53 protein-coding genes and 1 other RNA gene (2 of these 54 only partly in view) are annotated in these 57,274 nt (G+C 71.7%); 37 read left to right on the top strand and 17 right to left on the bottom strand.

The window, feature by feature from the left end; translation table 11 throughout:
• The 7 genes from ispG to KR546_RS10160 all read left to right on the top strand — a co-directional run.
• Positions 1–340 carry the 3' portion of a flavodoxin-dependent (E)-4-hydroxy-3-methylbut-2-enyl-diphosphate synthase gene (gene ispG, locus KR546_RS10190; protein ID WP_238444599.1) on the top strand. Its footprint begins 833 nt before the window's first position, so the window shows 340 of its 1,173 coding nt (coding positions 834–1,173); the start codon falls outside the window, past its left edge; its stop codon occupies positions 338–340.
• A 48-nt stretch (positions 341–388) separates the two neighbouring features.
• Positions 389–1,483: an ABC transporter ATP-binding protein gene (locus KR546_RS10185; RefSeq protein ID WP_238444598.1), complete on the top strand. Its 1,095-nt coding sequence runs from the start codon at positions 389–391 to the stop codon at positions 1,481–1,483.
• 329 nt (positions 1,484–1,812) lie between these two features.
• Complete coding sequence (locus KR546_RS10180) at positions 1,813–2,271, top strand: ribosome maturation factor RimP (protein ID WP_238444597.1); 459 nt, start codon at positions 1,813–1,815, stop codon at positions 2,269–2,271.
• Between the two features lie 57 nt (positions 2,272–2,328).
• Positions 2,329–3,477 carry a transcription termination factor NusA gene (nusA, locus tag KR546_RS10175; RefSeq protein WP_238444596.1) on the top strand — a complete coding sequence of 383 codons (1,149 nt, stop codon included), beginning with the start codon at positions 2,329–2,331 and terminating at the stop codon, positions 3,475–3,477.
• Between the two features lie 175 nt (positions 3,478–3,652).
• Positions 3,653–3,922: a YlxR family protein gene (locus tag KR546_RS10170; protein WP_238444595.1), complete on the top strand. Its 270-nt coding sequence runs from the start codon at positions 3,653–3,655 to the stop codon at positions 3,920–3,922.
• Positions 3,919–6,714, top strand: a complete 2,796-nt coding sequence (gene infB, locus KR546_RS10165) for a translation initiation factor IF-2 (protein WP_238444594.1) — start codon at positions 3,919–3,921, stop codon at positions 6,712–6,714. Before KR546_RS10170 ends, infB begins: the two co-directional genes overlap by 4 nt.
• Before the next feature lie 178 nt (positions 6,715–6,892).
• The gene (locus KR546_RS10160) at positions 6,893–7,966 is read left to right on the top strand and encodes a 3-keto-disaccharide hydrolase (protein ID WP_238444593.1); all 1,074 of its coding nucleotides are present in this window, start codon (positions 6,893–6,895) and stop codon (positions 7,964–7,966) included.
• Positions 7,967–7,976: 10 nt separating this feature from the next.
• On the opposite strand, the gene KR546_RS10155 is transcribed toward KR546_RS10160, so the two are convergent.
• The gene (locus KR546_RS10155) at positions 7,977–9,029 is read right to left on the bottom strand and encodes an aminotransferase class V-fold PLP-dependent enzyme (RefSeq protein ID WP_238444592.1); all 1,053 of its coding nucleotides are present in this window, start codon (positions 9,027–9,029) and stop codon (positions 7,977–7,979) included.
• 91 nt (positions 9,030–9,120) lie between these two features.
• On the opposite strand from KR546_RS10155, the gene KR546_RS10150 reads away from it, so the two are divergent.
• From KR546_RS10150 to KR546_RS10135, 4 genes are all read left to right on the top strand, one after another.
• Positions 9,121–9,477, top strand: a complete 357-nt coding sequence (locus KR546_RS10150) for a DUF503 domain-containing protein (RefSeq protein ID WP_238444591.1) — start codon at positions 9,121–9,123, stop codon at positions 9,475–9,477.
• A 134-nt stretch (positions 9,478–9,611) separates the two neighbouring features.
• Entirely contained in the window at positions 9,612–10,112 is a 501-nt protein-coding gene (gene rbfA, locus KR546_RS10145) for a 30S ribosome-binding factor RbfA (RefSeq protein WP_238444590.1), read from the top strand.
• Entirely contained in the window at positions 10,109–11,089 is a 981-nt protein-coding gene (truB, locus tag KR546_RS10140; protein ID WP_238444589.1) for a tRNA pseudouridine(55) synthase TruB, read from the top strand. Before rbfA ends, truB begins: the two co-directional genes overlap by 4 nt.
• Positions 11,086–12,267, top strand: a complete 1,182-nt coding sequence (locus KR546_RS10135; RefSeq protein WP_238444588.1) for a bifunctional riboflavin kinase/FAD synthetase — start codon at positions 11,086–11,088, stop codon at positions 12,265–12,267. The genes truB and KR546_RS10135 overlap by 4 nt, the downstream gene beginning before the upstream one ends.
• Before the next feature lie 10 nt (positions 12,268–12,277).
• Here the strand turns inward: KR546_RS10135 and KR546_RS10130 are convergent, their stop codons facing one another.
• The gene (locus KR546_RS10130; RefSeq protein WP_238444587.1) at positions 12,278–12,541 is read right to left on the bottom strand and encodes a hypothetical protein; all 264 of its coding nucleotides are present in this window, start codon (positions 12,539–12,541) and stop codon (positions 12,278–12,280) included.
• A gap of 322 nt (positions 12,542–12,863) precedes the next feature.
• On the opposite strand from KR546_RS10130, the gene rpsO reads away from it, so the two are divergent.
• The 3 genes from rpsO to dapB all read left to right on the top strand — a co-directional run bounded on the left by rpsO (position 12,864) and on the right by dapB (position 16,845).
• Positions 12,864–13,136, top strand: a complete 273-nt coding sequence (gene rpsO / locus KR546_RS10125) for a 30S ribosomal protein S15 (protein WP_238444586.1) — start codon at positions 12,864–12,866, stop codon at positions 13,134–13,136.
• Between the two features lie 306 nt (positions 13,137–13,442).
• Positions 13,443–15,911, top strand: a complete 2,469-nt coding sequence (locus KR546_RS10120; RefSeq protein ID WP_238444585.1) for a polyribonucleotide nucleotidyltransferase — start codon at positions 13,443–13,445, stop codon at positions 15,909–15,911.
• Positions 15,912–16,035: 124 nt separating this feature from the next.
• Complete coding sequence (gene dapB / locus KR546_RS10115; RefSeq protein ID WP_238444584.1) at positions 16,036–16,845, top strand: 4-hydroxy-tetrahydrodipicolinate reductase; 810 nt, start codon at positions 16,036–16,038, stop codon at positions 16,843–16,845.
• Between the two features lie 38 nt (positions 16,846–16,883).
• Here dapB and KR546_RS10110 read toward each other — a convergent pair whose 3' ends face one another.
• Positions 16,884–17,750 carry a VOC family protein gene (locus KR546_RS10110; protein WP_238444583.1) on the bottom strand — a complete coding sequence of 289 codons (867 nt, stop codon included), beginning with the start codon at positions 17,748–17,750 and terminating at the stop codon, positions 16,884–16,886.
• A 226-nt stretch (positions 17,751–17,976) separates the two neighbouring features.
• Here KR546_RS10110 and KR546_RS10105 point away from each other — a divergent pair, with 226 nt between their 5' ends.
• A complete protein-coding gene (locus KR546_RS10105) occupies positions 17,977–20,178 on the top strand; it encodes a pentatricopeptide repeat-containing protein (protein ID WP_238444582.1) in 2,202 nt (733 codons plus the stop codon).
• 67 nt (positions 20,179–20,245) lie between these two features.
• Here KR546_RS10105 and KR546_RS10100 read toward each other — a convergent pair whose 3' ends face one another.
• The 4 genes from KR546_RS10100 to KR546_RS10085 all read right to left on the bottom strand — a co-directional run bounded on the left by KR546_RS10100 (position 20,246) and on the right by KR546_RS10085 (position 23,877).
• On the bottom strand, positions 20,246–21,211 hold the full coding sequence (locus tag KR546_RS10100; RefSeq protein ID WP_238444581.1) for an ABC transporter substrate-binding protein: 966 nt from the start codon (positions 21,209–21,211) through the stop codon (positions 20,246–20,248).
• Between the two features lie 142 nt (positions 21,212–21,353).
• Entirely contained in the window at positions 21,354–22,091 is a 738-nt protein-coding gene (locus tag KR546_RS10095; protein ID WP_238444580.1) for an ABC transporter permease, read from the bottom strand.
• Positions 22,091–22,777, bottom strand: a complete 687-nt coding sequence (locus KR546_RS10090) for an ABC transporter permease (protein WP_238444579.1) — start codon at positions 22,775–22,777, stop codon at positions 22,091–22,093. Before KR546_RS10090 ends, KR546_RS10095 begins: the two co-directional genes overlap by 1 nt.
• Entirely contained in the window at positions 22,774–23,877 is a 1,104-nt protein-coding gene (locus KR546_RS10085) for an ABC transporter ATP-binding protein (protein WP_338019135.1), read from the bottom strand. The genes KR546_RS10090 and KR546_RS10085 overlap by 4 nt, the downstream gene beginning before the upstream one ends.
• Positions 23,878–24,140: 263 nt before the next feature.
• Here KR546_RS10085 and KR546_RS10080 point away from each other — a divergent pair, with 263 nt between their 5' ends.
• Positions 24,141–25,307, top strand: a complete 1,167-nt coding sequence (locus KR546_RS10080; protein WP_238444578.1) for a phospholipase D-like domain-containing protein — start codon at positions 24,141–24,143, stop codon at positions 25,305–25,307.
• A gap of 61 nt (positions 25,308–25,368) precedes the next feature.
• Here KR546_RS10080 and KR546_RS10075 read toward each other — a convergent pair whose 3' ends face one another.
• The 4 genes from KR546_RS10075 to KR546_RS10060 all read right to left on the bottom strand — a co-directional run bounded on the left by KR546_RS10075 (position 25,369) and on the right by KR546_RS10060 (position 31,868).
• Positions 25,369–25,782, bottom strand: a complete 414-nt coding sequence (locus KR546_RS10075) for a hypothetical protein (protein ID WP_238444577.1) — start codon at positions 25,780–25,782, stop codon at positions 25,369–25,371.
• Positions 25,783–26,145: 363 nt separating this feature from the next.
• Positions 26,146–28,605 carry an ATP-dependent helicase HrpB gene (gene hrpB / locus KR546_RS10070; protein ID WP_238444576.1) on the bottom strand — a complete coding sequence of 820 codons (2,460 nt, stop codon included), beginning with the start codon at positions 28,603–28,605 and terminating at the stop codon, positions 26,146–26,148.
• Between the two features lie 103 nt (positions 28,606–28,708).
• Complete coding sequence (locus KR546_RS10065) at positions 28,709–29,860, bottom strand: S8 family peptidase (RefSeq protein ID WP_238444575.1); 1,152 nt, start codon at positions 29,858–29,860, stop codon at positions 28,709–28,711.
• 136 nt (positions 29,861–29,996) lie between these two features.
• A complete protein-coding gene (locus tag KR546_RS10060; RefSeq protein WP_238444574.1) occupies positions 29,997–31,868 on the bottom strand; it encodes an ABC transporter ATP-binding protein in 1,872 nt (623 codons plus the stop codon).
• 165 nt (positions 31,869–32,033) lie between these two features.
• Here KR546_RS10060 and KR546_RS10055 point away from each other — a divergent pair, with 165 nt between their 5' ends.
• Entirely contained in the window at positions 32,034–32,804 is a 771-nt protein-coding gene (locus KR546_RS10055; protein WP_238444573.1) for an SDR family oxidoreductase, read from the top strand.
• A gap of 33 nt (positions 32,805–32,837) precedes the next feature.
• Here KR546_RS10055 and KR546_RS10050 read toward each other — a convergent pair whose 3' ends face one another.
• Positions 32,838–33,479 (bottom strand): PH domain-containing protein, encoded by a 642-nt coding sequence (locus KR546_RS10050; protein ID WP_238444572.1) that lies wholly within the window; start codon positions 33,477–33,479, stop codon positions 32,838–32,840.
• 145 nt (positions 33,480–33,624) lie between these two features.
• Between KR546_RS10050 and KR546_RS10045 the strand changes: the two genes are divergently transcribed.
• From KR546_RS10045 to mscL, 3 genes are all read left to right on the top strand, one after another.
• Entirely contained in the window at positions 33,625–34,905 is a 1,281-nt protein-coding gene (locus KR546_RS10045) for a cation:proton antiporter (protein ID WP_238444571.1), read from the top strand.
• Positions 34,902–35,642, top strand: a complete 741-nt coding sequence (locus tag KR546_RS10040) for an alpha/beta hydrolase family protein (RefSeq protein ID WP_238444570.1) — start codon at positions 34,902–34,904, stop codon at positions 35,640–35,642. The genes KR546_RS10045 and KR546_RS10040 overlap by 4 nt, the downstream gene beginning before the upstream one ends.
• Positions 35,643–35,780: 138 nt before the next feature.
• Complete coding sequence (mscL, locus tag KR546_RS10035; RefSeq protein ID WP_238444569.1) at positions 35,781–36,206, top strand: large conductance mechanosensitive channel protein MscL; 426 nt, start codon at positions 35,781–35,783, stop codon at positions 36,204–36,206.
• Positions 36,207–36,243: 37 nt separating this feature from the next.
• Here mscL and KR546_RS10030 read toward each other — a convergent pair whose 3' ends face one another.
• On the bottom strand, positions 36,244–37,707 hold the full coding sequence (locus KR546_RS10030) for an NAD-dependent malic enzyme (RefSeq protein ID WP_238444568.1): 1,464 nt from the start codon (positions 37,705–37,707) through the stop codon (positions 36,244–36,246).
• Positions 37,708–37,834: 127 nt separating this feature from the next.
• Between KR546_RS10030 and KR546_RS10025 the strand changes: the two genes are divergently transcribed.
• Positions 37,835–38,518 (top strand): HAD family hydrolase, encoded by a 684-nt coding sequence (locus tag KR546_RS10025; RefSeq protein ID WP_238444567.1) that lies wholly within the window; start codon positions 37,835–37,837, stop codon positions 38,516–38,518.
• 37 nt (positions 38,519–38,555) lie between these two features.
• Here the strand turns inward: KR546_RS10025 and KR546_RS10020 are convergent, their stop codons facing one another.
• Complete coding sequence (locus KR546_RS10020; protein WP_238444566.1) at positions 38,556–39,155, bottom strand: cysteine hydrolase family protein; 600 nt, start codon at positions 39,153–39,155, stop codon at positions 38,556–38,558.
• A 206-nt stretch (positions 39,156–39,361) separates the two neighbouring features.
• Between KR546_RS10020 and KR546_RS10015 the strand changes: the two genes are divergently transcribed.
• The 3 genes from KR546_RS10015 (at position 39,362) to KR546_RS10005 (ending at position 42,379) form a co-directional block, all read left to right on the top strand.
• Positions 39,362–40,354, top strand: a complete 993-nt coding sequence (locus KR546_RS10015) for an ATP-binding cassette domain-containing protein (protein ID WP_238444565.1) — start codon at positions 39,362–39,364, stop codon at positions 40,352–40,354.
• Positions 40,351–41,202: an ABC transporter permease gene (locus KR546_RS10010; protein ID WP_238444564.1), complete on the top strand. Its 852-nt coding sequence runs from the start codon at positions 40,351–40,353 to the stop codon at positions 41,200–41,202. Before KR546_RS10015 ends, KR546_RS10010 begins: the two co-directional genes overlap by 4 nt.
• Before the next feature lie 100 nt (positions 41,203–41,302).
• A complete protein-coding gene (locus KR546_RS10005; RefSeq protein WP_238444563.1) occupies positions 41,303–42,379 on the top strand; it encodes a hypothetical protein in 1,077 nt (358 codons plus the stop codon).
• Positions 42,380–42,394: 15 nt separating this feature from the next.
• Here KR546_RS10005 and KR546_RS10000 read toward each other — a convergent pair whose 3' ends face one another.
• Entirely contained in the window at positions 42,395–42,757 is a 363-nt protein-coding gene (locus KR546_RS10000; RefSeq protein WP_238444562.1) for a hypothetical protein, read from the bottom strand.
• Between the two features lie 82 nt (positions 42,758–42,839).
• Here KR546_RS10000 and KR546_RS19700 point away from each other — a divergent pair, with 82 nt between their 5' ends.
• The 8 genes from KR546_RS19700 to ssrA all read left to right on the top strand — a co-directional run bounded on the left by KR546_RS19700 (position 42,840) and on the right by ssrA (position 50,090).
• A complete protein-coding gene (locus KR546_RS19700; RefSeq protein ID WP_238444561.1) occupies positions 42,840–43,586 on the top strand; it encodes an alpha-ketoglutarate-dependent dioxygenase AlkB in 747 nt (248 codons plus the stop codon).
• 102 nt (positions 43,587–43,688) lie between these two features.
• Positions 43,689–44,033, top strand: a complete 345-nt coding sequence (locus KR546_RS09990; RefSeq protein WP_238444560.1) for an antibiotic biosynthesis monooxygenase family protein — start codon at positions 43,689–43,691, stop codon at positions 44,031–44,033.
• Positions 44,034–44,217: 184 nt separating this feature from the next.
• The gene (gene prfB / locus KR546_RS09985; protein ID WP_238444559.1) at positions 44,218–45,339 is read left to right on the top strand and encodes a peptide chain release factor 2; all 1,122 of its coding nucleotides are present in this window, start codon (positions 44,218–44,220) and stop codon (positions 45,337–45,339) included.
• 368 nt (positions 45,340–45,707) lie between these two features.
• A complete protein-coding gene (ftsE, locus tag KR546_RS09980; RefSeq protein WP_238444558.1) occupies positions 45,708–46,406 on the top strand; it encodes a cell division ATP-binding protein FtsE in 699 nt (232 codons plus the stop codon).
• A 134-nt stretch (positions 46,407–46,540) separates the two neighbouring features.
• On the top strand, positions 46,541–47,431 hold the full coding sequence (ftsX, locus tag KR546_RS09975; RefSeq protein ID WP_238444557.1) for a permease-like cell division protein FtsX: 891 nt from the start codon (positions 46,541–46,543) through the stop codon (positions 47,429–47,431).
• Positions 47,421–49,001 (top strand): M23 family metallopeptidase, encoded by a 1,581-nt coding sequence (locus KR546_RS09970; protein WP_238444556.1) that lies wholly within the window; start codon positions 47,421–47,423, stop codon positions 48,999–49,001. The genes ftsX and KR546_RS09970 overlap by 11 nt, the downstream gene beginning before the upstream one ends.
• 118 nt (positions 49,002–49,119) lie before the next feature.
• Positions 49,120–49,596, top strand: a complete 477-nt coding sequence (smpB, locus tag KR546_RS09965) for an SsrA-binding protein SmpB (protein WP_274387902.1) — start codon at positions 49,120–49,122, stop codon at positions 49,594–49,596.
• Between the two features lie 133 nt (positions 49,597–49,729).
• Positions 49,730–50,090, top strand: a transfer-messenger RNA (tmRNA) gene (gene ssrA, locus KR546_RS09960).
• Between the two features lie 66 nt (positions 50,091–50,156).
• Here the strand turns inward: ssrA and KR546_RS09955 are convergent.
• Entirely contained in the window at positions 50,157–50,957 is an 801-nt protein-coding gene (locus KR546_RS09955; RefSeq protein WP_238444554.1) for an MBL fold metallo-hydrolase, read from the bottom strand.
• Between the two features lie 84 nt (positions 50,958–51,041).
• Positions 51,042–51,902, bottom strand: a complete 861-nt coding sequence (locus KR546_RS09950; protein ID WP_238444553.1) for an inositol monophosphatase family protein — start codon at positions 51,900–51,902, stop codon at positions 51,042–51,044.
• Between the two features lie 233 nt (positions 51,903–52,135).
• Between KR546_RS09950 and KR546_RS09945 the strand changes: the two genes are divergently transcribed.
• The 5 genes from KR546_RS09945 to KR546_RS09925 form a co-directional block, all read left to right on the top strand.
• Positions 52,136–53,113, top strand: a complete 978-nt coding sequence (locus tag KR546_RS09945) for an acyl-CoA desaturase (RefSeq protein WP_238444552.1) — start codon at positions 52,136–52,138, stop codon at positions 53,111–53,113.
• A gap of 119 nt (positions 53,114–53,232) precedes the next feature.
• Entirely contained in the window at positions 53,233–53,868 is a 636-nt protein-coding gene (locus KR546_RS09940) for a TetR/AcrR family transcriptional regulator (RefSeq protein ID WP_238444551.1), read from the top strand.
• A complete protein-coding gene (locus KR546_RS09935; protein ID WP_338019134.1) occupies positions 53,865–54,668 on the top strand; it encodes a nitrilase-related carbon-nitrogen hydrolase in 804 nt (267 codons plus the stop codon). Before KR546_RS09940 ends, KR546_RS09935 begins: the two co-directional genes overlap by 4 nt.
• Before the next feature lie 178 nt (positions 54,669–54,846).
• Complete coding sequence (locus KR546_RS09930) at positions 54,847–56,745, top strand: choice-of-anchor B family protein (RefSeq protein WP_238444550.1); 1,899 nt, start codon at positions 54,847–54,849, stop codon at positions 56,743–56,745.
• Positions 56,746–56,908: 163 nt separating this feature from the next.
• Positions 56,909–57,274, top strand: partial view of an MFS transporter gene (locus tag KR546_RS09925; RefSeq protein ID WP_238444549.1) — the start only. It continues 1,239 nt past the right edge of the window; 366 of the gene's 1,605 nt are visible here — the first part of the coding sequence; the start codon lies at positions 56,909–56,911; the stop codon falls past the right edge of the window.

The raw sequence follows: 57,274 nt of genomic DNA, 5'->3' as shown, positions 1-57,274 counted from the left end.
GCGCGAGCGCGGCCTCGACGTCGTGTCGTGCCCGTCCTGCGGGCGCGCCCAGGTCGACGTGTGGAAGTTGGCCGAGGACGTCCAGAAGGGCCTCGACGGCAAGATCGACGTCCCCCTGCGCGTGGCCGTCATGGGCTGCGTCGTCAACGGTCCGGGCGAGGCCCGCGAGGCCGACCTGGGCGTGGCCGCCGGCAACGGCAAGGGCCAGATCATCAAGAAGGGCGAGACCATCGCGACGGTGACCGAGGAGGACATCGTCGAGACCATCGTCTGGTTCGCCGAGGAGATGGCCGACGAGATCCGTGCCGAGCGCGGTGAGGGCAAACCCGTGGTCGCCTGACATCGGCGGGATCCTGCGGGAGCGGGGTGGAGGCGCAACACTGGGGACATGGCTTCCATCCGGCTCGACGACGTCACGGTGCGGCGGGACGACGAGCTGGTGCTGGACGGTGTCGACCTGGTCGTGGCCGACGGTGAGGCGGTCGCCCTGCTCGGTGCGTCCGGCTCGGGCAAGACCACCCTGCTGCGGGTCGTCGCGGGACTGGTGGACCTGACCAGCGGTCGCATCCTCCTGGACGGTGAGGACGTCGCCACGGTCCCGACCCGCGATCGCGACCTGGCCATGGTCTTCCAGGGTGCGTGGCTCCAGCCGCACCTGACCGTCACCGGGAACATGGAGTTCCCACTCAAGCTGCGCAAGACCCCTCGCAAGGAGCGCTGGCGTCGGATCGGTGCCGAGCTGCGGGCGTTCGCGATCGGCCCCCTGGCGGACCGGCGTCCGCGGACCCTGTCGTCGGGGGAGCGCCACGTCGCGGCCACGGCCCAGTCCATGGTCCGGGCCCCGTCGGTGCTGTTGATGGACGAGCCCCTCGCGCAGGTGGACGCCGCTTCACGCAACGAGGTGCTCCAGCAGGTCGACCAGGTCCGCTCGGGCTACGGCTGCACCTTGCTCGTGGCCACCAACGACCGCCGCGTCGCCGCGGCCCTGGCCACCCGCACGGCCGTCATCGAGGCCGGCCGCATCGTGCAGTGCGCGCCGTTCCAGGTGCTGTGGGCCGAGCCCGCCACCATGGGCGTCGCCGACCTGGTCGGTGCGTGGACGCTGACCCGTCTCGATGCCACCGTCCGGTCGATCGCCGGCGAACGCCTGCGGCTGGTGACGCCGGCCGGGAGCCTGCGGACCTGGCGTCGCGACGTCCCGGACCGGGGCCGGGTCGTCGTCGGGATCCGTCCCGAGGACGTCGAGCTGGTCCCGGCCCCCGACGGTGACCTGGTCGCCGTCGTCGAGTCGGTCCGTCCAATCGGCGGCGAGGTGGTGGTGTGGCTCGGTGCCGGACCCCCGGGTGACCGGGTCTCCCTCCAGGCACTCGTCCGGGGGCCGGGCCCCCGGGTCGGCGACGAGGTCGGCCTCGCGGTGCGCAGCTTCCACGTCTTCGACGACGCGCATCGAGCGCTCGCGCACGTGCACCGGCCGAGCGGGTAGGCGGAGGGGCTCCGTCCCGGCGACAGCCGGATCCTGGTCGGTCGGACAGCCCGGTGGAGCACTGCGAGCCCCACCCTCCTCTGATACGGTCGCGTGTCGACGGTTGGGCTTGCCCGCCGTCGACGGTGTGTCCGGGTCGCCCCGCCATGCGGGTGCGCTCCGGCTCCCGGACAACAGACAGCATTCGCGTGCGGTCGGCCCTCGGGCCGACCGTTGGTCGTCGGAACGACCCCGACACCGCCCCCGCGAACGACGAACGACCCGACCTGACCAGCGTCGACCGCCACGTGGCACGACGAGACGACGACCCGGACCGAGAGGAGCGCGCCATGGCCGACGACACCACTGCGACGGCCGACGCGCTGCGGGCCGCGATCGCCGAGGTCGTGGCCGACCACGACGTCGAACTGCTCGAGGTCGAGGTCAAGGGCCCCCGCAACCGACGCATCGTCCGGCTGGTGGCCGACGCACCCGACGGTCTCGACATCGAGACCATCGCCGCGATCTCGCGTGAGGCTGGTCCCGTCGCCGACGACCTCGTCGACGGGTCCTACACCCTGGAGGTCTCCTCGCCGGGCGTCGACCGTCCCCTCACGACGGTCGGACAGTTCGCCCGCAACGTGGGTCGCGACGTCGAGGTGCGCCACGCCCGCGGCGACACCGACACCCAGACCACCGGCACCATCGCCGACGTCGACGAGACCACGCTGGTCCTCGACGTCGGCAAGGAGCAGGTCGAGATCCCCTTCGACGAGGTGTTCGAGGGCCGGATCGTGCTGCCCTGGTGACCCGCACCGCAACCGGTCCCGGCCGCCGCCGGACCCGCACCACCACAGGAGTTGGACATGGACCCCGACAAGCCGATCGACATCGAGACGCTGCGGCTGATCGCGCGTGAGAAGGACATCGAGTTCCACACGGTCGTCGAGGCCTTCGAGACCGCGTTCGCGTCCGCCTACAAGCGCAGTGGCCAGTTCGACGCCGACGAGGTCCGGGTCCACGTCGACCGTGGCTCCGGGGACATCAGCGTGTACGCCCAGGAGCTCGACGACGACGGCAACGTGGTCAGCGAGTGGCAGGAGCAGCCCCGCAACCTCGGTCGCATCGTGGCCCAGACCGCCCGCCAGGTGCTCCTGCAGCGTCTGCGGGAGGCCGAGCGCGAGGCGACCTACGGTGAGTACGTCGGGCGCGAGGGCGACATCGTCTCGGGCCAGGTCTCGCTGCAGGGCAACGTGACCCTCATCGAGCTCGGTCGCACCGAGGCCCTGCTGCCCTATGCCGAGCAGGTGCCCAACGAGCGACTCAACCACGGCCAGCACACCCGCGCGATCGTGACCGAGGTCCGGCGGGACTCCCGTCGTGCCCAGATCATCTGCTCGCGCAGCCACCCCGGTTTCGTCGCGGCGATGTTCGCCCTCGAGGTGCCCGAGATCGAGGACGGGACGGTCGAGATCAAGGCGATCGCCCGCGAGGCCGGGCACCGCTCCAAGGTCGCGGTGGTGTCCAACAACACCGACGTCGACCCGGTCGGCGCGTGCGTCGGGCCGGGCGGCGAGCGCGCCAAGGGTGTCCAGCGCGAGCTCCACAACGAGGAGTCCGAGCGCATCGACATCATCCGTTGGTCCGACGAGCCCGAGGGCTTCGTCGCCAACGCCCTGTCACCGGCCAAGGTCACCGCGGTCTACCTCTACCCCGAGGACTCCACGGCCATGGTCGTCGTGCCCGACTACCAGCTGTCGCTGGCGATCGGTCGCGAGGGCCAGAACGCCCGGCTGGCGGCCCGGCTGACCGGCTGGCGCATCGACATCAAGTCCGAGAGCCAGTTCGAGGCCGAGCAGGCCGCGTTCCAGGAGGCGTTCGACAAGGGCCTGATCGACGAGTTCGGCAACCCGCTGAGCCAGGAGGGCGAGGAGGCCATCGCGGCCGCCTACGAGACCGCCGAGGAGACCCGGGCCGCTGCGCTCGAGGAATCCGACGACGACAGCGAGTCCTGAGCGCCCACCCACTGACGGCGACCCGACGTCGCCGTCACCTCCACGTGCCGTCGGCCAAACGACGCCGCCGCCACGCCCCACCCACCGGGAGTACCATTGCATGAGTCCGGCATCCGCCACGCTGCCGGCGGGGGAACCTCCCCGCCGTCGGTCCGCACATCCACAACGAACGTGCGTGGCCTGCCGCCGGACTCGCGACAAGCAGGACCTGGTCCGACTGGCCCGGCACGGTGACGACGTCGTCGTGGACTGGGACCAGACCGCACCGGGGCGAGGCAGTTCGATCTGCCCCGACCTCGACTGCGTGGAACAGGCCACCGCCCGCGACGCCGCACGGCTGCGAGCCAGCCTCCGCGGCGGCACCGTCGACCAGGTGCTGTGCGCGCTGACGGAAATCCACCACCATCTCGAGAGCGCCCAGCACTCCAAGGAGCACAACGCGTGAGCAACAAGGTCCGCGTCTACGAACTTGCCAAGGACATCGGCCTCGAGAACCGCGAGGTCGTCCGAAGGCTCAAGGACATCGGCATCGACGTGACGAGCCACTCGTCGTCGGTGACGATCGGCGATGCCCAACGGCTCAAGGAGTCGCTGGGGGTGAGCCAGGCCGAGCGCAAGGCGGCCGAGGAGGCCAAGGCCCGCAAGGAGGCCGAGGAGCTGGAGCGGTATCGCCAGATGGCCGCCAAGGCCGACGCCCCGGCGAACAAGAAGGCCAAGAAGGTCCTGCCGCCCCACCTGCGCAAGCAGCAGGAGGAGGCCGAGGCCGCCGCTGCGGCAGCCGCCGCAGCCGAGCCCGACGACGTCTCGGAGCCGGACCCGTCGCCGACGTCGTCCGACGACGAGTCGGACGAGTCGGCCACCGCCGCCCCGGCCGCGTCCACGGACGACGGTGACGCCACCGCCGAGGCCACGACCTCCACCGAGGACGGCCCCGACGACACGGCGACCTCCGCCACGGCCGAGGACCAGGCAGCCACCGCCGAGGGTTCGGGTGGCGAGGGCGCGCGACGCATGCCCGGCAAGCCCCCGCCACGCCTGACCAAGGGCGAGGTGCCGCTGCGACCTGCCCGACCGGGCAAGGACGCCGGCACCGACGGCGGCGACGCACGCCTGTCCGTGACCGGCGAGGGCGTCGAGGCCCGTCGCCGCGTCGAGGTCAACATGCCCAAGGCCGGCAGCGGCAAGCGCTCGATCCCGCCGCCACTGCGCAAGGCACCCGCACGTCCGCAGCAGCCGTCGACCCCGCCGCGGTCCACCGGTGCGCCCAAGCGCTCCGGTGGTGGCGGCCGTCCGTCGTCGCCCTACCGCCAGCCCGTCAACCGCGGTGGCCCCGGTGGCACCCCCGGTGGCGGCGGCCAGCCCGGTGGCGCCGGTGGTCCCAAGCGTGACGGCGGCCGACGTCACCGTCGCAACAAGCAGAACCCGGCGGAGCAGGAGCTGGAGCGCCGTCCACGCCAGCGCAACATCCCCATCGAGGAGCAGATCACGACCGACCGGGTCGAGGTGCTGCCCGGGGTCACCCTGGGCGAGCTCGCCGACAAGCTCGGCGTGCCCGGTGGTGCCCTGGTCAAGAAGCTGTTCGAGATGGGCGAGATGTTCACCGTCCAGCAGACCCTGCCCGACGACACGCTCGAGATCCTCGGGGCCGAGCTGGGCTTCGACGTCTACTTCCTGTCCCAGGAGGAGGCCGAGTTCGGCGTCGAGGTGCCCGAGGAGGACGAGGACCTGCAGGACCGTGCACCGGTCATCACCGTCATGGGCCACGTCGACCACGGCAAGACCAAGCTGCTCGACACCATCCGCAACGCCGACGTCGTGTCCGGCGAGGCCGGCGGCATCACCCAGCACATCGGTGCCTACCAGATCAACCACGACGAGGGTCAGCTGACCTTCATCGACACGCCGGGTCACGCGGCCTTCACCGCCATGCGTGCCCGCGGCGCCGACGTCACCGACATCGTGATCCTCGTGGTCGCGGCGGACGACGGCGTCATGCCGCAGACCATCGAGGCCATCCAGCACGCGAAGGCGGCCGGGGTCCCGATCGTCGTCGCGGTCAACAAGATGGACGTCGAGGGTGCGAACCCCGACAAGGTCAAGGGCCAGCTCGCCGAGCACGAGGTCGTCGTCGAGGAGTACGGCGGCGAGGTCCCGGCGGTCGAGGTGTCGGCGCTGCAGGGCGAGGGCATCGACGACCTGCTCGAGGTCGTGCTGCTGCAGGCCGAGCTGCTCGAGCTGCAGGCCAACCCGGACAAGGACGCCCGCGGACGCGTCGTCGAGGCTCACCTCGACCGTGGCCGAGGGGTCGTCGCGACCATGCTCATCCAGGCCGGGACGCTGCGTCGCGGGGACATCCTCGTGGCCGGCACGGCCGACGGCAAGGTCCGCGCGATGTTCGACGAGCGCGGCGACCAGGTCGACGAGGCCGGTCCGGCCAAGCCGGTCCAGGTCCTGGGCCTCAACGAGGTCCCCGAGGCCGGTGACGAGTTCCGCGTCGTCGACGAGGAGCGCTTCGCCCGTGGCGTCGCCGAACGACGCAGCGCCCGGGAGCGTCGGGCCGAGCTGGCCGGACAGGCCCGCCCCAAGACCCTCGAGGAGCTCACCGAGGAGGTCAAGGAGGGTCAGAAGGAGGTCCTCAACGTCCTCATCAAGGCCGACGTCTCCGGTTCCGCCGAGGCGCTCGAGGACGCGCTCAGCAAGATGGACCTCGACGAGGTGAAGGTGCGGGTCGTCTCCAAGGGCGTCGGTGCGATCACCGAGTCCGACGTCCAGCTCGCGGAGGTGTCCGACGGCATCATCATCGGCTTCAACGTGCGTCCCGGTGCCAAGGCCCGCGAGGCCGTGGAGCGCTCCGGGGTGGACGTGCGTCTCTACAAGATCATCTACGAGGCGCTCGAGGACATCGAGCGCGCCGTCAAGGGGCTGCTCGGACCCGAGTTCGAGGAGCAGATCGTCGGCGAGGCCGAGGTGCGCGAGATCTTCAAGGTCCCGCGGGCCGGGTTCGTGTTCGGCTGCATGGTCACGCGTGGCGTGGTCAGGCGCGAGGCCGGGGTCCGGGTCATCCGCGAGGGTGTCGTGGTCGCCGAGGACACGATGACCTCCCTGCGTCGGTTCAAGGACGACGTGCAGGAGGTCCGCGAGGGCTTCGAGTGCGGCATCGGCCTGGACAAGTTCCAGGACGTCAAGGAGGGCGACGTCATCGAGGCCTTCGAGGTCGTCGAGGTCGAACGCGTCTAGCACCCACCCAGACACGCTCCACGCGGGTGTGTCGGGACCGGGCGACCACCCGGTTCCGGCACACCCGCGTCGCCTGTCCGGCGATCGTCGACGATGGGCCAGTTGACGCGTGGGCGGTGGTCGCGTTGCCTCGGTGGTGGTGCAGGCTGCGATCCCCCGACCACGCTGGAGCCACCCGATGCCCCCCACCTCCTCCGTCCCCCCGACCGACGCGACGACCGCGTCGCCCCCGAGCGCCCGCCGCTGGCTGCCCATGGCGCTGCTGACCTTCGTCCTGGCCGCGGCCGCCACGATGCTGACCGGCTCGCAGGCCCGGGCCGCCGACTGCACGGCACCGGACCAGCGTCCGACCGTCATGTTCCTCGACACCGACAGCGGCGTCGACAACAGCGCTGTCGGTGACGGGTGCACGATCAACGACTTGGTGGACGACGAGGCCACGTGGGACGGCCACGGCGCGTTCCTCGACCACGTCCGCCAGGTGGTGGGCGACCTCGTCGACGACGGCGTGCTCGCCAACCGCGACCGCGGGGCGCTGATGCGCGCCGCCGCCCAGTCCAAGGTCGGCCGGGTCCCCGGCTACGACGTGCTGTTCGACGGCACCGCCGAGTCCTTCGCCGACTGGGCCTACGCGGGTGACGGCGGGTTCGACCTGGTCGACGGCACCATCCGCTCGCGGGCGGGGCAGGACGGTGGCTTCGGGACCCTGTGGTACCCCGAGGAGGAGTACGGCGACTTCTCCCTGCGACTGCAGTTCCGCGACGACGCGCCCGGACCGGCCGACGTCCGCGCCAACAGCGGTGTCCAGGTCCGCTTCCCCCCGCTGTGGGAGCCGGTCGAGGGCTGCCCGACCACCTTCAACGGCAACGAGACCAACAACCTGTCGTGGATCGCGGTCAACTGTGGCCACGAGATCCAGATCAACGACTCGACCGACGGTGACCCCCGCAAGACCGGGTCGATCTACGGCTTCGCCGACCTCACCCTCGAGGAGGCCAACCCGACCCCGAAGGGCACCTGGAACGACCTCGAGATCCGGGTCGTGGACCAGCACTACACCGTGATCCGCAACGGCGTGGTCATCAACGAGTTCGAGAACCTGCCCGGGCTGCCCTTCCCCGGCCGCCCCAACGACCCGGACTCCTCCAGTCGTGGACTGGTCGGCCACGTCGGCGTGCAGGCACACGGCAGCCCGCCCGACGTCGTGTCGTTCCGCAACATCCGCGTCCGTGAGCTGCCCGACGACTGCTGACCTGCGTCGTTCAGGAGGCGGTCGCGTCCACGTGTGGCGCCAGCACCCGGGCGGCGGTCTCGACGTCGTCCATCGTGTTGGCGAGGTGGAACGACACCCTGGTCCGGCCGTTGCGCGACGCCGTGACCAGCCCGGCCTCGGCGAGGTCGTCGGCCGGGTCGCTCGTGGTGGACAGGCTGACGATGGCGCTGCCCGCTGCCGGCAGGCCGAGACGCTCGCACAGCGCCGCCGCCAGTCCGACGTCGTGGTCGTGGATGCGCGCGACCCCGAGGTCCAGGAGGGCGTCGAGGGACTCCGCGGTCGCGGCGACGTCGAACCAGGCCGGGGACACGGTGAAGCGTCGGGCGTCGTCCGCCAGTCGCAGGGGTGGCCCGTAGCAGGACTCCCACGGCGCATCGCTGGCGTACCACCCGGCCAGGTGGGGGACCAGCCAGTCGGCGTCGGCGCCGACGGTCATGAAACCGACGCCGCGTGGCGAGCACAGCCACTTGTAGGCACTGCACACCGTGACGTCGAAGCGCGACGCGTCGACCGGCAGCCAGCCGGCAGCCTGGGTCAGGTCGACGCACGTCCGCACGCCGTGCGTCGTCGCTGCGTCGGCCAGCGCGTCGAGGTCCAGCACCCGGCCGTCGGCCGACTGCACGGCGCTGACGGCCACCAGGTCGACCTCGCTGGTGACGTGGTCGACCAGTTCCTCGAGCGGGACGTGCACGACGTCGAGCGTGCCGGCGGCGAGGAACGGGTACAGCACGGAGGTGAAGTCCTCCCGGGCACACAGGACCCGGGCACCGGGGGCCAGGCTCGCGGCCACGGTGCCCACCGAGATCGACGCGGCCCCCGGCATCGCGACCCGGTCGGCGCCGACCCCCACCAGTTGGGCGAAGGCCGCGCGTGCCCGGTCCACGTCGACGTCGAAGCCGACCGAGTCGACCCGCCCCGCCTCCCAGTCGTCGAGGCAGGCCCGCAACCGCGTCGTGGCGGCCCGTGGTGGCAGCCCGAGGGTGGCGGTGTTGCAGTACCCGGGGACGGGGGTGAAGTGGCGCTGGACGTCGTCGGTGAACATGCCCGCCCACGCTAGCGATCACCGGCCGGGTGGCCGTGACGGACCGGGGTCCGGCACACTGGGGGCGCGGTGAGGCGACGACCGCGAGGACATGGGTGTGCACGTCGGGGCGATGCGGGTCGACCTGCACCTGCCCGAGGCGGGGTCGCTCAAGGGCCGTCGCGCCATCCTCAACAAGGCCCGGGCCGCCCTGCGCCGGGACCTCGACGTGTCGGTCGCCCAGGTCGACGACACGCAGACCTGGCAGCGCGGATCCCTGGCGATCGCGGTCGTCGCGGGCGAGCCGGCCGGGGTGGACCGCGTGCTCGATCGCGTCGTGGCGGTCATCGAGCGTGACCCCCGGGTCGTCGTCACGGGGGTCGTCGAGGACGTCGCGTTCCTCGACCTCGACCGCGATCCGACGGCCGGGCTCCTGGACGTGCGCAACCGGCTGCCGGGCCAGCCCTGACCGCGCTCGTCGCCGGTCGTGGCACGGCACGATCGGTCGGTGGCGTGGGCTGTCCGTCCGGGTCGTGCGGTCGGTCGGCCGGCAGGGGCCGAGTGGTACCGTCGAGCGCCCACTCGCAGTCGCGGAGGACCCCCATGGCACGCACGAACTCGCGTCTCTCCCGGGTCGTGAAGGAGGCCGTGGCGCGGATCCTCACCCAGGACATCTCCGACCCGCGCCTGCAACTGGTGACCATCACCGATGCCGAGGTGACCCGGGACCAGTCCTACGCGACGATCTGGTACTCCACGATCCCTCAAGGCGTCCTGGCGGCCGATCCGCTCCGGACCGGGGGCGATCGGCCCGCGTCCGACGAGGAGGTCGCCGCGGCCTTCGCGTCCGCCCACGGACGCATCCAGGGACTGCTCGCCGACCGGTTGACCAGTCGCAAGACGCCCGAGCTGCGCTTCGAGGCCGACCCGGTGACCGAGCAGGCGGCACGGGTCGAGGACCTGATCCGCCGGGTCCGTGATCGCGAGCGCTCCGGCGACGACGTGGTCGTCGGTGACGGCGTGGTCGACCCCGAGGTCGACGCCCGCCCGGACCCGCTGGACGAGGAGTGGGACCGTACCGACGCCGACGATCCGTCCGCATGAGCCGACGGCGCAACGACCCCGACATCGCCGGGGTCCTGGTGGTGGACAAGCCGGCCGGCATGACCTCCCACGACGTCGTGGCGGTCGTGCGACGCGCGCTGGGGATGCGCCGGGTCGGCCACACCGGGACGCTGGACCCGGCCGCGACCGGGGTGCTGGTGTGCGCCGTCGGACGCGCCACCCGGCTGGTCGAGCTGCTCCAGGGCGGCGCCAAGACCTATGCCGCCACGGCCGTGCTCGGGGTCGTCACCGATTCCCAGGACGCCGACGGCGAGGTGCTCTCCACGACCGATGCATCCCACCTCACCGAGCACCAGGTCTGCGAGGCGATGATGCAGTTCATGGGCACGATCGAGCAGGTGCCGCCCATGGTGTCGGCGCTCAAGGTCGACGGCACGCGCCTGCACGAACTCGCCCGGCGAGGCGAGGAGGTCGAGCGAGCGGCCCGGACGGTGGTCGTCCACGACCTGGTCGTGGAGGACTGGGAACCGGGCACGCACCCGCGGGTGTCGTTCCTCGTGACCTGCTCGGCCGGCACCTACGTCCGCACCATCGCCCACGACCTGGGGGAGCACCTCGGGGTCGGCGGGTCCCTGGCGTCACTGCGTCGGGTCGCCAACGGTGCGTTCACGGTCGACACCGCCCTGTCGCTGGACGAGGTGCGGTCACGCGGCGAGGCCGGGGACCTGGTCGCCGACCTGGTCACGCCGGCCGCGGCCGTGGCCCACCTCCCGCGCGTGACCGTGGACGACGAGACCTGGCGGGGACTGGTCCACGGCCAGTCACTGCCAGGCGACCTCCTGCCCGACGCGCCCGAGGACGCCCCCGACGACCCGTTCGCCGTGCTCGACCCCGACGGCGCCCTGGTCGGCATCTATCGTCGCAGTGAGGACGTCGGACGACCCGACTTGGTCCTGGCCCGGCCGGAGGATCGACCGGCCGCCGCCGGACCGACGTCGGCCGAGGAGCCCGCGTGACCGTCGTCACGGATCGACTGCACCACGTCGACGTCGCCCCGTCGGTGGTGACCATCGGCGTCTTCGACGGGGTCCATCGGGGCCACCGGGCCCTGCTGGACCGGGTGCGTGACGAGGCCCGCACCCGTGGCATGCGTGCGGTCGCGGTCACCTTCGACCGCCACCCGATGGCCGTGCTCGACCCCGCGGAGCGACCTCCGGCGCTGCAGACCCTCGACGACAAGGTCGCCTCGCTGGAGGCGTCCGGCATCGACCACGTGCACGTGCTGACCTTCGACCGCACCGCGTCACGCGAGCCGGCGGTCGGGTTCGCCACGCGCGTGCTCGGCGGGCCGCTGGCCGCGCGCCACGTCGTCGTGGGGACGAACTTCCGGTTCGGCCACGGGGCCGTCGGCGACGTGGCCCTGCTCGAGCGACTCGGCGCCGACCTGGGCTTCACCGTCGAGGGGTTCGACCTCGTCGACGTGGGGCAGGAGGCCGTGTCGTCGTCGCGGATCCGCGACGCCCTCGCCCGGGGCGACGTGGCCTGGGCCGCCGAGGCCCTGGGGCGTCCACATCGACTGTCGGGGTCGGTCGTCCGTGGGGATGGGCGTGGACGAACGATCGGGGTGCCCACCGCCAACGTGTCGGTCGTGCCGGGACTGGCGCTGCCCGCGGCCGGGGTCTACGCGACCCGGGTCCGCCGGCGTGGCCCGGACGGCCCGACGGGTCCGGTCTGGGACGCCGTGACCAACATCGGGACCCGGCCCACGTTCGACGGACGTGACGTGACCGTGGAAGCCCACCTGCTCGACGTGGAGGTCGACCTGTACGACCAGGAGGTCGTCGTCGACGTCCTGGAGCGACTCCGTGACGAGCGTCGCTTCGACGACGTCGACGCGCTCGTGACCCAGATCCACGACGACATCGCGGCCGGGCGAGCCGTCCTCGGCCACCCTGCGCCGGAGCAGGCCGACGAGACACAAGATGCCGACGTGGCCGACGTGGCCGACGTGGCGGGCGATCCCGACCTGCTGGCACGGCCGGACGGTCCCGACACCACCGACACCACCGACGGCCCGGCCCACGAGCCCGAGCTGCCCGACGAGCCGGCGAGTCCGCCGTTGTTCCGGGACGCACCCGCGGGACGTCGGCGCCCGGGCGCCGACGCCCCCGACGATCGCCCCGGACGTCCCTGAGGGCTGGTGCTCAGTCGTCGTCGAGCGCGAAGGTGCCGTCGTCGAGCTCGCGGAGCAGTTCGCGGGCGAGGTCGACCTGGTCGGCGGGCACCAGCAGGTGCAGGCCACCGGCTGCCGGGCCGAGGTGGGGGTGCATGCCACCGGCGTCGTCGGTGCCGACTCGTGCGTCGACGCCACCCATCTGCAGGGCACCCCGTCGCAGCTCGGCGTCGAGGCGGTTGTTGGGGTGCTCGACCGCGACCTCGCGGCGCAGGGCCCTGGTGTCCTCGGTCATGCTGTTCCCGGCGTCGGCTGCACCACCCAGTCTACGCCGGGGCGCTGCCTGGTCGGTCGACGCGGTCGTGGTCCCCGACGAAGGGGAGGCAGGTCGGTTTGCATCGTCGAGGTCGATGGGGGATACTCGACACATGGCCTGAGAGACAGGTCACTTTTCGCCGTGCCCGTTCGGGCGTCGGGGCCACGTCGCACCATCACTCGGCATGTCTCGCCGGAGTCGATGGTGCCGACGGTCGCAGGAAGCGATCAGGCCCCCGGACCGGTTCCCACCGATGGGACCACCGGTGCCCGGCGCGGCAGGACGAGCAAGGAGACGCACGTTGGCAGTCCAACTCCCCGACAACAAGCAGGAAATCGTCGAGCGGTTCGCCACCCACGAGGGTGACACCGGCTCGCCGGAGGTCCAGGTCGCGCTGGCAACCCAGCGGATCAGCCACCTCACCGAACACCTCAAGGAGCACAACGGCGATCACCACTCTCGCCGTGGACTGCTCAAGCTCGTGGGCAAGCGTCGGCGCCTGCTGAACTACCTGGCCAAGACCGACATCGAGCGCTACCGCTCGCTCATCGCCGAGCTGGAACTGCGCCGCTGAACCACCCGGGCCGGACACGTCTGACGTGACCGGCCCGTTTCCGTAGGAGACACGAAGACACGCCGCGACCCAAGGACGGGTCGCGACCCCCGCACGAACCGCCCGCACCGGCGCACCGCGACCGGCCGGACGTCAGTGGCGGGGACTCGACAGGTTCGACATCACGTCCACCACACGTTCGTGGTGATCGTCGCAGCGAGTCCCCACCACTGATGGCCCGGCCCCCCGATCGCCGGAGACGGACCCGCCCCACGGGGCGTGGACCACGACGCGGCCGGCCTCGTGCCAGATCGCAAGGAGGCACCAGTGGGTGCACTCGGAATTCATGAACACACGCTCGACATCGACGGCAAGGAACTGACCTTCGAAGCGGGCCTGCTGGCCCAGCAGGCCGGTGGTTCCGTCGTCGTCGGCATGGGCGACACCAAGGTCCTGACCACCACCACGGCGTCCAGCCAGGTCAAGGACTTCCTGCCCTTCTTCCCCCTCACCATCGAGGTGGAGGAGCGCATGTACGCCAACGGCAAGATCCCCGGCTCGTTCTTCAAGCGCGAGGGTCGTCCCAGCGAGAACGCCGTGCTGGTGTGCCGCCTGACCGACCGCCCGCTGCGTCCGACCTTCACCGAGGGCCTGCGCAACGAGGTCCAGGTCGTCAACACCATCATCCAGACCACCCAGGAAGACCCCTACGACGTCGTGGCGATGAACGGCTCGTCGCTGGCGACGATGCTGTCGGGGCTGCCGTTCGACGGTCCGGTCGGGTCCGTGCGCTACGCGCTGACCCGTGACGGCTCGTGGGTCGCCTTCCCGACCTTCGAGGAGCTCGAGGAGGACGTCGTCTTCCAGATGGTCATCGCCGGTCGCGTCATCGACGGCGAGGTCGCGATCCTGATGATCGAGGCCGAGGCCACCGAGGATGCCGTCACCAAGATCGAGATGGGCGCCGATGCCCCGACCGAGGAACTCATCGGCCAGGCCATCGAGGACGTCAAGCCGATCATCCGGGACCTGTGTGAGGCCCAGCAGGCGTTCGTCGACAAGGTCGGCCGCCGCGAGCTGCGCGAGCTGCCGCTGTTCCCGAACCACTCCGACGAGGCCTACGAGGCCGTGTCGGCGCTGGCCATGGACCGCGTGACCGAGGTCTACGCCGACGAGGGTTCCAGCAAGGAAGCCAAGGACGAGGCCCTGGCCGTCATCCGTGACGAGGTCGTCGACGCCTACGTCGCCGACCTCGGGGACGACGCCGGCGACGGTGCCGCCAAGGAGGGCCGCGAGGCGTTCCGCACGGTCGAGAAGAAGGTCGTGCGTCGCAAGGTGGTCGACACCGGCGTGCGCATCGACGGTCGTGGCCCCGAGGACATCCGTGCCCTGCGGGCCGAGGTCGGCGTCCTGCCGGCCACCCACGGTGCCGGCCTGTTCCAGCGCGGTGACACCCAGGCGCTGAGCGTCCTGGCGTTGGGCACCACCCGCGACAACCAGCGGCTGGACACGCTCGACCCGGTGACCGAGAAGTACTACATGCACCACTACAACATGCCGCCCTACTCGACCGGTGAGGCCGGTCGTGTCGGGTCCCCCAAGCGTCGCGAGATCGGCCACGGGGCACTGGCCGAGCGTGCCATCAAGCCGGTCCTGCCGTCCCTGGACACCTGGCCGTACGCGATGCGCGTCGTCTCCGACGTGCTGTCGTCCAACGGCTCGACGTCGATGGCGTCGGTCTGTGGCTCGACCCTGGCGCTGATGGACGGCGGTGTGCCGATCCACGCACCCGTCGCCGGCATCGCGATGGGCCTGATCTACGAGAACGACGTCTACACCACCCTGACCGACATCCAGGGCGTCGAGGACTTCTTCGGCGACATGGACTTCAAGGTCGCCGGGACCCGGGACTTCGTCACCGCACTGCAGCTGGACACGAAGCTGTCCGGCCTGCCGGCCGACGTCCTGGCCGATGCACTCCTGCAGGCCCGTGAGGCCCGGCTGGAGATCCTCGACGTGATGGCCGAGGCCATCGCCGAGCCGCGCGACGAGGTCGCCCCGACCGCGCCGCGGGTCGAGATCATCACCGTTCCCAAGGACAAGATCGGCGACGTGATCGGCCCCGGTGGCAAGATCATTCGCGAGATCACCGAGGAGACCGGTGCGCAGATCGACATCGAGGAGGAGAACGGTGTGGGCGTCGCCCGCATCTACGGCTCCACCAAGGAGATCGCCGAGGCCGCCGTGGCGCGTGTCAACGCGATCGCCAACCCGGTCGTGCCCGAGAAGGGCGAGCGCTTCAACGCGACCGTCGTCAAGACCGTGGACTTCGGCGCGTTCGTGTCGTTGACCCCGGGCACCGACGGCCTGGTGCACATCTCCCAGCTGCGCAAGCTGGGTGACGGTGGGCGCCTGGACCACGGCGAGGACGCCGTCGACGTCGGTGACAAGCTGCTCGTCGAGATCCTCGAGGTCCTCGACGGTGGCCGCAAGTTCAAGCTCGAACTGCTGAGCGACGAGCCCAACGACGGTGGTGGGGACGGCAGCAACGACGCCGACACCGGTGCCGACGACTCCGACGACGGTGACGACGAGGCCGAGGCCTCCGACGACCGCTCGGACGACCGTGACAACGGTCGTGGGTCCAACGACGACTCGGACGACGGGGACGACGACGGCCGCTCACGCGGTCGCACCCGCTCGCGTCGCCGCGAGGCGGCCGAGGGCTCCGACGACTCCGGCCAGCGTTCGCGCAGCCGCAGCCGTTCGCGCACCCGCAGCCGCTCGCGCGGCTGACTCGCACCGAACTTCGCACTCCGACGTGCCCGGGCCCTCGCGGCCCGGGCACGTCTGCGTCCCCGGCCGACAGGGGGCGGCGGATCCGCGGGCGACCCGGGGAGAGGGGTAGGGTCGGCGGCCGATGGACGACGACTCGACGAGGAGGACTGGCGTGGCGATCCGGGTGGCGGTGGTGGGTGCCGGAGGACGCATGGGTGCCGAGGTCTGTCGGGCGGTGGACGCGGCGGACGGGCTCGAGCTGGTGGCCGCCGTCGACCCGTCGGCGGACGGGACCAGCCCGGCCGGGGTCGAGGACGGGCCGACCATCGTGGCCGCGATCGGTGACCTCGACGGCGACCGGGTGGACGTCGCGGTCGAGTTCACGACCCCGGACACCGTGCGCGCCAACGTCGAGGCACTGCTGGCCGCCGGGATCCACGTCGTCGTCGGCGCCACCGGGATGGACGGTGACGACCTGGCGGCCGTCGAAGGGGCCGCCACCGACGCCGACCGGCACGTGTTCGTGGCTCCCAACTTCGCCATCGGTGCCGTCCTGATGATGCAGTTCGCCGCGGAGGCCGCTCGGCACCTCCCCGACATCGAGATCATCGAGCGTCACCACGACGGCAAGGTCGATGCCCCGTCGGGGACCGCCCTGCGCACCGCGGACATGGTGGCCGACGCACGCACGACCGACGTCGAGCCGGTCGGGGGTGACGACCGCCACCCCGGCGCGCGTGGCTTCACCCACCGCGGCGTGCCGGTCCACGCCGTGCGCCTGCCCGGGCTCGTCGCCCACCAGGAGGTCGTGGCGGGCGGGGTCGGCGAGACCCTGACCATCCGGCACGACTCGATCGACCGGTCGTCGTTCATGCCGGGCGTGGTGCTGGCCGTCCGGGCCGTCGCCGACCTCGACGCCCCGCTGGTCGTCGGCCTCGAACACCTCCTGTAGCCGAGGTCGGGGCGGCCGGAGCCGCCCCCGGGACGGTCTCAGCCCACGCCGGCCTCCGGGGCGTTGTCGGGCACGTACTGGCTGGCGGTGAAGACCGCACCCTGCGGATCGGCGATCACGCACATCCGCACCCACGGCAGGTCCATCGGTGGTTGCAGGACCGTGCCACCCAGTTCCTCGGCCCGGGCCGCGATCGCGTCCGTGTCGTCGACACCGAACGTGACGCCCCAGCCCGCCGACCCGTCGTCGGGGTCGTCAGGGATCGTCCGGACGCTGGCGACCACGTTCTCGTAGCCGGCCGGTGTGCCCCCGTCGTCCAGGCCGTCCAGCGTCCCCGGCCGGAGCTGTTCGAGGTGGTCGCCGTAGCCGGGCAGGACCCACATCGCCCCGTCGCCCATGCCGAGCAGCCCCCAACCGAACACGGCGCCGTAGAACGCCTCGGCGCCGGCGAGGTCAGGGGTGGCCAGGTCGTTGAAGATGACGGCGCCGTGCTCGTTGACCGCCTCGGCCCCGGGGAACCGGGCGGCCTCCCACACGCACAGGACCGCCCCCTCCGGGTCGGCGAACGCCGCCATCCGGCCGGAGTCGCCGACATCGGAGGCCTCGGACAGCACGCGCCCGCCGGCCTCGACCGCTCGGGCGACGGCGTCGTCGACGGTGGCGACGCGGACGTAGGTGATCCAGGTCGGACCCGAGCCGTGCCACTCCGGCACCGGGCCGATCGCGGCGACGTCCCGCCCGTCGAGCCGGGCCACCAGGTACGGGTCCGGACTGTCCGCGGGCATGGTGTCCTTGCAGTCCCACCCGAACAGGCCGGCGTAGAAGGTCCCGGCGGCCACGGGGTCGGGCTGGTGGGCCTCGACCCAGCAGGGCACGCCGGGGATGAAGCGGTCGAGCTGGGACATGGGGTCCTCCGGGAGTTCGTCGGTGGTGGTGAGTCGGCACGCTACGAACGGACCCGGACAGCACGCGTCCTCGACTCGATGGTCCCGCGACATCGGTCGGACCGGTGACACCTGCCGGGAGGTCGGCCCCCCCGGGTGGCGGGGACTACCGTGGGCACCTGTCGGCCGATGGCCGGTCGATCCGGGCACGGACGGTCTCCCGTGCACCGTTCAAGGATCCGTACGCATGTCCGACCCGTCCCGCCCCACCGACGCGCCCACGACCGAGCCAACGCAGCCCGCACCGTCACCGTCGCCGTCGGCCGAGGCGTCCACGCCGCCGGCCGACCGGACACCCGCCAGCCGCGTCCCGGCACCCGAGCCGGATCCCCAGCCCCAGCCGGAGCCCGCCGAGGACCGCTACACCCAGGCCCTGCAGCGCTTCTCCAGCGACCTGCGCATGGCCCGCCAGGTGTGGGCGTCGATGGAGGAGCGCGACGTCCCGCGCAACTCGCGCCACTACCGGCTCTACCTCGAGGCGCACCTCGCCGCCAACGACTTCGACGGCGCGGCGACCGTCCTCGACCAGATGGCGGAACTCGGCATCGAGCGCGACGCCGACGTCACGTGGCAGATCGCGCTGGCACGGGCACGCACCGGCGTCCCGGGTGCCATGGAGCGGCTCGACGACCTCGGTCGCGAGGTGCCGACCCCCGACCGGCTGCTGCCACGCCTGTTCGGCCTGCGGGTCCGCACCGGCCAGTTGGGCGAGGCGCGGGGGCTGCTGCACCGCATGTCGCGGGTCGGGGTCGCCGCGCAGCCGGCCGACTACACGCCGCTGCTCGACGACATCCTCGATCGCAAGGCCATCCGGGACGCCGAGTCCTACGTCGCCCACCAGGTCGACGTCGGCGCCGGCCCGTCGACCCAGGTCGCCACGCGGCTGGTCACGATGATGGCCGAGGCCGGGCACCCCGACCGGGGCGAGCAACTGCTGGCCACGCTGACCGAGGCCGGGATCGCGGTCGACAACGAGGCCCGGTCCGCGCTGGTCGACGGCCACGCCAAGCGCGGTGACCGCGAGTCGGCGCAGGCCGCCATGCGGATGCTGGCCGAGGCCGGTGGCAAGGTCTCGAGCCACCACCGCAACCAGCTCCTGGCGTCGGTGATCGAGGGCGGCGACCTGCAGAAGACCTGGGCCGAGGCCCTGGCACTGTCCGAGGACGCGATCCCGTCCGGCGGCAACCTCGAGGCCATGATGGGCCTCGCACTGGATCGCAAGAACGCCACGCTGGCGATCGCGGCACTGGACTGGATGATCATGCTGGGCGTGCCGCCGCCACCGTCCAAGGTGGCAGCACTGGTCGCGGTCGTGCTGCGCAGCAAGGACGTCGACCTCGCCCTGTCGCTGTACGACGAGACCATCGCCGCGGGCCTCACCCCCGACCGGCGCCGGGGCGCCGACCTGGTCGAGGCGCTGGTGCGGGCCAACCGCCTGGACGACGCCGTCCGACTGCTGCGTCGCCTGCGGGTCTCCAAGACCCTCACCAAGGGCCAGCACTGGGGTTCGCTGCTGGCCGCGCACGCCCGGGCCAAGCACTTCGACACGGTCGTGGCACTGGTCAAGGAGATGGTGTCGGCCAAGATCACGCCGACCGTCTCCGACGCGTCCCGGCTGGTCACCGCCCTGACCAAGGCCAACCGGCTCGACCAGTCGCAGGCGTTGCTCGAACTGCTCGCCGGCGCCGGCGTGACCGTCGACGAGCCCACCTATCGCGAGCTGCTGTGGGCCTTCGCCCGCACGGGTCGACTCGAGCCCGCCACGGCCGTCCGCGACGCCATGGTCGCTGCCGGCATCGAGGCCGACGAGCGCCACGACAAGGCGATCGCCTGGGCCTCCGGCGAGACCCAGCGCCGCCTGCCCGACGCCGACCCCGACACCGAGATCGCCGAGGCCAACGCCATCGTCGAACAACGCCGGAGCGCAGCATCATCCGACCAGAAGGTCGAGAGCGCACCCGACACGCCCGCCGCACCAACGGGTGGCGCTCCTGACACGCAGGTGCAGGACGCGGCCGACCAGACCGCCGCACCAACAGGTGACGCTCCTGACACGCAGGTGCAGGACAGGGCCCAGGAGACTGCCGCACCGCAGCCCGAGGCGACTGTCGCGGACGCACCGTCCGACGACCAGTCGGACGGTTCGGACGAGGATCCGGCGGGTTCGGCGGAGGCCGAGGTGGACGCAGACCAGCCGGTCGCGGAGAAGGAGGCGGCGCCGGACGAGAGCCCGTCGGCGAGCCCTGCCCCGGACCAGCCGGCGGCCCCTGCGGACGACGTCACCGACACCTCGACGACCGAGTCGCCCGAGCCCGAGCCGTCCGCTCCGGCGGCTCCTGCGAACGTCGCCACCGACACCTCGACGACCGAGTCGCCCGACGAGGACTGAACGTCGCGCGACACGAGCGAGGGCCCGCCGTTTCCGGCGGGCCCTCGGTCATGTGTGGGGAAGCGTGTCAGCCGCCCATGTTCTCCTCGAGCCACCCGGCGGCGATGTCCGCGGGCTGCTCACCCTGGGACGCCTGGGCGTTGAGGCTGGTGAGGCCTTCGGTGGTCAGCATCGACGACACCTCGTTGAGGGTCTCCTCGATCTCCGGCGACGCGTCCAGCGTCTCTTGGCGGACCAGCGGGACGACGTTCTCGGGCGGGCTGAGGTTCTCGGGGTCCTCGAGGATGGTCAGGGTGCCGTCCTCGAACACCGGGTCGGTGGAGAACAGCAGGATCATCTGGACCTGGTCGGACTCGAGTGCGGCCAGCCGGGGCGACTTCTCCTGGATGGTCGTGAACGAGACGTTGTCGAGCCCGTAGACACTCGACAGTCCGGCGAAGCAGGTCTCGCGGTCCTCGCACTCGGGGCCACCGGCCAGGGTCACGTCGCCGGCGTCGGCCAGGTCGGCCAGGCCGGTGACACCGTTCTCTTCGGCCCACGCGGTGGTCGACACGAACACGTTCTTGTCCTGGGCCTCGGCGGGCTCGAGCAGTGCGAGGTCGTCAGCGGAGACGACCTCCCGCGCCTGCTCCAGCGCGGCCTCGGGGTCGGTCTCGGGGGTCTCGCCGTAGCCGGTCGCGATCAGCGAGCCGACGTACTCCGGGATGATGTCGACGTTGCCGGCCTGCATCTCGGGCAGCAGGATCTCGCGCGTACCGGCGTCGAGCTGGCGGTTCACCTCGAGCCCGGCTCCCTCCAGTGCCTGTGCGTAGATCTCGCCCAGGATGGTCGACTCCGGGAAGTTGAACCCGCCGACGGTGACCGTGCCGCCGCCTCCACCGTCCTCGGAGGCGGGAGCGTCGGAGGCGGGTGCGGATGCCTCGGTGGCAGCGTCCGTCGCGGCATCGTCGGTTCCGGCGTCGTTGACGCCACCGCAGGCGGTCAGGGCCAGGCCGAGACCGGCGAGCCCGACGAGCAGTCGAGAGGTGCGCATGGAACATCGTCCTTGTCGGAGTGGGAGGTGGTCGCCCCGCGTGGCGGCGAACGACCCAACGACCGCGATCGTTCCCCGCCCGGTCGGGGTGAACCCCGGACCGTGCGGCGTGCGCACACCACGGGTGTCGCGACGGTGTCGCTCAGGCGCCCCCGACGGCGGTCATGCCGGCATCCGGATCGGTCTCGACCTGCAGGCCGGTCGGCAGCAGCCGTCGTTGCAGCCACTCGAACACCCACTCCACGGCCAGCACCAGTCCGGCGAGCAGGACCGCACCGGTGAAGACCTCGCCGTAGCCGTTGACGCCGATCGCGAACCCGTCGACGACGTAGCGACCCAGCCCGCCCCCAGACGTCACGATCGCGCCGATGCCCACGGTGGCCAGCACCTGCACCAGCGAGATCCGCAGGCCGGTCAGCACCACGGCCGTGCCCAGCGGCAGCTCGACCTGGCGGAACACCTGCCCACCGCTCATGCCCTGGCCGCGGGCCGCCTCGACCAGGTCGGGGTCCACGGAGAAGATCCCGGTGTAGGCGTTGGTGAAGATCGGCGGGATCGCCAGGGCGACCAGCGCGAGCACCAGCGGCCAGAACTGGCCGGAGTTGCCCCGCTCGATCGCGAACAGGACGAACACGACGATCAGCCCGAAGGACGGGATCGCCCGACCGATGTTGACCAGGGCCCCGGCGATGGCCTCGCCGCGACGCTCGTGTGCCAGCCACATCGCCGGCGGCAGGGCCAGGACGGCGGCGATGACCATCGCCACCGCGGTGGTCCACAGGTGCTCCACCAGCCGGTAGGGGATCCCGGCCGGCTCGGTGAAGCTCCACCGGTTCGGCTCGGCCAGGAAGGCCTGGACCATGTCGAGGAGTTCCAGCATCAGTCTGCTCCTCGTCGGGTCCAGGGTGTGAGCACGCGTTGCAGGCCGACCAGTGACAGGTCGAACACGACCGCGAGCACGACCGACAGGACGGTGCCCGTGGTGACCATCACCGGCAGCGGTGGCAGCAGCCGGAACCCGGTGAGGATCAGGTCGCCCAGTCCGCCCAGGCCGATCAGCGCCGTCACGGTCACCAACCCGATCACGGTCACCGTTGCGACCCGGACCCCGGCGATGATGACCGGCGTCGCCAGCGGCAGCTGCACCTTCCACAACACCTGGCGGTCGGTGTAGCCCTGGCCACGGGCCGCCTCGACGACGTCGGCCGGGACGCCGTCCAGCCCGATCAGGATGTTGCGGACCAGGATCAGCACGGTGTAGGTCGTCAGCGCGATCACCGCGGTGGTGGCGGTGATCCCGAAGAACGGCACCAACAGGGCGAACGCCGCCAGTGACGGCACGGAGTACAGGATCCCGCCGAAGGCCAGGATCGGTCCGGTCAGCCATCGCCAACGCACCGCCAGCAGGGCGAGCAGGAGCGACAGCACGATCCCGACCACGACCGACACCACCGTCAGCACGACGTGCTGCACCGTCTGGGCCCAGATCAGGTCGGTGTTGGCGCTGATCCACTCCCAGTCCAGGAAGCTGCCCTGCTGGGCCAGGACGGCGGCGACGCTGGTCATGCCAGCAGCTCCGCGGTGACCTGCTCGACGAACAGCATGCCGTGGTAGGACTGTCCGTCCGACACGACGGCGACGTTGTTGCGGGACGACACGATGGCGTCCAGTGCCGTGCGCAGGGAGTCCTCGGGTCGGATCCAGACCCGGAAGTCCCGGGTGTCGTGGTCCCCGGCGGACTTCCCGTCGACCAGTTCGGAGGTCCACAGCCAGCCACGCAGGCGCTCGTCGTCGGTCACGCCGACCCAGTTCGCGTCGTAGTCGTCGGCGGCCGCGCGGGCGTCGGCCGCGGAGGCGTTGGCCGCGACCACCGGACCCTCCGCCAGCTCCAGGTCCGCCACGTGCAGCAGCGACAGGCGACGCAGTGCGCGCTCGTCGCCGAGGAAGTCGACCACGAAGTCGTCGGCCGGGTTCGACAGCAGCTCGGTCGGCGTCGCGTACTGGGCGAGGTGGCCCCCGACGTTGAGGATCGCCACCCGATCACCCAGCGCGATGGCCTCGTCGATGTCGTGGGTGACGAAGACGATCGTCTTGCCGAGCTCCTCCTGCAGGCCGAGCAACTGCTCCTGGAGGCGCCGCCGCACGATCGGGTCCACCGCGCCGAACGGCTCGTCCATCAGCAGGACGGGTGGGTCGGCGGCGAGTGCACGGGCGACCCCGACGCGCTGGCGCTGGCCGCCCGACAGCTCGGACGGGTACCGCGACAGCATCGACTGGTCCAGGTCCATCAACTCCATCAGCTCGTGCGCCCGGTCCGACTGGCGCTGGTCGTCCCACCCCAGCAGGCGGGGGACCGTGGTGACGTTGTCCTCGATCGTCTTGTGGGGCAGCAGCCCGATCTGCTGGATCACGTAGCCGATGCCCCGACGCAACTCGTGCGCCGGCCGGGACCGCACGTCCTCGCCGTCGACGGTGATCGTCCCGGAGGTCGGCTCGATGATCCGGTTGATCATCTTGAGGGTGGTCGTCTTGCCGCAGCCGGACGGGCCGACCAGCGTGACGATCTCGCCGGCGGCGATCGGCAGGCTCAGGCCGTCCACGGCGGGTTCGGAGGTCCCGGGGAACGACTTGGTGACGTCGTCGAGCCGGATCATGGGGTCGCTCACGTCGCGCCTTTGACGTCTCGTGCGTGACGAACGGCCGCCCCGGATCGTCCCGGGCCGGACCCGTCCTCGGGTCGTGTCGGTGCACGGCTGGCACCGGCCGGACTCGCTCCCGCTCCGCTGGACGGCGGACCCCGGGCACCGGGGACGGGTCGGCATGTTGCACGAGGATAGGAGGCCGCACCGATGGGGTACGGACCGACGGCCGGGGGCGCGGACGGGCGGATAGGGTCGTGTCCGCCACGCCACGCCCGGAGCCAGTTGTCATGCCCGACCATCCCGACGCCACCATCGCTCGTCGTCTCGAGACGCTGCTCGGCACCCCGATGCCCACGGGTCACACGATCACTCGTCTGCGCAACGGCGACCAGATCTTCCCCGAGATGGTGAAGGCGATGCGCAACGCCGAGCGCTCGATCGACCTGCTGACCTTCGTCTACTGGACCGGTCGACCGGCCCAGGTCATCGGCAAGACCCTCGAGGCCCGAGCACGCGAAGGACTGCGCGTGCGTGTCATCCTGGACTTCTTCGGGGCGATGTCGATGGACCGCGACCTGGTCGACTCGCTGGAGGACGCTGGTGTGCAGGTGCACTGGTTCCGACCACCGGCCGCCGACGCCGAGGAGCTGGTCGGGATCGGCAAGCGCACCCACCGCAAGATCTGCGTGATCGACGAGACCCTGGCGTTCGTCGGTGGGGTCGGCATCGCCGAGGAGTGGGACGGCGACGCCCGCAACCCCGACGAGTGGCGCGACTCGCACTTCCGCGTGACCGGCCCGTGCGTCGACACGATCCGCGCCGGGTTCATCGACGACTGGGCGCCCAGTGGGCATCCGCTGGTCACCCCGCACGACACGTTCCCGCCGCAGGACACCAGTGGCGACAGTCGCGCGATGGTGATCCTGGGCGAGTCCGAGGTCTCCGAGTCGGCCGTGTCACTGGTCAAGCGCGTCCTGCTGGAACTCGCCACCGAGAAGATCCGCCTCACGACGGCCTACTTCTCGCCCAGCGAGGACATGGTGACGTGGCTGGTCCGCGCCGCCGAGCGGGGCGTGGACGTGCAGGTCATGTTCCCGGGGACCAACATCGACAAGCGGCTGCCGCAGGCCAACGGCGAGCGCGCCTACCCGGAACTGCTCGAGGCCGGCGTCACGCTGTGGTCCTACGAGCCCACGATGCTCCACGCCAAGATCCTGACCGTGGACGGACTCATCGCCGATGTCGGGTCGTCCAACTACAACGACCGGTCGATCCGCCACGACGAGGAGATCGACCTGATCGCGCTGGACCGCGACCTCGTCGACATCCTCGACCGCGACTTCGCCGCGGACCGGGAACGCTGCATCGAGGTCGACGAGGAGTGGTGGGAGGAGCGCGGCCTGGTCGAGCGGGCCCAGTCCGCCGCCACGGCCGTGATCGACAAGTTCATCTAGGTCGCTGCCCGACCGACGCCGGCTCGTGGGCGTCGTGCTGACCGTCCCGACGCCGGGCGTGTCAGCGGCGGGTCGCCCGACCAGCGTTCGTCAGTGGCGTGCGTGACCAGGCCGCGTCGACGGGGCCCTCCAGCAGGTGCAGCTGCCAGCCGTCACGCACGACCAGGCCCCGCTCGCGTGCGACCGGCCCGTCGCGACGGACACCGACCAGCACGCGGCCGTTGGTCAACGGGGCTGCCAGCGCGAGGTCGCCGTCGACACGGCCCAGCGCCGCCCGGTCGAGCAGCTCGGTCGGCACCCCGGCACGCTCGGCCACCGCCTGGACGTCGGCCATGCTGACCGGCACCGGCCGCAGCCCGCTGGCCACCAGGAAGTGGTCCCACGCCTGGTCGGGTGGGGTCGAGGCGAAGGACGTGCGCAGTCGCGGCCACAGGGCCACCACTCCGACGCCGATGACGGCGAGCAGGGGAATCATGGGGCGAGGGTGCCCGACCAGCTCGCCGATGCCAACCAACCCCCGCTCCTGAAGGCCGCGCCACCACCTCCCCGTCCCCCGAGTGGGTGCGGTTCGGTGCGGTTCGCGCTCGGTGTTGCACCCGCTTCGGGCTTGCTGCGGGAGACACAGGTGAGTGGGTGCACGTGGGTGCGGTTCGCGCTCGGTGTTGCACCCGCTTCGGGCTTGCTGCGGGAGACACAGGTGAGTGGGTGCGGTTCGGTGCGGTTCGCGCTCGGTTTTGCACCCGCTTCGGGCTTGCTGCGGGAGACACAGGTGAGTGGGTGCGGTTCGGTGCGGTTCGCGCTCGGTTTTGCACCCGCTCGAACGTCCAGCGGGTTGGAGTCAGCGCTTGGTTCGGCGGGTCGGGGTGGCGGTGAGGGGGTTCTCGGGCCAGGGGTGCTTGGGGTAGCGGCCGCGCATGTCGGCGCGCACGCCCGGGTAGCCGTCGGCCCAGAAGGTGGTGAGGTCGCGGGTGATCTGCAGCGGTCGACCCGCGGGGGACTCCATGATGACCACCACCGGCTCGCCGGCGACCCGGGGGACCCGGGTGGTGCCGAACATCTCCTGGAGCTTCACGCGGATCGCCGGGCCGCGTTCGTCGTCGTAGTCCACGGCCACCGAGCGGCCGGACGGCACGCGGACGTGGGTGGGGGCCTCGCGGTCCAGGACCGCCAGCCCGTCCCGGCCGAGCCGGTGCTCCAGCGCGGCACGCAGCGGGACCCTGGCAAGGTCGGCGCGGGTGCGGGCCGACGCCAGGAACGGTGCGAGCCAGTCGTCGAGGTCGGCGAGCAGCGCGCGATCGTCCATGGCCGGCAGGTCGACGCCCCCGGCGGTGGCCACGTGGGCCGCCCGGCGGCACAGTTGCCGCAGGGGACGGTCCCACCCCAGCAGGTCCAGCCCCTGCTGACGGACACCGTCGAGGAGGGCGGCCTGGCGCGCCGCGATGGGCACCTCGGCGGGCACGCGGCCCAGGACGACGGCACCGAACCCGGTGGTGGCGGTGGCCACGACGTCGCGTCGGTCGGTGTCCCACGTCGCGGTGGTCGTCCGCTCCAGGCGATCGCCCAGCACCGCCTCCAGCTCCTGGCGGGTGACCGGCGCCCCGAGGCGGATTCGCCCATCGGTGCCGCGGTCGTCGACGTCGAGGGCGACGACGAACTCGGCGGTGGCGAGCGGGTCGTGGTCGGGGACGAACGCCCCGCGCCCGCTGGCCAGGGTGAACTGCCCGCGTCGACGGGCGTGGCCGATCCGACGGGGGAACCCGGTCGCGAGCAGCGCCCCGACAGAGGCGTCCTCGGCGGCGGGGTGCCAGCCGTCCGGGCGGCCACGGCGCGTCGCGCGGGCGAGCCTGGTCGCCTCGCGTGTCCACCGGCGGTGACGACCCTCGCCCCGTGCCAGCAGCTCCAGTCGCGCGGCCAGGTCGGCGTGGCGCGCGTCGGACGGGTCGCCCTCGCTCAGCACGGCGACGGCGCGGGCGACGTCGTCCAGTCGGCCGTGTCGGTCCGCCTCCACCAGCACGTGGGCCAGTCGCGGATCGGTCGGCATGCGAACCAGCCGACGTCCGTGCGCGGTGATCGTGGCAGTGCCGTCCCCCCGGTCGTCGACCGCGCCGAGGTCGCGCAGGCTGCGCAGCGCCGACGACCACGTGTCCGGTGACGGGCGGTCCAGCAGGAGTAGCTCGTCGACGCTGGCGCCCCAGTTGGCCACCTGCAGTGCCATGCCGGTGAGGTCGGTCGTGGCGATCTCCGGGGTGGGGTGGGGATCCCGTGGCGCCGTGGCCGAGTAGAGCCGCCAGCAGTGACCGGGGCGGACGCGGCCGGCGCGGCCGGTGCGCTGGTCCTCGGAGGCCCGCGAGGTCGGGACCGTGACCAGCCGGGTCAACCCGGTGGCCGGGTGCAGCTGGGGCTGGCGAACCAGCCCGGAGTCGACGACCGCGGTCACGTCCGGGACGGTCAGGGACGACTCGGCGACGTCGGTCGCGACGATGACCCGTCGTCGTCCGGGACCGGTGGGCCGCAGGGCGTCGTCCTGGGCGCGCCGCCCCATCGATCCGTGCAGGCCGACCACGTCGACCCGGTCGCCGGCCCTGATGGCCCGGATCGACCGGCGGATCTCGCGCATCCCCGGGACGAAGACGAGCACGTTGCCGTCGGTCTCGTGCAGGGCCAGGTCGACGGTCTCCGCGACCGCGACCTCCAGGTCGGTCGTGACCGCCCGCGGGCGGTGCGTGATGCCGACGTCGAACCGGCGTCCGGGGGCGGAGACCGCCGTCGCGTCGGGCAGGGCCGTGCGGAGGCGCTCCTGGTCGAGGGTGGCCGACATCACCACCACCCACAGGTCGTCGCGCAGGGCCTGCACCTCGCGGGTGAAGGCCAGGGCGAGGTCGGCGTCCAGCGACCGCTCGTGGAACTCGTCCAGGACGACCGCGCCCACCCCACGCAGTCCGGGGTCACGCTGCAGGCGGTTGACCAGCACGCCCTCGGTGACGACCTCGATGCGGGTGTCGCGTGACGTGCGTCGATCGTCCCGCGTGGTGACGCCGACCAGTCCGCCGACTCGGTCCCCGGCCTCGTCGGCCATGCGGGCGGCCGCGGCGCGGGCGGCGACCCGGCGTGGTTCGAGGACGACGATGCGTCCGTCGACCAGGTCGAGGAGCCGTGGGGGCACCCGGGTGGTCTTGCCGGCACCGGGTGGGGCCTCGACGATCACCGTCGGTCCGGCGTCTTCGAGGTCGTCCAGGACGTCGTCGATGGGGAGCGCGAGCCGCCCGGACCGGGACGGGTGGGACGCAGGAGGTGGCATGCTCCGAAGGTTGCCGGCCCGCGGACCCCGCTGCACGCGGGGCCGCGGTCCGACACCGCCGCCGCCCGGCCGAGCCGAACGGTCGGACCGCTCGGCCAGCGGCTCAGTCGGGCGCGGTCACCAGGCCGGCGCCGGCGTCGACGACGTCGATCCCGTCGATCGGCCGGGCCGTGCCGACGATCCGGTCGGTGAGGAGGTCCGGGTCGATCTCGCCGTTCTCGGCCAGCAGCTGCTGAGCCCACAGCGCGGCGACGCCGGACACGTGTGGCGTCGCCATGCTGGTGCCGCTCATGCTCGTCAGCCCGCCACCTGCACGGGCCGACACGACGTCGACGCCGGGTCCGGCGACCATCGCGCCGGTGTTGGAGAAGTACGCGACCGACAGGTCGCCGTCGTCCTCCTGGCCCAGTGCGGCGACCGAGAGGAAGCCGCGCGACGAGGCGGGCGGGGCGACGTCGATGGTGTAGGCCGGCGCGGAGGAGCGGCGGCTCTCGTTGCCGGCGGCGGCCACCAGGATGCCGGACTGGCCGAAGCGGAACTGGGCCCCGACGTAGGACGCCAAGGCCTCGAGCAGCCGCAGGTTGTCCCGGTACGCGGCCAGGGCGATGGACGTGGCCGGCTGGACCGGGATGCCCCGGGCCACCTGGCTGGCAACGAAGCCGGGGAAGTCGATGCCCAGCGACATCGAGATCACGACCGCGCCCTCGTCCACCGACCACTGGATGGCGTCGGCGACCGTGTCGGTCCCGCCGCCACCGGCGCCGAGCACCTTGCCGGCCAGCAGGCGCGACGTTCCCGGTGCCACCCCGATCCTGGTGCCGTCGACGTCACGCCCGGCGATCGTGCCGGCGCAGTGGGTGCCGTGGCCGTGGTCGTCGCCGTTGCCGCTCCCCGTGAAGTCGCGCTCGACGACGTCCATGCCGGTGAAGGCCGGGTGGTCGGCGTCGATGCCGGTGTCGAGCACCGCGACGGTGACCCCGTCTCCGGTCATCGACGAGCCGACCGCGCCGACCGCCTGGACACCCCAGGTCGGGCCCGCCGTGGCCTCCAGCGGGGCGTCGGACGTCATCGGCTCGATGAGCGTGAGTGGCATGGTCGGTGCGACGATCCGGTCGGACCGGCGCCGGGCGTCTGCTGCCTCGGCGTCGGACAGGCGGGCGCGGGTGACCTCGATCTCTCCCGGTCCCTCACCGTCACCGCGGGTCGGCGTCTCGCCGACGTCGAGGTCGAGTACGACGTAGTCCTGGTCATCCATGGCACTGCCCCTTGTCTGGTGTTCGCGAGTTCATCATGCCTCTCGGCACGAGCGAGCACCAGCCCCAGTTTCCGGCGACACCCGCTCGCCGTCCCAGAGGCGGTCAGTCCCGCACCTGATACCGGGGGAAGCAGATCTAGGCGGCGGCGAGCTGGGTGCGGGCGAGCTCGGCGTAGATGCCCTGCTTGGCGACCAGCTCGGCGTGGGTGCCGCGCTCGACGATCCGGTGGTCGTCGAGCACCAGGATCTGGTCGGCGTCGACGATGGTCGACAGCCGATGGGCGATCACGAACGAGGTCCGGTCGTCCAGCACGTCGGCCAGCGCTGCCTGGACATGCCGCTCGGACTCCGAGTCAAGGTGGGCCGTGGCCTCGTCGAGGACCACGACCGCCGGGTCCTTGAGGATCACCCGCGCGATCGCGACGCGCTGCTTCTCGCCACCGGACAGCCGATGGCCACGTTCGCCCACGATCGTGTCGTAGCCGTCGGGCAGGCGTGCGATCACGTCGTGGATCCGTGCCGCGCGGCATGCCGCCTCGAGCTGGGCGTCCGTGGCGTCGGGGGCGGCGTAGCGAAGGTTGTTGGCGATCGAGTCGTGGAACAGGTGGGGGTCCTGCGTCACGACACCCACGGCGTGCGACAGGTCGTCGAACGACAGGTCACGCACGTCGACGCCGTCGATCGTGACCGAGCCCTCGGTCACGTCGTGGATGCGGGGCAGCAGCATGGCCAGGGTCGTCTTGCCGGCGCCCGACGGCCCGACCAGGGCAGTCATCGTGCCGCGCGGGGCGGTGACGTCGACGTCGGACAGGATCCAGTCCGACGCGTCCAGCCCATGGGTCGGCTGCATGCCCTCCAACGACGCCAGGCTGCTGCCCTGGGCGGCCGGGTAGCGGAACGACACGTCGTGCAGGGCGACGTCGCCGCGTGGGTCGGGCAGGGACGTGGCGTCGTCGGGCTCGGTGATGGCCGGCGGCAGGTCGAGGACCTCGAACACCCGCTCGAAGCTCACCAGCGCGGTCATGAGGTCGACCCGGGCGTTGGACAGCTGTGCCAGCGGGCCGTACAGCTGCGTGACGTACAGCGCGAGCGCGACGACCGTGCCGGTCTCGAGGCTGCCGGAGATGACCTGGCGGCCTCCGAGCAGGTAGACCAGCGCCGTCGCCAGCGACCCGACCAGCCCCAGCGAGGCGAACAGCATCCGCCCGTGCAGGGCCTGGCGGACCCCGATGTCGGCGACGCGGCCCGCCTTGTCGGAGAACACCTCGACCTCGCGGGTGCCACGTCCGAACAGCTTGACCAGCAGGGCACCCGACACGTTGAAGCGCTCGGTCATGACCGAGTTCATGTCGGCGTTGAGCGCCATCGACTCGCGTGACATCTCCTGGAGACGTCGTCCCACGATCCGGGCCGGGACCACGAACAGGGGGAGGAGCACCAGGGCGAGCAGGGTGATCTGCCAGTCCAGCAGCAGCATCGCCACCAGCGTGACCCCGACCGAGATGACGTTGTCGATCACGCCGCCAAGCGTGCCGGTCAGGGCCCGCTGGGCACCGATCACGTCGTTGTTGAGCCGCGTGATCAGGGCGCCCGTCTGGGTGCGGGTGAAGAACGCCAGCGGCATCCGCTGGACGTGCTCGTAGAGCAGGACCCGCAGGCGCAGGATGAACCGCTCACCGATGCTGGATGACAGCCAGCGCTCGACGAGGCTCAGGCCCGCCACGCCCACGGCCACGGCCACCATGGTTCCCGCGATCGCCCAGAGCAGCCCCATCCGGCCCTGCGGGATCGCCTCGTCGAGGATCGTGCGGATCAGCAGTGGCGGCAACGCCCCCAGCGCCGAGGCGGTGACGATGATCGCGACGTAGCCGGCGAGGCGACGACGGAACGGTCGTGCCAGTCCCCACGCCCGGCGCACGGTCTCACGGTCGACCGGGCGATCACCGAGGTCGTCGGGATCGCCCAGGCCGCGGAGGCGCCAGGCGCCGAATCCGGTTCCGGGGGGCATGCAGGTCCTTGGCCGATGGTGGTCGGATCGAGGTCGGGTCGCACGGGCCAACGCCCGCCACGACACGTGGTGTTCCGGGCGACCCGGGAGTTGCGTCGGGGCGCCGCAGGAAGCCTGAACTATCGTAGGTCCCCCCCGTGACCAACTCGACGAAGGCTCGCCCGCGTGGACCTCGACCTGCACGACCGCGTGTACGTGACGACGGGTTCGACGTCCGGGCTGGGCCGGGCGGTCGCCACGGCCCTGGTGGCCGAGGGCGCCCGGGTGGTCGTCTCGTCGCGGACCGCCGCCGACGTGGCGTCGGTTGCCCAGGAACTGGGTGACGGGGCGGTCGGCGTGACCGCCGACATCACCGACCCGGCGACGCCACGGCGGCTCGCCGACGCGGCCGAGGAGGCCTTCGGTCGGCTCGACGGGGCGTTCGTGTCCCACGGGGGCCCGCCGGCGTCCTCGGCCCTCGGGCTGGACGTGGAAGGACTCGCGGACGGCCTGGACGTCGCGACGGTCGGCCCGATCCGCCTGCTCCACCACCTGGCGGGACGCGTCGGCTCCGGGGCCAGCCTGGTGGTGCTCACCTCGACGTCGTCGGTCGAGCCGATCGCCGGCATCGCCGCGTCCAACGTCGCCCGTCCGGGGGTGTGGGCCTACGCCAAGTCACTGGCGGACGAGGTCGGTCCGGACGGCATCCGGGTCAACGCGCTCCTGCCCGGCCGGTTCGCCACCGATCGGCTGGCGGAGCTGGTCGAGACTCGAGCCCGCGAGGAGGGCCGGTCGGTCGACGAGCAGTGGGCCGCACAGGCCGAGTCGATCCCGTTGCGACGCATCGGCGACCCCGCGGAGCTCGCGGCCGTCGCGGTGTTCCTGTTGTCGCCGATGAGTGGCTACGTCACCGGGACCGCGGTCCGGGTCGACGGGGGCGCCGTCCGGGGGCTGTGAGCCGTCGCCGGTCGCGGCCGTGCCGGACGACCGTCAGCCGTTCATCAGCCGCTGCTTCTGGGCCGCGAACTCCTCGTCGGTCAGCTTGCCGGCATCGTGCAGGGCGGCCAGCTGGGTCAGCTGCTCGGCGACGTCACGCGGTCCGCCCGCGACCAGTTTCTGACCGCCGCCGCGCTCGAGCGTGAACATCCGCTCCTCCCGGGCCGAGTAGATCTCGGACTGGAACTGCTGGGGGTCGGGGATGTTGGACAGCCGGGACTGGCCGGTGGCGCCGGCCGACTCGAGCATCACGTCGCCATAGCCCAGCATGCGCTCGATGGCGCGCTGGCTGTAGTGGACGTTGTTGATGTTCTCCAGGGGGATCTCGACGCCACTGCGCGAGATGATCCCTCGTCGCACGATGATGCGCTCCGTGGTCAGCACGTACTGCGTGAACAGCCAGTTGATCACCGGCTTGACCGACAGGGCCAGGCCCAGCAGCACGGCCAGGAGCCACAGGGCCGACGACAGGGCCCAGGAGCCGATCGACATGTCGTCGACCAGGGGACCGACGAGCCCCGCGGCGACCAGCAGCAGGACGATCCAGCCGATGGCGGGCAGCAGGACCCGCCAGTGGGCGTGGAACTCGTGGATGATCTCCTCGTCCGCCGTCAGCAGGTTCCTCGGATAGGCCATCGCGCCACTCCCGGTCGTGGGTTCCAACGGGCGTCACCCTAGTCCCGGGGACCCATGGCAGTCGCGGCACCTACCCTCGGGTTCGCGAGGGCCATCGCCCCGACCGCCAGCACGGAGCCCGCCGCCCCCGACGCCCAGGACCGATGTGGACGCCATCGCGCTGATCGTCGTGCTGGCCGTGGCCGGACAGTTGTTGGCGTTGCTGCTGCGCGTCCCGTCGATCCTGGTGCTGCTGCTGCTGGGCATGGCCGCCGGGGGGTGGCTGGGCTGGCTCGAACCCGATGCACTGTTCGGAGCACGGCTGTTCGACGCCGTCGACCTGGCCGTGGCCGTGATCCTGTTCGAGGGCGGCCTGCTGCTGAACTTCCGCGAGCTGCGTGGTGACGTCTCGTCCGTGGTCCGGCGCCTGCTGTCGTGGGGGGTGGTGTTCACCGCCGTGGGAGGTGCCGCCGCCGGCCACTGGGTGCTGGGCATGTCGGTGCCCGTGTCGCTGGTGTTCGGGGCCATCCTGACCGTGTCGGGGCCCACGGTCGTGTTGCCCCTGCTGCGCCACGTCGGCGTCCAGGGCCAGGTCGACTCGATCCTGAAGTGGGAGGGCGTGTTCATCGACGCGATCGGGGCGACCCTGGCCGTGATCGTCTACGAGACCGTGTTGGCGGGTCGAGGCCAGTGGGGACTGACGACGCTCTACGAGGCCGGCCTGACCCTGCTCGTGGGCCTGTTGGTCGGCCTGGCCGCGGCCGGACTCATGGTCGTGGTGATGCGCTGGGACGCCGTCGACGAGCACCTCGCCACCCTGCTGGCCTTGGCCACGGTGATGGCCGCCTTCGTCGGCGCGGACATGCTCCGCCACGAGGCCGGGCTGATGTCGGCGATCGTCATGGGTGTCGCCATGGCCAACCAGCCGTGGGTGTCGATCACCCGCGTGGCGCGGTTCAAGGAGACCCTGGGCCTGCTGCTGACATCGCTGCTGTTCATCGTCCTGGCAGCACGCCTCGAGCTCGACGAACTGGCGGGACTGGTCGGGCTGGTCGCCGTGGTCGTCGCGGTGCTGGTCCTGCTGCTGCGCCCCCTGGTGGTCGCCGCCTGCTCGCTGGGGTCGAACCTGGACGTGCGGGAGCGCCTGTTCGTGGGCTGGATGGCGCCGCGCGGGATCGTGGCGGCCGCGACGGCGTCGGTGATGGGGACCGGTCTGGAGGAGCTCGGGCTGGGGGGTGCCGAGGACCTCGTCCCGGCGGTGTTCCTGGTCATCCTCGGCACGGTGGCCGTCTACGGGCTGACGGGTCGGCCCGTGGCCAGACTGCTCGGGCTGGCGGGTGACGGCCGTCCGCATCCCACGGAGGTGGCCGACCAGGCCGGCGGTCGGGCTCCCGACGGCGACTCCGATGCCGACGCCGACACCGCGACGAGCCGGAGCCCGACGTGACGGGGCCGGTCCGGGTCGTGGCCGAGGGGCTGGCCGTCCCGTCGACGGCGGTCGACGCCGTGGACGTCTGCTGGCACGAACCGCCGGACCCGTCGGGCGTGGCGGTGCTGGTGACCCACGGCGCCGGGGGTGACCTCACCGATCACGTCCTGGTCGAGCTCGCCGACGAGCTGGCGGCCGGCGGGCACCTGGTCGGACGGGTCAACCTCCCGTACCGCCAGCGCCGGGCGTCCGGCCCGCCGCCCCGGGCCGAGGCGAGCGTGGCAGACCTGGCCTCGGTCCTGGCCGCGGCCGCGGAGACCCGCCCCGGGCATCGCTGGGTGCTCGGTGGCAAGTCCTACGGGGGGAGGGTGGCCACCTTGGTCGCCGCGGAAGCCCCCACCCACGACCATGACCTCGACCACGACGACGCCCAGCCGATCGGGCTGCTGTGCGTGTCCTACCCGCTGCATCCCCCGGGTCGTCCCGACCGGCTGCGCGTGGCGCACTTCCCCGACGTGGCCGTGCCGGTGCTGGTCGTGCAGGGCGGGGACGACCCGTTCGGGGGACCCGACGAGCTGCGTCCGCACCTGCCGACGCTCGGCGGTCCGGCCCGCCTGCTGGAGGTCCCCCACGCCGACCACGGCCTGCACGTCGCCCGGACCCGGTCGGCGGACGGACGCACCCATCGCAGTGCGCACGTCCTGGCCCACCGGGGCGGGGAGCTGCGCGCGTGGCTGTCGGCGCTCACGGGCTGAGGCCTGGACGCGCGGGACGGCTGCACGACCACCCCGACCACGTGGTACCTCCATGGTCGTCGAGCACCCTCGACTAGCCTCCACGGGCGTCGGCGGCCCCGCCAGGTCCCGCTCCCCGAACGACGACAGAGGTGCGCCATGATCCAGGAGTTCAAGGACTTCATCAACCGCGGCAACGTGATCGACCTCGCGGTGGCGGTCGTGCTGGGCGCGGCCTTCACCCCGGTGATCACGGCCATCGTCGACCGGGTGCTGATGCCGCTGATCGGGCTGATCTTCGGCCAGCCCAACTTCGACGCCGTCGGGACCTTCGCCTGCGCGGCACCAACGGAGGGCGCCGAGGGCATCGTGAACGCGGCCGGCGAGCTCTGTGCGGGCTCGGTCGGGGCCGTCATCACCACCGTGATCAACTTCGTCCTGGTGGCGCTGGCCCTGTTCTTCGTGGTCAAGGCCTACAACCGGATGAAGGGCCCCGAGGAGGTCGTCGAGGAGGAGGCTCGCACCGAGGAGGCCACCATCCTGGCCGAGATCCGCGACGAGCTGCGCGCCCGCCCCAACGCCTGAGCTGCCCCCATCCGCGTCGGTCGGGCCGAACACCGGGTCAGGACAGGGCGCGCCGGGCAGCGGAGTGGGCGGCCGCGGCGGCCTCCTCCTCCAGGGAGCCACGCGAGCCGGGACGGACGTGGCCCTCGGCCCGGGCGACGTCGGCGACCGCGCCGGCGACCGCCGGGGCGACCGTCCGGTCGAACGGTGACGGCACGACGTGGTCCGCCGCCAGGTCGTCGCCGACGATTCCTGCGATCGCCTCGGCGGCGGCGATCTTCATCCGGTCGGTGACCTTGGTCGCCGCCGCGTCGAGCAGCCCCCGGAAGATCCCGGGGAAGCAGAGCACGTTGTTGATCTGGTTCGGGAAGTCCGAGCGCCCGGTCGCCATGACCGCCACGTGACCCTCGGCCAGGTCCGGGTGCAGCTCGGGCACGGGGTTGGCCATGGCGAAGACGATCGGGTCCCGCGCCATCCGGGCCACGTTCTCCAGTGGCAGGGACTCGGGGCCCGACACCCCGATGAAGACGTCGGCGCCGTCCAGCGCGACGCCTTGGTCGCCACGCAGCCCGCGTGGGTTGGACTGCTTTGCCAACCGACGACGGATCGGGTCCATGCCCTGCTTGCGCTTCGGCTCGATGATCCCGTCCCGGTCGACACCGACCAGGTCGGTCACCCCTGCGGCGGCCAGCAGGTTGGCGATCGCCACGCCGGCGGCGCCGATGCCCTGGACGACCACCCGCAGGTCCGCCAGGTCCTTGTCCACGACCCGGGCGGCGTTGACCAGCGCCGCCAGTGCGACCACGGCGGTGCCGTGCTGGTCGTCGTGGAAGACCGGGATGTCCAGCCGCCGACGCAGCTTGCCCTCGATCTCGAAGCAGCGTGGCGCCGAGATGTCCTCGAGGTTGATGCCGCCGAAGCCGGACGCGACCCGGACCACCGTGTCGACGAAGGTGTCGGGATCCTGCTCGTCGACGAGCAACGGATAGGCGTCGACGTCGCCGAAGGACTTCAGCAGCATCGCCTTGCCCTCCATCACCGGCAGCGACGCCAGTGGGCCGATGTCGCCCAGGCCGAGGACCGCCGAGCCGTCGGTGACCACGGCCACGGCGTTGGACTTGATGGTCAGCCGGTAGGCCTCGACGGGGTCGGCCGCGATCGCCCGGCAGATCTTGGCCACGCCGGGCGTGTAGACCAGGGACAGGTCGTGTGCCGTCTCGACCGGTCGTCGGTTGTGCAGCTCGATCTTGCCACCGAGGTGGGCCTCGGTCACGTCGTCGGAGATGCCCAGGACCTCCACGCCGTCGAGGTCCTGCAGGTCCGCGCCCAGGGCCGCGGCACCCGCGTCGTCGGCCACCTCGACGCTGATCGCCCGGATGATGACGTGGCGCTGGGCGTCGGTCCGCTCCGACCCCACGATCACCGCCTCGTGGCGGTCGATCACCTCGGTGACCCGGGTCAGCATCCCGGGCAGGTTCTGCACCGCCAGCGAGTAGGTGACGGTCTGTTGCGGTGGCGGCATCCGTTCCCCCGGTCGTCCGGCCGGGCCAGCCTACGGTCGGTCGGCCCGGCCGCGGCGCGACCAGGTGCGGCCGTGGTGCCAACGGGCGTTACCGTGGGCCGTCGCCGACCGAGCCGGGGGAGTGGCCGTGGACCACGTGGCGGTGCTGTGTGACCTCGACGGGGTGGTGCTCGACTACCCGGCCGCGGAACGGCAGGCCTTCGCCGGGACGGCGACCCGCCTGGGGCTGCCCGACATGGGGGCCGTCCTGCCGGTCTACGCGGCGATCAACGCCGACCTGTGGCAGGAGTTCGAGCGGGGCACGGTCACGGCGGAGGAACTGCGGGTCCGGCGCTGGGCACGGCTGCTGGACCACCATGGGCTGGGCCACGACCCGGCGGTCGTGTCGGCGGACTACCTCGACCGGCTCGGGCGAGCCGGTCCGGTCCTGCCCGGTGCGGTCGCCGCGCTGCGTCGGCTGGCGGCGCGGGTGCCGGTCGTCGCCGTCACCAACGGGTTCTCGGCCGTCGCCCACGGCCGCCTCGCCGCGTCCGGCGTGCGCGACCTGTTCTCGGCGGTCGTCGTCTCCGACGACGTCGCGGCCCCCAAGCCCGATCCCGCCATGTTCCGGGCCGCCCTGGACCTGCTGGGCACCGGCGTGGACCCCGGTCGGGTGGTGATGGTGGGCGACAACCATGCCGCCGACATCGTTGGTGCCGCCGCGGTGGGGATGGACACGGTCTGGATCGCCCCGGCCGACGCGGACCCCAGTCCGGTGGCGACCTGGCAGGTCGATTCTCTGCGCAGCGCCGCGGACCTCTTGCTGGGTTGAGCGGCCCGGACTGGTCGCGTCCGGGAGAGGTGCGGGGTCAGCCGTCCAGCTCAGCCAGTGCCTCGGCCGCGGTCAGGATCGAGCGGCAGGCCAGGGCAAGGTTCGCCAGCGACGCCCGGTGGGTGTCCTCGTCGGCCGCGGTCACGCAGTCGGAGACGACGTGCACCGTGAAGCCGAGGTCGGTGGCATGGCGTGCGGTCTGCTCCACGGTCAGGTTGGTGGCCACGCCCGTGACCAGCAACGTGTCGATGCCCCGCTCGAGCAGCACGGTGGGAAGCTCGGTCGCGGCGAGACCGGACAGCCGCTGGTTGTCGCTGACCAGGTCGGTGTCCAGCGCCCCGATCCCGTCGGCCAGGGTGGCACCCCAGGCATCCGGGTGGAACTGGTCGGCGTTGGCCGCCACCAGGTCCATGAAGTCGGTGTTGGCCACGAACGCCCCACCCTCGTCGGGCATGGTGAAGCGTGTGAACACCACCGGGACGCCGCGATCGCGGGCCCGGTCGTGGAAGGCGCGGGCCCGTGGCACGACCTCGCTGGCGGCGACGGCCGCGGCCAGCATCGGTCCGAACAGGCCGTCGGGGTGGACGACGTTGTGCTGGAAGTGCAGTGCGAGGACGGCGGTGCGGGTGGAGTCCATGGGTGGTTCCCGGTCGGCATGGTCGAGGAGCGAGGTGCCTGCGCGTGGGTGGATCAGGGTTGTTGCCCGTGTGCGCTGCCCGGCTTGTCGCAGTCGGGTCCCACACTCTAGGGTCGGCGGGCGGCCCCAGCCCCCGGCCATCCCACCGTCCCCACCGGGACCCACGGCGTGGTCGGGCGCGTCGACTCGCCGTGTCGGAGGATCCCATGACCGCACCCGCCGTCGAGGCCCATGGCCTGGTCAAGCGCTTCGGTGAGACGACCGCGCTCGACGGGTTCGACCTCGAAGTGCCCACCGGCACCGTGCTCGGTCTGCTCGGCCCCAACGGCGCGGGCAAGACCACCGCGGTGCACATCCTGACGACCCTGTCGCGGGCCGACGAGGGGACGGCCCGGGTCGCCGGCTTCGACGTCGCGACCGAGGGCGCCCGGATCCGGTCGCGGATCGGTCTGACCGGACAGTTCGCGGCGATCGACGAGCACCTGACCGGGCGCGAGAACCTCGTGATGGTCGCGCAGCTGTCGGGCCTGCCACGCGACGTCGCTCGTGGACGGGCGGACGACCTGCTCGATCGCTTCGGGCTCAGCGATGCCGGTGGCCGCGCGGCACGGGGCTACTCGGGTGGGATGCGCCGCCGCCTGGACCTGGCCGCGTCGCTGGTCACCTCACCCGAGGTGGTGTTCCTCGACGAGCCGACCACCGGCCTGGACCCGTCCAGCAGGTTCGCGCTGTGGGAGGTGATCCGGGAGGTCGTGGCACTGGGCACCTCCGTGCTGTTGACCACCCAGTACCTCGAGGAGGCCGACGAGCTGGCCGACGACATCCTGGTCATGAACCACGGCCGCGGGATCGCCCAGGGCACCGCCGCCGAGCTCAAGGACCGGGTGGGGGGCGAGACGATCGTCGTCGAGCTGTCGGACCCCACCGCACTGGACCGGGCGTCGGACGCCCTGCGCGACATCGCCGGGGGCGAGCTGCACACCGATCCCCGCAACGGGCGCCTGTCGTTCCCGGCCAAGGGCGACCGAGCCCGACTGGCCGCCACCGTGCGGGCGCTCGACGACGCCGACCTGGACCTGGTCGACCTCGGGCTGCGTCGTCCGTCGCTCGACGACGTGTTCCTCGAGCTGACCGGTGAGCGGGCCGTCGCCGACGAGGCCGCGGACGACGTCGCCCAGCCGACCGGAGGACGCCGATGAGCGCCGCGACCCCGACCGTGACCGGCCACGACGTCGCCGAGATCGCCCGCACCTATCGCGGGTCGTTCCTGCGAGACTCCATCGTCGTGGCACGACGCAACCTGCGCCGGATCGCGCGTCAGCCGCAGATCGCGGTGTTCGTGCTGATCCAGCCGATCATGTTCGTGCTGCTGTTCCGCTACATCTTCGGTGGCGCGATCACCATCCCCGGGATCCCCTACGTCGACTTCCTGATGCCGGGCATCATCGTCCAGACGCTGGTCTTCGGGGCCGCGACGACCGCGATCGGGGTCGCCGAGGACCTCAAGTCCGGGATCGTCGACCGGTTCCGCGCCCTGCCCATGAACCGTTCGGCCGCCATGGCGGGTCGGGTCGTGTCCGACCAGGTGCTGAACCTGATGAGCCTGGTGGTCATGGTCGTGGTCGGCCTGCTCGTGGGGTGGCGTCCCACCGGAACCCCGGCCGAGCTGGCGCTGGCGTTCGGGGTCGTGGTGGTCTTCGCCCTGTCGTTCTCGTGGATCATGGCCGCGATCGGGCTGGCCCTGAAGGAACCGGAGGCCGTCCAGTCGGCCGGGTTCATCTGGCTGTTCCCGCTGACGTTCATCTCCAACGTGTTCGTGCCCCCGTCCACGATGCCCCCGATCCTGCAGAACTTCGCCGAGAACATCAACCCGGTCAGCCTCGTGTCCAACTCGGCCCGCGTGCTCACGACCGGCGCCTACCTGTGTGGCGAGGACCTGTGCACCGACGTGTCCGCCAACGTGCTGGGGTCGCTGGGCTGGTCGATCGGCATCATGGTGGTGTTCGTGCCGGTCACGGCGTGGCTGTGGGGCCGCCTGGGCGACTGAGGGTCGGAACGGGGGCGGCCCACCACCGATCGTCGCACGGACGGCCGCTGGTCGTCGCACGTGCAACTACCCTGACCGCTTCGCAACTCCGGGGGGCGGCATGGACTACGTGGTCCGATTCTTCACGTCCGGATCGTCACTGGTCGGCCTGGCGATCGTGGCACTGGTCATCGCCGACGTCGCCGTCACGGTCCTGGCGGTCAGCAGTGGCCCCGGCCCGATCACGCGGATCGTGTCGCGCACGAGCTGGCGGGTGTTCCGTGGTCTGCACAGCCGGTTGCAGGCGCACTCGCTGTTGCGCGCCGCGGGGCCGGTCATCGTCGTCGCGATCGTCATGTCGTGGTTGCTGCTGATGATCGTGGGCTGGGGGCTGGTGTTCGGCCAGGAGGGATCGCTGCTCGAGGACGGCGAGGCCCTCACACCGGCCTGGGGACGGATCCACTACGCGGCTGCGCTGATCCTGGGCCGGGGCACCGGTGGCTTCACGCCCGGGTCGGGGGTGTGGCGCTTCGCCGAGCAGCTCGCGGCACTGACCGGGGTCGCCTTCATCGGGGTCGCCATCGCCTACGTGCTCCCGGTCATCAACGCGGTCGTCCACAAGCGCAAGGTGGCGGCCACGATCAGTGCCCTGGGGGGCGACCCGACCGAGATCCTCGAGCGGGCGTACAACGGCCGTGACTTCGGAGACCTCGACCTCCACCTGATCGCGCTCACCCCCGAGATCGCCCTGGTGGCCCAGCGCCACCTGGCGTACCCCGTCGTTGCCTACTTCCACAGCGACGACCGGTCGACCGCGCTGGCCCCGTCGATCACCGTGCTGGACGAGTCCCTGACCCTGCTGGAACACGTGGTCGACGATCCCCCGGCCCTGGCCCTGGAGCGCTCCGCCATGGCCCCGTGCCGTGCCACGGTGACCACGTTCCTGCGCGCGGTCGAGTCGATGGGCATCCACGTCGCCGACTCGGGGGGACTGCCCCGGCCGGGCGTGGCCCGGCTGCGGTCCGCGGGCATCCCGCTGCGCCCGAACGAGGAGCAGGAGGAGGCCTACGCGGGGGAGGAGCTGGCCAACCGGCGTGGCCTGCTTGCCGCGTTCCTGCGCCACGACGGTGCGGAACCCGCGGAGCTGTTCACCAGCCTGGACGCCGAGGACGTCGAGCAGCCCGAGCGTGAGGAGTGAGCCGCTCCGGACGGCTCACTGCAGTCGTTCGAGGTTGGCGCGCTCGGACTCGACCGCGCGGCGGTGGCGGAACCACGCGAAGCCGCCCATCACGAGGCCCAGCAGGACGGCGTTGACCGCGACCGCGACCCAGTTGGGGAGCAGGATCAGGGCGACCACCGGGGCGAACAGCCACGCCCATCGCCAGTAGCGCTGCTGCTGGCGGGCGACCATCACCGCCAGCCGGGCGTCCTTGCGTCGACGCATGGCCTGGCCCCGGTTGACGGACCGCAGCACCTCGCGTCGCTGACCCCAGGCCATCGACTGCCACGTCTGCTGGAAGGTCTTCTGGTCTGGCAGGCGAACCACGCGTGCGGCGAGGTCGGGTGGCGGGCGCACGCATCGACCGGGCCGGCTCCAGACTACGGGGCGTGCCGACACGGGTGATCGGTGCCACGGTCAGGGGTTGTTGATCGAACACGTGTTCGATAGTCTGGACGACATGTCGACCGCCTTCGCCACGCCCTCGCCCGCCCCGGATCCCGAGCGGTCGTCCGAGGCCGCCCACCCGGGACGCCAGCCGACCAGTCGTCGGGTGCGCGTGCGACCGGGTGACGTCGCCGCGCGCCAGTCGTCGCTGTTCGACCAGGGGGAGCAGGTGGCCTTCGACCGGTCGCTGTCCACCCGTCGCCGTCACGAGCTGGCCGACGGCGCCTGGGTCGACGTGGTCCCGGGCCTGGTGCAGGGCAGCCTCGACCTGTTCGACCGGGTCGTTGCTGCCGCCGAGTGGCGCGCCGAGGAGATGGTGCTGTTCGACGAGGTCGTCGCCTGTCCACGCCTGAGCGTGCGCTGGACCGTCGGCGAACTGCCCGACGAGCTCGTGGTGCTGCGCAGCCTGGGGGCGGTGCTCAGCCAGTGCTACCGGACCGCGCTCACCCGGGTCTCGGCCAACCTGTACCGCGACGGACGGGACTCGGTCGCCTGGCACGGGGACCGGGGTGCCCGGGATCGCGACCGGGCCACCATCGCCGTGCTCACCCTGGGTTCGCCCCGTCCGTTCCGGCTCCGGAGGCGGCGTGGGCCCGGTGGGCTCGCGCTGGAGCCCGCCAGTGGCGACCTGCTGGTCATGGGTGGCACGTGCCAGCGGACCTGGCAGCACGCCGTCCCGAAGGTGGCCGACGCCGGACCGCGCATCGCCGTGATGTTCCGCACCTCCCTCGACGGCTGACCACCACGGGTCGCGGCCGTCCGGGGGACGGGGTCCGGACGGCTCGATCGGACGAGCCGGCGGGTACACCTTGGAGACGACGTCCCCGACGGAGGAACCCCCGTGAGCGTGGTCAAGATCAACGTGCTGCAGGTGCCGGCCGAGCGCCGCGAGGTCCTCGAGCAGCGGTTCGCCGCCCGGGCCGGCGAGGTGGACCAGACGCCGGGCTTCGAGTCCTTCGAGCTGTTGCGCCCCACCGACGACTCGGATCGCTACTTCGTCGTCACCCGGTGGGAGACCGAGGAGGCCTTCACGGCATGGATGGAGTCGCGTGCCTTCCGCCAGGGCCACGCCGGCGGCGACGGCGAGGGCGGTGGGGACGACGGGTCGTCCCGGCCCTCCGGCCCACCGGCCGCGGCGCAGGCCGAGCTTCTGTCCTTCGAGATCATCGAGGAGTCGCGTCCCTGACGACCGGGCCACAGCCTCGATCGACCAGGCGTGACGTCCGACGACCACGCGGGCGGGGATAGCCTGCCTCCACGGACTGGCGTTTCCGCACTCGTCACGCCGGTCACCCTCCCGGACCCCGCCACCGACCCGTGTCGCTGCCGTGGGTCCTCGCCGCACCCGACCACCTGCAAGGAACGCCGTCATGGCCGACAACCACGCCGACGCCCTCGAGGCACAGCGTGCCCGCGTGGAGCACATCCGCGGCTACCTCGACATCGAGGCCAAGCGCCAGCTGCTCGAGGACCTCGAGGGTCGCGCCGCGGACCCGACCCTGTGGGACGACCCGGACGCGGCCCGCGAGGTGACGACCGAGCTGTCCCGGGTGCGCGACGACCTGGAGCGCCACGACACCCTGTCCGAGCGCCTCGACGACCTCGAGGTGCTCAACGAGCTCGCCCAGGAGATGGACGACGAGGACTCGGCGGCCGAGGTCGCTCGTGGCCTGACGTCGATGGCACGTGACATCGACCGGCTCGAGGTCGCCACGCTCCTGTCGGGCGAGCACGACGCCAGCGACGCGATCGTGTCGATCCAGGCCGGCGAAGGCGGGGTCGACGCGATGGACTGGTCCGAGATGCTCCAGCGGATGTACCTGCGCTGGGCGACCAACCGCGGGTTCAGCGCGGAGGTCTACGACAACTCCTGGGGGGAGGAGGCGGGGCTGAAGTCGACCACGTTCGCGGTGTCGGGCCCGGACGCCTACGGCCTGCTGTCGGCAGAGCACGGCGTCCATCGGCTGGTCCGGATCTCGCCCTTCGACGGCAACGCTCGACGCCAGACCTCCTTCGCGATGGTCGATGTCGTGCCGCTGCTGCCGGAGGTCGACCAGCAGGTCGAGGTCCCCGACGAGGACATCCGCGTCGACGTGTACCGCTCGTCCGGCCCGGGCGGCCAGAGCGTCAACACGACCGACTCGGCCGTGCGGATCACCCACATCCCCACCGGGATCGTGGTGTCGTGCCAGAACGAGAAGTCCCAGCACCAGAACCGGGCCGCGGCGATGCGGGTCCTGACGGCCAAGCTCGACGAACTCGAGCGCCAGAAGCGCCAGGAGGAGCTCGACGAGCTCCGCGGCGGACGCCAGAAGGTCGGGTTCGGCTCGCAGATCCGGTCCTACGTGCTGCACCCGTACCAGATGGTCAAGGACCTGCGCACCGAGCACGAGGTCGGCAATCCCGACGCCGTGCTGGACGGCTCGGACCTGGACGAGTTCATCGAGGCGGAGCTGCGGCGCCGGGCCGAGGAACGCGCCCGCGACGACTGACCCCGCGCTGGACGTTGCGAGGCCCCAGCCGAGCAACTCCAATGCGCCCGGAGGCAAGGGGGTTCGCCGGACATGCGTCGCTGGACGTTGCGAGGCCCCAGCCGAGCAACTCCAATGCGCCCGGAGGTCGACGGCTCCGGAGCGGTGCGATGTCGACGAGTTGCGCTGGACGTTGCGAGGCCCCAGCCGAGCAACTCCAATGCGCCCGGAGGTCGGCGCGCCGGAGCGGTGCGATGTCGACGGGCGCGCACTGGCCGTCCGGCCGTGGCCCCATGGTCGCACGGACCCCCGGATTGATACGGTTCCAGATGCAATGACCGGCGCACGGGGCGCGCCGGTTCGACCCCTGCGTGGAGCCAGACGCTGCCATGATCTCCTTCGAGGACGTCACCAAGACCTACCGGACCGATTCCCGGGACACGGTCGTCGCCCTGCGTGACCTGACGGTGCAGATCGACCGTGGCGAGTTCGTGTTCGTGGTCGGTCCCTCCGGGTCCGGCAAGTCCACGTTCATGAAGCTGCTGACCCGCGAGGTCGAGCCGGACACCGGCGAGATCTGGGTGGCCGGCAAGAACCTCAACAGCCTCCGACGCTGGAAGCTGCCCGCGCTGCGACGCGACATCGGCTACGTGTTCCAGGACTTCAAGCTCCTGACCAACAAGACCGTCGCCGAGAACGTCGCGTTCGCACTCGAGGTCATCGGGATGCCCAACCCGGTCATCCGCCAGCGCGTGCCGGAGGTGCTGGACCTGGTCGGCCTGTCCGACAAGGCCACCTCCAAGCCCCACGAGCTCTCCGGCGGCCAGCAGCAGCGCGTGTCGATCGCCCGGGCCTTCGTCAACCAGCCACCGATCCTGCTGGCCGACGAGCCCACGGGAAACCTGGACCCCCAGACCTCCATCGGCATCATGAAGCTGCTCGACCGGATCAACCGCACCAACACGACCGTGGTCATGGCCACCCACGACCAGCACATCGTGGACTCGATGCGCAAGCGGGTCGTGGAGCTGTCCCGGGGTGAGCTGGTCCGTGACCAGGCCCGGGGCGTGTACGGCTACGCCAACTGACCCACCCGGCGGTCACCGGCGCAGGCGTGCGGTGACCGTTTCTCGTCGCGACCGCAGCGGCCACACCGCACGAACACCCGGCCCCGGCCGTCCCGCACCACCACCCACCTCTGTCCACCAGGAGCCACCCGAAGATGCGACGTTGGTCCTACATCCTCAACGAGGCCGCCATCGGCCTCCGTCGCAACCTGTGGATGACGGTGGCCGTGGTCCTGTCGGTCACGGTCTCGCTCGCCCTGTTCGGCGCCTCGGTCCTGCTGCGCCAGCAGGTCGACGCCGCGACCGATGACTGGACCGGCAAGATCGAGGTCTCGATCTACCTGTGCGACGGGCTGTCGTGCCCGCCGATCACCGACAGCCAGCAGGACGAGTTGCTGACCGACCTCGAGGGCAACCCGCTGGTCGACCAGGTCTTCTACGAGACCAAGGAGGAGGCCTACCAGGCCTTCCAGGAGCAGTTCGCGAACGAGCCCACCTTCCTCGAGAGCGTCGACGAGACGACCCTGCCGGCCTCGTTCCGGGTCAAGCTGACCGACCCCGAGCGCTTCGACGCGATCCAGACCGAGTACGAGAACCGGCCGGGGGTCGAGTCCATCGTCGACCAGAAGGAACTGCTCGACGAGTTCCTCGCCTTCACGTCCACCATCCGCTGGTCGGCGCTGTTCGTGGCCGCCATCCAGATGCTGGCCGCGACCGTCCTGGTGGCCAACACCGTCCGCATGGCGGCCTTCGCCCGGCGTGACCAGACCCAGATCATGAAGCTGGTCGGTGCCTCCAACTGGTACGTCCGACTGCCCTTCATCCTCGAGGGAGTCCTTGCCGGGCTCATCGGTGCCGCTGTATCGTGGGGCATCCTGGTGGTGTTCGTGCCATGGATGTTCACCACGTTGCAGGAGTCGTTGACGTTCGTGCCGTTCCTCACTCGGGCACAGATCGCCGGCATCTGGCCCTGGCTGGCCGGACCGGCGGTCGTCATGACCGGGGGATCGTCGATCGTCGCGCTGTGGGGGTTCCTTGACGTCTGACGGTTCGCAGTGGCGGTTCGTGGCCCTGGTGGTCGCGGCCCTGCTGCTGCTGTCGTCGGCCACGTCGCTTCGCGCGTTCGCCCAGGAGACGCCCGAGCCCTCGCTCGACCCCGAGACGGTGTCCAACGCCGCCATCGTCGACCTCCAGGATCGCATCGCCGACGCCGAGGACGAGCTGGTCCGGGTCGCCGCGGCCGAGTCCGACACCCAGGCCGCGGCCGTCCGCGCCCGGTCCGACCTCGAGGCCGCCGATCGTCGGGTCGTCGAGACCGCCGAGGTCGCCGCGACCGCCGCCGAGGCGCTGGCCGTCGCCGACGCCAACCTGGCCCACGTCGAGGGCGTGCTGCGCGAGGCGACCGACGCCCTCGCCGACGCCCGCGACCGCCTGGCCGCCACCGAGACCTCGCTGGCCGAGACCCGACACCTGCTGCAGTTGCGGGTCCGCGAGACGTGGAAGGGTGGCGGCGACCTCAACACCGCGTCGATGGTCCTGCGGATGGAGGAGTTCAACGACGCGGTCCACCTCCAGCAGATGATCCGTGCGGTCGTCGCCGACGACAACCAGCTCGTCGCCGACTACCTCGAGCTGCAACTGGCGCGCACCGACCAGCTCGCCGCGGCGCGCGCGGAGGAGGACCGGGTCGAGGAGGCCCGCGACCGCACCGCGGAGGTCCGCGGCACCCGGGAGGACGCCGCGTCCGCATCCACCGCGGCCGAGCAGGCGGCGCGGGACGAACAGCAGGCCCGCGATGCGACGGTCGCCGAGGTCGAGGCCGACCTGGCCAACCTCGGGGACGAGCGCCTGGTCCTGGAGGAGCAGATCGACGCCCTCGAGGCCGACCTGGCCGCCGAGCGACGTGCCGAGGTGGAGCGTCGGCGGGTCGAGGCGGAGCGCCGCGCCGCCGAGGAGGCCGCGCGGGCCGCCGCCGAGGAGGCTGCTCGTGCGGCCGAGGAAGCTGCCAAGGCGGCCGAGACCGGCCGGGTCGCACAGACGCAGGCCCAGGTGGAGGCCGAGCAGCGTGCCGCGGCCGTCCGGTCGGAGGAACAGCGCCGCGTGGCCGAGCAGGCGCGGCCCGGCTCGTCGTCCGGCGGATCCGACGCCGGGGACGCCGGCGAGACGCCCACCGTGGCACCACCGCCGCCACCCCCGTCCGGGGGCAGCGGCTGCGGCTCGACGTCCACCTGGGTGTGGCCGACCGCCGGGTGCGTGAACTCCGTGTTCGGCTACCGGCACCACCCGATCCTGGACACCCGACGTCTCCACGCCGGGTTCGACATCGCCGCGCCCGCAGGCCAGCCGATCTTCGCCGTGGCCGACGGCGTCGTGCACCGGGCCAGCTTCTCGTCGGGTGGCCACGGCAACGTCGTGGTGATCGACCACGGGTCGGTGGCCACGCTCTACGCCCACCAGCAGCGCCTGATGGTGTCCGCTGGACAGCAGGTCGTCGCCGGCCAGCAGATCGGCACCATCGGCAGCACGGGACTGTCCACCGGTCCGCACCTGCACCTGCAGGTCCACGTCGACGGCCCCAACGGCCCCCCCGTTGACCCGATGCCGTGGTTCCGCTGACGCGTGGGGCCGTGGTTCCGCTGAGGCCAGCGTCGTCGTTGCGGTACGTCACGGTGGCGTTCGAGGCCGGGTGGATCGGTCGGGAACGCGCGTGGGTGGCGCCGGTACCGTCGTGGGCATGGCGAAGAGTTCCGAAGGTGTGAAGATGGCGGTGAACAACCGCCGGGCGCGCCATGACTACTTCCTCGACGACCGCCACGAGGCCGGCATGTCGCTGGTCGGGACCGAGGTCAAGTCGTTGCGCGAGGGTCGTGGGTCGCTGGCCGAGGCGTGGATCCGCCTGGACAACGACACCGGTGAGGCCTGGCTCGAACAGGCCCACATCCCGGAGTACGCCTACGGCAACCGCAACAACCACTTCCCGACCCGGCCCCGCAAGCTGCTGCTCCACCGCCACGAGCTCGACCAGCTCGGAAAATCCGTGGCGACCAAGGGCGTGACCCTGGTGCCGACCCGCATCTACTTCAAGCACGGGCGGGCCAAGCTCGAGTTCTTCCTCGGCAAGGGCAAGAACGTGGCCGACAAGCGTCGCGACGTCGCCGCGCGCGACGCCCAGCGACAGGTCGAGCGGGCCCTCAAGGACCGCCGCCGCTAGCCAGGCGCCGCCGTCGCCGGGAATGATCGGGCGCCGGTCACCCGTTACCCTCGACAGACGCGGTGTTCGCCGCGCATGAAAACTCCACAGCGTTGCCGACCACGTGGCCCGGGTCACCGGGCCACCACTTCTCGGGGCTGAAACGGTTTCGACCGTGGTCAGTCCGCGTTGCGAGGAGCGTGCCGGGAGAGTCGACTGACTCCCGGAAATCACCAGTCGAAACACACAAACGCCAAGGACAACCTGGCTCTCGCAGCCTGACAAGGCTGTGACGTTGCGCCCCTGACGCCCTGTAGGGGGACCGCAGCGACGACACAGGGCTTCTGCTGCGTCACGGGGACCATGGTGTGACGCGGGACTCTTTCCATGGTGTGGTCGACGGATCGAGCCTGGCACCGGAGCTCCGTCGACCGAGATCTTTCCGGAACCTACGCACGTAGAGCCACCCTTCGCGGGACCGCGGCACGCGGGTTCGACTCCCGCCAGCTCCACCACGTCGGCAACGCAGCGCACGGCCCACTCCCACCGGAGTGGGCCGTTTCGCGTGTCCGGGACCCGACCTATCCCTGCGTGGCGACGAGGTCGCGCAACAGCGCCGCGGGGTCGTCGACGGCGGGCGGTCCGTGGCCGAACAGGATCACCCGTGGCTCGAGCGTGGCCAGGGTCCCGGCGGAGGCCCACGCCGTGTCCATGTCCGGCGTGAAGGCCTCGTTGGGTCCGGCGACCCCGCCGTCCTCGGTCCCGTTGACCGCGTCGCCCGCCACCAGGACACGACTGCCGGGGTCGAACACGCTGACGTGGCCGGGGGTGTGGCCGGGGGTCTCGACGATCTGCAGGCCCATGACGGTGTCGCCGTCGCCGATCCCCACGACCCGGCGGTCGGCCGTGATCGCCTCGAGGTCGCCCCGTCCGGCCGACAGCGTCGCGTCGGACGCCGCGTCGGCGACCTCCCCGAGGCTGCCGACGTGGTCGGGATGGCGATGGGTCAGCACGACGTCGGACACGTCGGCCCAGCCGACCCCGAGTGCCGCCAGCCCGTCCTCCAGGGCGGAGGCCGTGCCCGCCTGGCCGGTGTCCACCACGGTCGCCTGTCCGGCCCGCACCAGCACGTAGGCGGACGCGGCGCCGCCCAGCACCCGCTCCCATCGCAGCTCGTCGCCCGACGTGGAGCCGGACGCGGCGGGGCCGGGGCTCGCCGGGGTGTCGGCTGCCCGTGCCTCGGTGCTCGTGGGCGTGTCCTGTGGCTCCGACGAGGTGCAGCCACCCAGGACCAGCGCGACAGCCGCCGTGCCGAGGTCCAGCAGGAGCACGCGGCGGGTCAGCCCGTTGACGGGCGGACGCGCGGTGGGTCGAGGATCCATCGCAGTCCCAGTGGTCGACGTGCCTCCAGCAAACTCCCCGGGCGGCCGGCTGTCACGTGCCGACCGTGCCTCGTCATCGATCCGTCAGGACTCGTCGTCCGGCCACAGCCGCTCGACGAAGTCCTGGACCCAGGCCCGGTCGGGACCCGCGGCCGTCACCACGCCCTGGCCGGCGACGTCGACGCCGGGCTGCAGGGGGAAGTGGCTCGGCTGGTCGGGGCACACGACCGCGCCACCCGCCTCGGTGACCAGCAGGCCACCGGCGGCGACGTCCCACGCCTTGGGCACCCGCTGGTAGGCGGCCAGGAGCGTGCCGTCGGCGACCATCGCGAGCTCGAGCGCTGCCGAGCCCATGACGCGTGCCTTGTAGAAGGTGCCTCGGCGGCGTCGACGGATGGTGCCCTGCGTGACGGCGACGGGATGGTTGGCAGCGACCCGACGAGACACGTCGACGGGCTCGGCCACGTGGACCAGCCGGCCGTCGCGAGTGGTCGCGCCACCCCGGGTGGCCTCCCAGCGACGTCCCAGCTCGGGGGCGTCCACCATGCCCCACACCACCTCGCCGTGGTGCGCCAGCCCGACCGACACGCACCACCACGGCAGTCCGGCGGCGTAGTTCGACGTGCCGTCGATCGGGTCGACCACCCAGGTCCACTCGGCGCCGTGCCAGGTGGTGTCGCCCTCTTCGGACAGGACGCCGTGGTCGGGGAAGGCGTCGGTGAAGGCGGTGACCAGGGCGCGGTCGACGGCCCGGTCGGCGTCGGTCACCGGGCTGCCGTCGCGCTTGACGTGGCGCCGGCTGGTGCCAGCCCCGGCCAGCAGGTCCGACCGCAGGTCGTCGACGGCACGGTTGGCCACCCCGGCGGCACGACGGACCACCCGGGCGACCGCCGGGTCGAGCAGCTCGGCGGGCGATCCGACACGGGGCGACGGGGACGGGTCCATGGGCGCGACCGTACGGCCTGGCGGCGCGCGCCACCGGGGGCGGGGACATGCTGGCCGGACGGCCGGGGGTCGGGGCCCCCGCCGCGAGAGGGCCATGGGTTACGATGGCGTAGGTTCCCGCCGCCGCGACGACCACCAGCGAGGCACGACGACCGCGCCGGGCCGACCCCGGCCCCGCCCGTCGATCGCGTTCCGACGCATCGGGAACGAGCCACCCACCTCTCGAGGACTCCATGCGATCACCAGCCCAAGTCGTCTCCGACATGCGCACCCAGGCCACCACGATCCGCGGGGTCGAGGCGCCCACCGAGGACACGGTGCGGTGGCAGCGGCGTTCGATGCTGGCGATCTCGATCATCCCCCCGCTGGGCATCCTGTTCGCGGCCATGCAAGTGTGGGGCTGGGGCCTGACGGGTCGTGACCTGGTCCTGTTCGGGGTCTTCTACGTCATCACCGGGTTGGGCATCACGGTGGGCTTCCACCGGCTGCTGACCCACAAGTCCTTCGACGTCCCCAACTGGGTGCGAATCGGGTGGGCCATCGCCGGATCGCTGTCGATCCAGGGTGGCGTCATCGACTGGGTCGCCACCCACCGCCGCCACCACGCCTACTCCGACGAGGAGGGCGACCCGCACTCGCCCCACCTCGAGGCAGCGGACGGGGTCCGTGGCGTGCTGCGTGGCCTGTTCCACGCCCACCTCGGCTGGATGTTCAACCCCTCGGGGACCAAGGCGGAGGTCTGGGCCCCCGACCTGCTGGACAACCCGGGCCTGGTGCGCGTCAACCGGTCCTTCCCCCTGCTGATCCTGACCACGTTCGGGCTGCCGGCGCTGATCGGCGGCCTGTGGGCGGGCAGCGTGGCCGGGGCACTCACCGGACTGGTCTGGGGTGGCCTGGTCCGGGTCTTCCTGCTGCACCACGTCACCTGGTCGATCAACTCGATCTGCCACTTCTACGGCACGACCCCGTTCAAGGCACGCGACGAGTCACGCAACAACCCGTGGCTGAGCCTGGTGTCCTTCGGGGAGTCGTGGCACAACGGCCACCACGCCTTCCCGGCATCGGCCCGTCACGGGCTGCGCTGGTGGGAGTTCGACCTGTCGTGGATCACGATCCGCTCGATGAAGCTGGTCGGTCTCGCCCGCAACGTCAAGCTGCCCAGTTCCACCCAGATGGCGCGCAAGCGGCTCCCACGGCCGGCCAAGACCTGATCGTCACTGGCCGACCCGGCCATGGCGGCGCCCGCGTCCGGCGGTCCGGGGGGATCACCCCGGTCACCTAGACTCGACCGGGCGCTCCCCGCGCACGTGCCCATCACGAGGACCCCGCCGTGGCCACCACCCGGATGTCCGGGCCCCAACGACGACGCCAGTTGATCGGCGTCGGACGCAGCCTGTTCGCCGAGCGCGGCTACCAGGCCACGACCGTCGAGGAGATCGCCGACCGCGCCGGCGTGACCAAGCCGGTGGTCTACGAGCACTTCGGCGGCAAGGACGGCCTCTACACCGTGGTCGTGGACCGCGAGATCGAGGAGCTGTCCGCCCGGATGGGTGCGGCGGTCGCCACCAACCAGGCACGCGTCGCCGGCGAGCAGGCCGCGCTGGCCTTCCTGACCTACATCGACGAGCGCGGCGACGGCTTCCGCGTGCTCGTCCGCGACGCCCCGGCAGGCCGCAGCGAGGGCGGACTTGCCACGGTCATGTCCGACGTCGCGGTGCGCGTCGAGCAGTTGCTGCGCGAGACCTTCGCCGAGCGCGGGTTCGACGACCAGGCCGCGCCGATGTACGCCCGCATGCTGATCGGCGCGGTGGCGTTCGTGGGGGAGTGGTGGCTGGAGGCCGGCAAGCCCGACCGTGACCGCATGGCGGCCCACGTGGTCAACCTGTTGTGGAACGGCCTGCGGGGACTCGAGGCCGAGCCCGCCCCGCTGCGGATCCTCGCCGACCGTGACCAGGCGGCGTCGTGACCCGCCTGACGGTCGTCGGGGTGCAGGCCGACCTGGCCTGGGAGGACCGCGACGCCAACCTGGCGATGTTCGACCGCGAGGTGGATCGCGCCGCGGCGATCGGGGCGGATCTGGTGGTGCTGCCGGAGATGTTCCCGTCCGGGTTCTCGATGGCGACCGACGTCACGGCGGAGCCCGCCGAGGGACCCTCGGCCACCTTCCTGGTCGAGCGCGCCGCCGCGACCGGGGCGTGGCTCGTGGGCAGCTTCGCCTGTGCCGACGGGGGTGACGACGGTCGGCCCACCAACCGGCTGTTGCTGGCCGGTCCGGACGGGACCGTGCACCACTACGACAAGGTGCACCCGTTCTCGCACGCCGGCGAGGACCAGCACTTCGCACCGGGTCGGGCCACGCGGATCGTCGACGTGGCCGGGGTCCGCGTCGCACCGTTCGTGTGCTACGACCTGCGCTTCGCCAACGTCTTCTGGTCGCTGGGGCCCGACGTCGACCTGTTCGTCGTCCCCGCGAACTGGCCGTCCCCCCGTCGGGCGCACTGGCGCACGCTGTTGCGGGCCCGGGCGATCGAGAACCAGGCCTGGGTGGTGGGACTGAACCGGGTCGGGGTCGGGCGCACGATCGACGGCCGGGACCTCGAGTACTCGGGGGACTCGATGGTCGTCGATCCACTGGGCGAAGTCGTCGCCTCGGCCGCCGGCCAGCCGACCCTGCTCGTGGCCACGGTCGACACCGACCGTGTCGCCGAGGTGCGCGACCGGTTCCGCTTCCTGCCGGACCGCCGCTTCTCCGCCGACCTTTCCTGACCGACGGCCGGCCTTCTGGGAAGCGTCCACGGCCAGTTCGTGCGCCAGCCGAACGAAGTCGTGGTGCCCGATCGAAGTCGTTGTGGTGGTCGACCGGGGAGAACGAGGTTCCTGCTGGACGGCGTGGCCGTCCCTCCGGGCAGGTCCCAGAGGCCTGGTTCCCCCCGAGGAGACGTCAATGACCCACCCGTTGCGCAGGCCGATCGGCCTGGCCGTCGTACTGGCGCTGGCCCTGATGCTGGTCGTCGCCAACCCGAGAGCCGCCCAGGCCCATGACTCCTGCGTCATCGCGCCGCCGACGAGCATGCTGGTCAAGGTCGTGGCCGCCGTGAACGTGTTCTCGAGCCTGCTGTCGACCGAGGCGCCGGACTGTCCCGACAAGTTCGCCGAGGTGGAGCCGATCCTCGAGCGTGACTTCGTGGTCGACAACACGACCAGTCCCGCGGACCGGGCCGACCCCGACAGCCAGGCACCGACCTTCGCCCCGTGTGTGCGGGGCATGGCCGCCGACCTGTTCCCGTGTGACGGCATCGACATGCTCGCCTACGTGTCCCATGCCGAGTTGGGGACGACCCGCGCCAACGACATCTGGGGTTGGACCGACCCCGCCACCAGGAAGGACTACGCGCTGGTGGGCGCCACCAACGGCACGGTGTTCGTCGACATCACCCAGGCGCGTCGCCCGGTCGTGCTCGGCATCCTGCCGACGGCGTCGACCGTGGGCGGTTCCACGTGGCGCGACATCAAGGTCTACGAGGACCACGCGTTCGTCGTCTCCGAGCACACCGACCACGGCGTGCAGGTCTTCGACCTGACCCGCCTCCGGGACTGGGACGGGACCTACACCGAGTACGACATGGACGCCCACTACATCGGCCACGGGTCCGCGCACAACATCAACATCAACACCGACACCGGTTTCGCGTACTCGGTCGGTGCGGGCCCGCACTCGGCCCAGGGGCTGCCGAACCTGGTCACCATCGACGCGCCGTCCGCGACCGCCGGTTCCTACCAGGCCAACGACGCCGCCTTCGGGCCGGCCGCCAGCGAGGCGGGCCTGTCGGGCAGCGTCGTGCTCACCGACGACGCGACCGGGGCGACGGCAGATGCATGCCAGCCGCTGGTCGGCTTCCCCGCAGGCGCGATCGCGATCGCGGACCGGGGTTCCTGCAACTTCACCATCAAGGCCGCCAACGCCCAGGCCGCCGGCGCGGTCGCGCTGATCGTCGCCAACAACGCTCCGGGCGGTGGCACCATCTCGATGGGTGGCTCCGACCCGTCCATCACCATCCCCGCGGTCATGGTCTCGCTCGAGGACGGCGCCGTCATCAAGGCCGGGTTGCCGGCCACCGGCAGCGTGTCGACCAATCCGGACGCGCCGTCCTGTGGCACCGGGCTGCACATGATCGACATCAACGACCCGGTCGATCCCCAGTTCGGTGGCTGCTTCGACGGCAACGGCTACGTCCACGACACCCAGTGCGTGGTGTACGACGGGCCGGACGCGGACTTCCAGGGTCACGAGATCTGCTTCAACTCCAACGGGCTGGCCTACTCGACCAACCCTGCGGCCAACCTGTTCTCGATCGTCGACGTGACCGACAAGGACAACCCCGAGACCCTCTCGGTGCTGGGCTACAGCGGTTCGGGCTACTCCCACCAGGGGTGGTTGACCGAGGACCAGGCGTGGTTCATGCACGGTGACGAAGGCGACGAGCAGCTCAACGGGCTGAACACGACCACCCGGGTCTGGGACGTGTCCGACCTGCGCAACCCGGTCCACACGGACACCTACACCAACGCGACCACCTCGATCGACCACAACCTGTACACCGAGGGCGACCTGATGTACCAGTCGAACTACACGACCGGACTGCGCATCACGGACGTCAGTGACCCCGCCTCCGGCCTGGAGGAAGTGGCCTACTTCGACGTCTACCCGGACAACGACAACGCCACGTTCGAAGGTGGGACGTGGAGCAACTACCCGTACTTCCGCCAGAAGGGCGTGGTTGCCGTCAGCAGCATCGACCGTGGCCTGTTCATCCTCAAGCCCCGCATCCCGGGCGTCGAGTGATCGGCTGAGGCACGACCTGGACGCACGACCGGCGGGCGCCACCCCAGGGTGGCGCCCGCCGGTCTGTCCGACGCGTGCGAACCCCCCGGGCCGTGTGCCCGTGACTAGGGTCACGAGAAGGTCGCACGCAGGGCCACAGGGGGCGAGTTCCGGGGAGGGCGTCATGGGGCGATGGTGGCCGTTGGTGGCGTTGGCGATCGCGCAGTTCCTGATGGTGCTGGACCAGTCCGTCATGAACGTGTCGATCAGCCAGCTGGTCGAGGACTTCGACACCTCGGTGTCCACGATCCAGGGCGTGATCACCCTCTACTCGCTCGTGATGGCGATGTTCATGCTGGCCGGCGGGAAGGTCGGCGACATCATCGGTCGTCGCCGCGCCTTCGTCGTCGGGCTGGTCGTGTACGGGCTGGGCTCCGCCGTCACCGCGGTGGCACCGACGGTCGCGGTCCTCGCGATCGGGTGGTCGGTCCTGGAGGGGCTGGGCGCCGCGCTGGTGCTGCCGGCCCTGGTCGCCCTGGTCGCCGGCAAC

The organism is Salsipaludibacter albus (assembly GCF_019798055.1).
Lineage (GTDB): Bacteria > Actinomycetota > Nitriliruptoria > Nitriliruptorales > Nitriliruptoraceae > Salsipaludibacter > Salsipaludibacter albus.
This window is presented reverse-complemented; position numbering and strand designations above follow the sequence as displayed.

Bases quoted from the DNA above. Each gene is read 5' to 3' on its own strand.
- KR546_RS10185 (WP_238444598.1), top strand. From the start codon at position 389: ATGGCTTCCATCCGGCTCGACGACGTCACGGTGCGGCGGGACGACGAG.
- KR546_RS10180 (WP_238444597.1), top strand. From the start codon at position 1,813: ATGGCCGACGACACCACTGCGACGGCCGACGCGCTGCGGGCCGCGATC.
- nusA (WP_238444596.1), top strand. From the start codon at position 2,329: ATGGACCCCGACAAGCCGATCGACATCGAGACGCTGCGGCTGATCGCG.
- KR546_RS10160 (WP_238444593.1), top strand. From the start codon at position 6,893: ATGCCCCCCACCTCCTCCGTCCCCCCGACCGACGCGACGACCGCGTCG.
- KR546_RS10155 (WP_238444592.1), bottom strand. From the start codon at position 9,029: ATGTTCACCGACGACGTCCAGCGCCACTTCACCCCCGTCCCCGGGTAC.
- KR546_RS10150 (WP_238444591.1), top strand. From the start codon at position 9,121: ATGGGTGTGCACGTCGGGGCGATGCGGGTCGACCTGCACCTGCCCGAG.
- rbfA (WP_238444590.1), top strand. From the start codon at position 9,612: ATGGCACGCACGAACTCGCGTCTCTCCCGGGTCGTGAAGGAGGCCGTG.
- truB (WP_238444589.1), top strand. From the start codon at position 10,109: ATGAGCCGACGGCGCAACGACCCCGACATCGCCGGGGTCCTGGTGGTG.
- KR546_RS10130 (WP_238444587.1), bottom strand. From the start codon at position 12,541: ATGACCGAGGACACCAGGGCCCTGCGCCGCGAGGTCGCGGTCGAGCAC.
- dapB (WP_238444584.1), top strand. From the start codon at position 16,036: ATGGACGACGACTCGACGAGGAGGACTGGCGTGGCGATCCGGGTGGCG.
- KR546_RS10110 (WP_238444583.1), bottom strand. From the start codon at position 17,750: ATGTCCCAGCTCGACCGCTTCATCCCCGGCGTGCCCTGCTGGGTCGAG.
- KR546_RS10105 (WP_238444582.1), top strand. From the start codon at position 17,977: ATGTCCGACCCGTCCCGCCCCACCGACGCGCCCACGACCGAGCCAACG.
- KR546_RS10100 (WP_238444581.1), bottom strand. From the start codon at position 21,211: ATGCGCACCTCTCGACTGCTCGTCGGGCTCGCCGGTCTCGGCCTGGCC.
- KR546_RS10095 (WP_238444580.1), bottom strand. From the start codon at position 22,091: ATGCTGGAACTCCTCGACATGGTCCAGGCCTTCCTGGCCGAGCCGAAC.
- KR546_RS10090 (WP_238444579.1), bottom strand. From the start codon at position 22,777: ATGACCAGCGTCGCCGCCGTCCTGGCCCAGCAGGGCAGCTTCCTGGAC.
- KR546_RS10080 (WP_238444578.1), top strand. From the start codon at position 24,141: ATGCCCGACCATCCCGACGCCACCATCGCTCGTCGTCTCGAGACGCTG.
- KR546_RS10075 (WP_238444577.1), bottom strand. From the start codon at position 25,782: ATGATTCCCCTGCTCGCCGTCATCGGCGTCGGAGTGGTGGCCCTGTGG.
- hrpB (WP_238444576.1), bottom strand. From the start codon at position 28,605: ATGCCACCTCCTGCGTCCCACCCGTCCCGGTCCGGGCGGCTCGCGCTC.
- KR546_RS10065 (WP_238444575.1), bottom strand. From the start codon at position 29,860: ATGGATGACCAGGACTACGTCGTACTCGACCTCGACGTCGGCGAGACG.
- KR546_RS10060 (WP_238444574.1), bottom strand. From the start codon at position 31,868: ATGCCCCCCGGAACCGGATTCGGCGCCTGGCGCCTCCGCGGCCTGGGC.
- KR546_RS10050 (WP_238444572.1), bottom strand. From the start codon at position 33,479: ATGGCCTATCCGAGGAACCTGCTGACGGCGGACGAGGAGATCATCCAC.
- mscL (WP_238444569.1), top strand. From the start codon at position 35,781: ATGATCCAGGAGTTCAAGGACTTCATCAACCGCGGCAACGTGATCGAC.
- KR546_RS10030 (WP_238444568.1), bottom strand. From the start codon at position 37,707: ATGCCGCCACCGCAACAGACCGTCACCTACTCGCTGGCGGTGCAGAAC.
- KR546_RS10020 (WP_238444566.1), bottom strand. From the start codon at position 39,155: ATGGACTCCACCCGCACCGCCGTCCTCGCACTGCACTTCCAGCACAAC.
- KR546_RS10015 (WP_238444565.1), top strand. From the start codon at position 39,362: ATGACCGCACCCGCCGTCGAGGCCCATGGCCTGGTCAAGCGCTTCGGT.
- KR546_RS10010 (WP_238444564.1), top strand. From the start codon at position 40,351: ATGAGCGCCGCGACCCCGACCGTGACCGGCCACGACGTCGCCGAGATC.
- KR546_RS10005 (WP_238444563.1), top strand. From the start codon at position 41,303: ATGGACTACGTGGTCCGATTCTTCACGTCCGGATCGTCACTGGTCGGC.
- prfB (WP_238444559.1), top strand. From the start codon at position 44,218: ATGGCCGACAACCACGCCGACGCCCTCGAGGCACAGCGTGCCCGCGTG.
- ftsE (WP_238444558.1), top strand. From the start codon at position 45,708: ATGATCTCCTTCGAGGACGTCACCAAGACCTACCGGACCGATTCCCGG.
- ftsX (WP_238444557.1), top strand. From the start codon at position 46,541: ATGCGACGTTGGTCCTACATCCTCAACGAGGCCGCCATCGGCCTCCGT.
- smpB (WP_274387902.1), top strand. From the start codon at position 49,120: ATGGCGAAGAGTTCCGAAGGTGTGAAGATGGCGGTGAACAACCGCCGG.
- KR546_RS09955 (WP_238444554.1), bottom strand. From the start codon at position 50,957: ATGGATCCTCGACCCACCGCGCGTCCGCCCGTCAACGGGCTGACCCGC.
- KR546_RS09950 (WP_238444553.1), bottom strand. From the start codon at position 51,902: ATGGACCCGTCCCCGTCGCCCCGTGTCGGATCGCCCGCCGAGCTGCTC.
- KR546_RS09945 (WP_238444552.1), top strand. From the start codon at position 52,136: ATGCGATCACCAGCCCAAGTCGTCTCCGACATGCGCACCCAGGCCACC.
- KR546_RS09930 (WP_238444550.1), top strand. From the start codon at position 54,847: ATGACCCACCCGTTGCGCAGGCCGATCGGCCTGGCCGTCGTACTGGCG.